At 58.0% G+C, this 55061-nt stretch carries 61 protein-coding genes (1 of these 61 running past the window's edge); 29 read left to right on the top strand and 32 right to left on the bottom strand.

Annotated features, from left to right (window positions below):
* Both AC4FIA_RS16435 and mscL read left to right on the top strand, forming a co-directional pair.
* Positions 1-329 carry the 3' portion of a YtoQ family protein gene (locus AC4FIA_RS16435; RefSeq protein ID WP_488049905.1) on the top strand. Its footprint begins 121 nt before the window's first position, so 329 of the gene's 450 nt are visible here — the last part of the coding sequence; its start codon lies beyond the left edge, outside the window; its stop codon occupies positions 327-329.
* A gap of 144 nt (positions 330-473) precedes the next feature.
* The gene (gene mscL / locus AC4FIA_RS16430; protein ID WP_490366733.1) at positions 474-905 is read left to right on the top strand and encodes a large conductance mechanosensitive channel protein MscL; all 432 of its coding nucleotides are present in this window, start codon (positions 474-476) and stop codon (positions 903-905) included.
* A gap of 69 nt (positions 906-974) precedes the next feature.
* On the opposite strand, the gene AC4FIA_RS16425 is transcribed toward mscL, so the two are convergent.
* Positions 975-1403, bottom strand: a complete 429-nt coding sequence (locus AC4FIA_RS16425; protein ID WP_490366732.1) for an organic hydroperoxide resistance protein — start codon at positions 1401-1403, stop codon at positions 975-977.
* A gap of 103 nt (positions 1404-1506) precedes the next feature.
* Between AC4FIA_RS16425 and AC4FIA_RS16420 the strand changes: the two genes are divergently transcribed.
* Positions 1507-1941: a MarR family winged helix-turn-helix transcriptional regulator gene (locus AC4FIA_RS16420; protein ID WP_490366731.1), complete on the top strand. Its 435-nt coding sequence runs from the start codon at positions 1507-1509 to the stop codon at positions 1939-1941.
* 107 nt (positions 1942-2048) lie between these two features.
* On the top strand, positions 2049-2936 hold the full coding sequence (locus AC4FIA_RS16415) for a cation diffusion facilitator family transporter (RefSeq protein ID WP_490366730.1): 888 nt from the start codon (positions 2049-2051) through the stop codon (positions 2934-2936).
* Here AC4FIA_RS16415 and AC4FIA_RS16410 read toward each other — a convergent pair.
* Together AC4FIA_RS16410 and ald are read right to left on the bottom strand one after the other, a co-directional pair.
* Positions 2933-3286, bottom strand: coding sequence for a YigZ family protein (locus AC4FIA_RS16410; RefSeq protein ID WP_103909377.1), 354 nt, complete (start codon positions 3284-3286; stop codon positions 2933-2935). The two genes, AC4FIA_RS16415 and AC4FIA_RS16410, sit on opposite strands and share 4 nt — an antisense overlap.
* 58 nt (positions 3287-3344) lie before the next feature.
* Complete coding sequence (gene ald / locus AC4FIA_RS16405) at positions 3345-4463, bottom strand: alanine dehydrogenase (RefSeq protein ID WP_490366729.1); 1119 nt, start codon at positions 4461-4463, stop codon at positions 3345-3347.
* Positions 4464-4597: 134 nt separating this feature from the next.
* Here ald and AC4FIA_RS16400 point away from each other — a divergent pair, with 134 nt between their 5' ends.
* Positions 4598-5059: an Lrp/AsnC family transcriptional regulator gene (locus AC4FIA_RS16400; protein ID WP_287476309.1), complete on the top strand. Its 462-nt coding sequence runs from the start codon at positions 4598-4600 to the stop codon at positions 5057-5059.
* Positions 5060-5136: 77 nt separating this feature from the next.
* Here AC4FIA_RS16400 and rpsU read toward each other — a convergent pair whose 3' ends face one another.
* Positions 5137-5343: a 30S ribosomal protein S21 gene (gene rpsU / locus AC4FIA_RS16395; protein WP_005614280.1), complete on the bottom strand. Its 207-nt coding sequence runs from the start codon at positions 5341-5343 to the stop codon at positions 5137-5139.
* Between the two features lie 132 nt (positions 5344-5475).
* On the opposite strand from rpsU, the gene AC4FIA_RS16390 reads away from it, so the two are divergent.
* The 4 genes from AC4FIA_RS16390 to AC4FIA_RS16375 all read left to right on the top strand — a co-directional run bounded on the left by AC4FIA_RS16390 (position 5476) and on the right by AC4FIA_RS16375 (position 8913).
* Positions 5476-6150: a COQ9 family protein gene (locus AC4FIA_RS16390; protein WP_490366728.1), complete on the top strand. Its 675-nt coding sequence runs from the start codon at positions 5476-5478 to the stop codon at positions 6148-6150.
* Positions 6151-6247: 97 nt separating this feature from the next.
* The gene (locus tag AC4FIA_RS16385; protein WP_490366727.1) at positions 6248-7234 is read left to right on the top strand and encodes an NAD(P)H-quinone oxidoreductase; all 987 of its coding nucleotides are present in this window, start codon (positions 6248-6250) and stop codon (positions 7232-7234) included.
* Between the two features lie 3 nt (positions 7235-7237).
* A complete protein-coding gene (locus tag AC4FIA_RS16380) occupies positions 7238-7912 on the top strand; it encodes a class I SAM-dependent methyltransferase (protein WP_490366726.1) in 675 nt (224 codons plus the stop codon).
* A 26-nt stretch (positions 7913-7938) separates the two neighbouring features.
* Positions 7939-8913 carry a quinone oxidoreductase family protein gene (locus tag AC4FIA_RS16375; RefSeq protein WP_103908733.1) on the top strand — a complete coding sequence of 325 codons (975 nt, stop codon included), beginning with the start codon at positions 7939-7941 and terminating at the stop codon, positions 8911-8913.
* A 49-nt stretch (positions 8914-8962) separates the two neighbouring features.
* Here AC4FIA_RS16375 and purD read toward each other — a convergent pair whose 3' ends face one another.
* Entirely contained in the window at positions 8963-10225 is a 1263-nt protein-coding gene (gene purD / locus AC4FIA_RS16370) for a phosphoribosylamine--glycine ligase (RefSeq protein ID WP_287476305.1), read from the bottom strand.
* Between the two features lie 126 nt (positions 10226-10351).
* On the opposite strand from purD, the gene xseA reads away from it, so the two are divergent.
* A complete protein-coding gene (gene xseA, locus AC4FIA_RS16365; RefSeq protein ID WP_490366725.1) occupies positions 10352-11836 on the top strand; it encodes an exodeoxyribonuclease VII large subunit in 1485 nt (494 codons plus the stop codon).
* Positions 11837-11881: 45 nt separating this feature from the next.
* Here the strand turns inward: xseA and AC4FIA_RS16360 are convergent, their stop codons facing one another.
* The 8 genes from AC4FIA_RS16360 to AC4FIA_RS16325 form a co-directional block, all read right to left on the bottom strand.
* The gene (locus tag AC4FIA_RS16360) at positions 11882-14080 is read right to left on the bottom strand and encodes a 3-hydroxyacyl-CoA dehydrogenase NAD-binding domain-containing protein (RefSeq protein WP_490366724.1); all 2199 of its coding nucleotides are present in this window, start codon (positions 14078-14080) and stop codon (positions 11882-11884) included.
* A gap of 38 nt (positions 14081-14118) precedes the next feature.
* Positions 14119-15330: an acetyl-CoA C-acetyltransferase gene (locus AC4FIA_RS16355; protein ID WP_490366723.1), complete on the bottom strand. Its 1212-nt coding sequence runs from the start codon at positions 15328-15330 to the stop codon at positions 14119-14121.
* Positions 15331-15344: 14 nt separating this feature from the next.
* A complete protein-coding gene (locus AC4FIA_RS16350) occupies positions 15345-15983 on the bottom strand; it encodes a glutathione S-transferase family protein (protein WP_287476839.1) in 639 nt (212 codons plus the stop codon).
* A 304-nt stretch (positions 15984-16287) separates the two neighbouring features.
* A complete protein-coding gene (locus AC4FIA_RS16345) occupies positions 16288-17427 on the bottom strand; it encodes an acyl-CoA dehydrogenase family protein (RefSeq protein ID WP_490366722.1) in 1140 nt (379 codons plus the stop codon).
* Between the two features lie 31 nt (positions 17428-17458).
* The gene (locus AC4FIA_RS16340; protein ID WP_103908726.1) at positions 17459-17671 is read right to left on the bottom strand and encodes a hypothetical protein; all 213 of its coding nucleotides are present in this window, start codon (positions 17669-17671) and stop codon (positions 17459-17461) included.
* 43 nt (positions 17672-17714) lie between these two features.
* Positions 17715-19490: an acyl-CoA dehydrogenase C-terminal domain-containing protein gene (locus AC4FIA_RS16335; protein WP_287476836.1), complete on the bottom strand. Its 1776-nt coding sequence runs from the start codon at positions 19488-19490 to the stop codon at positions 17715-17717.
* 20 nt (positions 19491-19510) lie between these two features.
* Complete coding sequence (locus AC4FIA_RS16330; RefSeq protein WP_103908724.1) at positions 19511-19915, bottom strand: MerR family transcriptional regulator; 405 nt, start codon at positions 19913-19915, stop codon at positions 19511-19513.
* A gap of 241 nt (positions 19916-20156) precedes the next feature.
* Complete coding sequence (locus AC4FIA_RS16325) at positions 20157-20528, bottom strand: MerR family transcriptional regulator (RefSeq protein WP_103908723.1); 372 nt, start codon at positions 20526-20528, stop codon at positions 20157-20159.
* 141 nt (positions 20529-20669) lie between these two features.
* On the opposite strand from AC4FIA_RS16325, the gene AC4FIA_RS16320 reads away from it, so the two are divergent.
* Genes AC4FIA_RS16320 through AC4FIA_RS16310 form a run of 3 tightly spaced genes read left to right on the top strand, consistent with a single transcriptional unit; the run spans position 20670 to position 22927 of the window.
* Entirely contained in the window at positions 20670-21095 is a 426-nt protein-coding gene (locus AC4FIA_RS16320; protein WP_103908722.1) for a PaaI family thioesterase, read from the top strand.
* Positions 21092-21601, top strand: a complete 510-nt coding sequence (locus AC4FIA_RS16315; protein ID WP_490366721.1) for a PaaI family thioesterase — start codon at positions 21092-21094, stop codon at positions 21599-21601. The genes AC4FIA_RS16320 and AC4FIA_RS16315 overlap by 4 nt, the downstream gene beginning before the upstream one ends.
* A gap of 3 nt (positions 21602-21604) precedes the next feature.
* Positions 21605-22927 carry an MATE family efflux transporter gene (locus AC4FIA_RS16310; protein ID WP_490366720.1) on the top strand — a complete coding sequence of 441 codons (1323 nt, stop codon included), beginning with the start codon at positions 21605-21607 and terminating at the stop codon, positions 22925-22927.
* On the opposite strand, the gene AC4FIA_RS16305 is transcribed toward AC4FIA_RS16310, so the two are convergent.
* From AC4FIA_RS16305 to AC4FIA_RS16295, 3 genes are read right to left on the bottom strand one after another with little or no spacing between them, the layout of a single operon-like run.
* Positions 22924-23898, bottom strand: a complete 975-nt coding sequence (locus AC4FIA_RS16305) for a threonine ammonia-lyase (RefSeq protein WP_490366719.1) — start codon at positions 23896-23898, stop codon at positions 22924-22926. The genes AC4FIA_RS16310 and AC4FIA_RS16305 overlap by 4 nt on opposite strands.
* Before the next feature lie 17 nt (positions 23899-23915).
* Positions 23916-24737 (bottom strand): alpha/beta fold hydrolase, encoded by an 822-nt coding sequence (locus AC4FIA_RS16300; RefSeq protein ID WP_490366718.1) that lies wholly within the window; start codon positions 24735-24737, stop codon positions 23916-23918.
* Positions 24737-25420 carry a haloacid dehalogenase type II gene (locus AC4FIA_RS16295; RefSeq protein WP_490366717.1) on the bottom strand — a complete coding sequence of 228 codons (684 nt, stop codon included), beginning with the start codon at positions 25418-25420 and terminating at the stop codon, positions 24737-24739. Before AC4FIA_RS16295 ends, AC4FIA_RS16300 begins: the two co-directional genes overlap by 1 nt.
* Positions 25421-25550: 130 nt before the next feature.
* Here AC4FIA_RS16295 and AC4FIA_RS16290 point away from each other — a divergent pair, with 130 nt between their 5' ends.
* Entirely contained in the window at positions 25551-26030 is a 480-nt protein-coding gene (locus AC4FIA_RS16290; protein WP_490366716.1) for a hypothetical protein, read from the top strand.
* A gap of 9 nt (positions 26031-26039) precedes the next feature.
* Here the strand turns inward: AC4FIA_RS16290 and AC4FIA_RS16285 are convergent, their stop codons facing one another.
* The 3 genes from AC4FIA_RS16285 to AC4FIA_RS16275 are packed head-to-tail and all read right to left on the bottom strand — an operon-like array spanning position 26040 to position 28667.
* Positions 26040-26762 (bottom strand): TadE/TadG family type IV pilus assembly protein, encoded by a 723-nt coding sequence (locus AC4FIA_RS16285; protein WP_490366715.1) that lies wholly within the window; start codon positions 26760-26762, stop codon positions 26040-26042.
* A 10-nt stretch (positions 26763-26772) separates the two neighbouring features.
* A complete protein-coding gene (locus AC4FIA_RS16280) occupies positions 26773-27309 on the bottom strand; it encodes a TadE/TadG family type IV pilus assembly protein (RefSeq protein WP_490366714.1) in 537 nt (178 codons plus the stop codon).
* Positions 27306-28667 (bottom strand): pilus assembly protein TadG-related protein, encoded by a 1362-nt coding sequence (locus AC4FIA_RS16275; protein ID WP_490366713.1) that lies wholly within the window; start codon positions 28665-28667, stop codon positions 27306-27308. Before AC4FIA_RS16275 ends, AC4FIA_RS16280 begins: the two co-directional genes overlap by 4 nt.
* A gap of 469 nt (positions 28668-29136) precedes the next feature.
* On the opposite strand from AC4FIA_RS16275, the gene AC4FIA_RS16270 reads away from it, so the two are divergent.
* From AC4FIA_RS16270 to ribD, 9 genes are all read left to right on the top strand, one after another.
* Positions 29137-30573: a Glu/Leu/Phe/Val family dehydrogenase gene (locus AC4FIA_RS16270; protein ID WP_490366712.1), complete on the top strand. Its 1437-nt coding sequence runs from the start codon at positions 29137-29139 to the stop codon at positions 30571-30573.
* Between the two features lie 123 nt (positions 30574-30696).
* Positions 30697-30996 carry a hypothetical protein gene (locus AC4FIA_RS16265; RefSeq protein ID WP_103908711.1) on the top strand — a complete coding sequence of 100 codons (300 nt, stop codon included), beginning with the start codon at positions 30697-30699 and terminating at the stop codon, positions 30994-30996.
* Positions 30997-31115: 119 nt separating this feature from the next.
* Positions 31116-33077 carry a DNA primase gene (gene dnaG / locus AC4FIA_RS16260; protein ID WP_490366711.1) on the top strand — a complete coding sequence of 654 codons (1962 nt, stop codon included), beginning with the start codon at positions 31116-31118 and terminating at the stop codon, positions 33075-33077.
* A gap of 132 nt (positions 33078-33209) precedes the next feature.
* A complete protein-coding gene (rpoD, locus tag AC4FIA_RS16255; protein WP_488049879.1) occupies positions 33210-35207 on the top strand; it encodes an RNA polymerase sigma factor RpoD in 1998 nt (665 codons plus the stop codon).
* Positions 35208-35356: 149 nt separating this feature from the next.
* The gene (locus AC4FIA_RS16250; protein WP_160006722.1) at positions 35357-35515 is read left to right on the top strand and encodes a hypothetical protein; all 159 of its coding nucleotides are present in this window, start codon (positions 35357-35359) and stop codon (positions 35513-35515) included.
* Positions 35516-35715: 200 nt separating this feature from the next.
* The gene (locus tag AC4FIA_RS16245; protein WP_488049878.1) at positions 35716-35967 is read left to right on the top strand and encodes a hypothetical protein; all 252 of its coding nucleotides are present in this window, start codon (positions 35716-35718) and stop codon (positions 35965-35967) included.
* 63 nt (positions 35968-36030) lie between these two features.
* Positions 36031-36441, top strand: a complete 411-nt coding sequence (locus AC4FIA_RS16240; protein ID WP_488049877.1) for a secondary thiamine-phosphate synthase enzyme YjbQ — start codon at positions 36031-36033, stop codon at positions 36439-36441.
* A 124-nt stretch (positions 36442-36565) separates the two neighbouring features.
* Positions 36566-37033 carry a transcriptional regulator NrdR gene (gene nrdR / locus AC4FIA_RS16235; RefSeq protein WP_103908706.1) on the top strand — a complete coding sequence of 156 codons (468 nt, stop codon included), beginning with the start codon at positions 36566-36568 and terminating at the stop codon, positions 37031-37033.
* On the top strand, positions 37033-38124 hold the full coding sequence (gene ribD / locus AC4FIA_RS16230) for a bifunctional diaminohydroxyphosphoribosylaminopyrimidine deaminase/5-amino-6-(5-phosphoribosylamino)uracil reductase RibD (RefSeq protein ID WP_490366736.1): 1092 nt from the start codon (positions 37033-37035) through the stop codon (positions 38122-38124). The genes nrdR and ribD overlap by 1 nt, the downstream gene beginning before the upstream one ends.
* Here the strand turns inward: ribD and AC4FIA_RS16225 are convergent, their stop codons facing one another.
* The 3 genes from AC4FIA_RS16225 to AC4FIA_RS16215 form a co-directional block, all read right to left on the bottom strand.
* Complete coding sequence (locus AC4FIA_RS16225; RefSeq protein WP_490366710.1) at positions 38125-40164, bottom strand: capsule polysaccharide biogenesis protein; 2040 nt, start codon at positions 40162-40164, stop codon at positions 38125-38127.
* Positions 40165-40167: 3 nt separating this feature from the next.
* Positions 40168-41322 carry a polysaccharide biosynthesis/export family protein gene (locus AC4FIA_RS16220; RefSeq protein WP_490366709.1) on the bottom strand — a complete coding sequence of 385 codons (1155 nt, stop codon included), beginning with the start codon at positions 41320-41322 and terminating at the stop codon, positions 40168-40170.
* Between the two features lie 95 nt (positions 41323-41417).
* On the bottom strand, positions 41418-42710 hold the full coding sequence (locus AC4FIA_RS16215; protein ID WP_490366708.1) for a capsule polysaccharide biogenesis protein: 1293 nt from the start codon (positions 42708-42710) through the stop codon (positions 41418-41420).
* Between the two features lie 113 nt (positions 42711-42823).
* On the opposite strand from AC4FIA_RS16215, the gene AC4FIA_RS16210 reads away from it, so the two are divergent.
* On the top strand, positions 42824-43411 hold the full coding sequence (locus AC4FIA_RS16210) for a riboflavin synthase (RefSeq protein WP_490366707.1): 588 nt from the start codon (positions 42824-42826) through the stop codon (positions 43409-43411).
* A gap of 49 nt (positions 43412-43460) precedes the next feature.
* Here the strand turns inward: AC4FIA_RS16210 and AC4FIA_RS16205 are convergent, their stop codons facing one another.
* The 3 genes from AC4FIA_RS16205 to AC4FIA_RS16195 form a co-directional block, all read right to left on the bottom strand.
* A complete protein-coding gene (locus AC4FIA_RS16205) occupies positions 43461-43799 on the bottom strand; it encodes an ArsR/SmtB family transcription factor (RefSeq protein WP_103908702.1) in 339 nt (112 codons plus the stop codon).
* A 27-nt stretch (positions 43800-43826) separates the two neighbouring features.
* On the bottom strand, positions 43827-44216 hold the full coding sequence (locus AC4FIA_RS16200) for a thioredoxin fold domain-containing protein (protein WP_287473265.1): 390 nt from the start codon (positions 44214-44216) through the stop codon (positions 43827-43829).
* A 113-nt stretch (positions 44217-44329) separates the two neighbouring features.
* The gene (locus tag AC4FIA_RS16195; RefSeq protein ID WP_490366706.1) at positions 44330-45541 is read right to left on the bottom strand and encodes an FAD-binding domain-containing protein; all 1212 of its coding nucleotides are present in this window, start codon (positions 45539-45541) and stop codon (positions 44330-44332) included.
* Positions 45542-45735: 194 nt separating this feature from the next.
* Here AC4FIA_RS16195 and AC4FIA_RS16190 point away from each other — a divergent pair, with 194 nt between their 5' ends.
* The 3 genes from AC4FIA_RS16190 (at position 45736) to AC4FIA_RS16180 (ending at position 48295) form a co-directional block, all read left to right on the top strand.
* On the top strand, positions 45736-46368 hold the full coding sequence (locus AC4FIA_RS16190) for an ATP-dependent Clp protease proteolytic subunit (RefSeq protein WP_490366705.1): 633 nt from the start codon (positions 45736-45738) through the stop codon (positions 46366-46368).
* Between the two features lie 160 nt (positions 46369-46528).
* Entirely contained in the window at positions 46529-47794 is a 1266-nt protein-coding gene (clpX, locus tag AC4FIA_RS16185) for an ATP-dependent Clp protease ATP-binding subunit ClpX (protein ID WP_490366704.1), read from the top strand.
* A 144-nt stretch (positions 47795-47938) separates the two neighbouring features.
* Positions 47939-48295 carry a RidA family protein gene (locus AC4FIA_RS16180; RefSeq protein WP_103908698.1) on the top strand — a complete coding sequence of 119 codons (357 nt, stop codon included), beginning with the start codon at positions 47939-47941 and terminating at the stop codon, positions 48293-48295.
* Here AC4FIA_RS16180 and AC4FIA_RS16175 read toward each other — a convergent pair.
* Positions 48292-49425 carry a glycosyltransferase family 61 protein gene (locus AC4FIA_RS16175; protein ID WP_490366703.1) on the bottom strand — a complete coding sequence of 378 codons (1134 nt, stop codon included), beginning with the start codon at positions 49423-49425 and terminating at the stop codon, positions 48292-48294. The two genes, AC4FIA_RS16180 and AC4FIA_RS16175, sit on opposite strands and share 4 nt — an antisense overlap.
* Before the next feature lie 2 nt (positions 49426-49427).
* Positions 49428-50114 (bottom strand): FkbM family methyltransferase, encoded by a 687-nt coding sequence (locus AC4FIA_RS16170; protein ID WP_490366702.1) that lies wholly within the window; start codon positions 50112-50114, stop codon positions 49428-49430.
* Between the two features lie 222 nt (positions 50115-50336).
* Here AC4FIA_RS16170 and AC4FIA_RS16165 point away from each other — a divergent pair, with 222 nt between their 5' ends.
* Both AC4FIA_RS16165 and AC4FIA_RS16160 read left to right on the top strand, forming a co-directional pair.
* Positions 50337-50720 (top strand): NADH:ubiquinone oxidoreductase subunit NDUFA12, encoded by a 384-nt coding sequence (locus AC4FIA_RS16165; protein ID WP_103908696.1) that lies wholly within the window; start codon positions 50337-50339, stop codon positions 50718-50720.
* 1 nt (position 50721) lies between these two features.
* On the top strand, positions 50722-51087 hold the full coding sequence (locus AC4FIA_RS16160) for a DUF2155 domain-containing protein (protein ID WP_490366701.1): 366 nt from the start codon (positions 50722-50724) through the stop codon (positions 51085-51087).
* Here AC4FIA_RS16160 and aat read toward each other — a convergent pair.
* From aat to AC4FIA_RS16135, 5 genes are all read right to left on the bottom strand, one after another.
* Entirely contained in the window at positions 51051-51698 is a 648-nt protein-coding gene (gene aat / locus AC4FIA_RS16155) for a leucyl/phenylalanyl-tRNA--protein transferase (RefSeq protein ID WP_490366735.1), read from the bottom strand. The two genes, AC4FIA_RS16160 and aat, sit on opposite strands and share 37 nt — an antisense overlap.
* Positions 51695-53047, bottom strand: a complete 1353-nt coding sequence (gene accC, locus AC4FIA_RS16150; RefSeq protein ID WP_488049866.1) for an acetyl-CoA carboxylase biotin carboxylase subunit — start codon at positions 53045-53047, stop codon at positions 51695-51697. The genes aat and accC overlap by 4 nt, the downstream gene beginning before the upstream one ends.
* A 7-nt stretch (positions 53048-53054) precedes the next feature.
* Positions 53055-53558, bottom strand: coding sequence for an acetyl-CoA carboxylase biotin carboxyl carrier protein (gene accB, locus AC4FIA_RS16145; protein WP_287473259.1), 504 nt, complete (start codon positions 53556-53558; stop codon positions 53055-53057).
* A gap of 111 nt (positions 53559-53669) precedes the next feature.
* Positions 53670-53939 carry a hypothetical protein gene (locus AC4FIA_RS16140; protein ID WP_146064494.1) on the bottom strand — a complete coding sequence of 90 codons (270 nt, stop codon included), beginning with the start codon at positions 53937-53939 and terminating at the stop codon, positions 53670-53672.
* Positions 53940-54166: 227 nt separating this feature from the next.
* On the bottom strand, positions 54167-55061 hold an 895-nt coding region (locus tag AC4FIA_RS16135; RefSeq protein ID WP_490366700.1), incomplete at its 5' end, for an AMP-binding enzyme.

Genomic DNA, 55061 nt, shown 5'->3' with positions numbered 1-55061 from the left:
ATGATTGTGGTGTCGCGATCCTTGGCGGCGAAGACAAAAAGTTCTGGCACGATCGCAAAGGCGCGTTGGTCAACAGCATCCGCACCCGCAAGGGGATCGAGGATGCGGATGTTGTGGTTGTCCGTTTCGGCACCGAATACAAACAGTGGAACGCCGCCTTTGATGCGGGTTTTGCAGCCGCTTTGGGCAAATCCATGATTATCCTTCAACCCGAACAGCACGATCACGCGTTGAAAGAAGTCAACGCTGCCGCGCAGGCCGTTGCCCGCGAACCCGAAGAGGTCGTCGAGATTTTGCGCTATGTTCTGACGGGATCTCTGCCCGGTTAACGACGCGACCAAAGTGGCATTCCATCACGAATGCCACTTTTTGACGCATCTTTTTGAAAATTCCCGCTGACAGATATTCGAACTTGTCTATGCTTGCCCCAGCCGTATCGAAAAACGGCATGTTTAAATGTGGGGACACTGGGAATGCTTAACGAATTCAAGGCTTTCATCGCCAAGGGCAATGTCATGGACATGGCTGTTGGTATCATCATCGGCGCAGCTTTCACAGCGATTGTGACATCGCTGGTCGGCGACCTGATCAACCCGATCATCGGTTTGTTCATGGGTGGCGTGGACTTTACCAACAACTATGCGGTTCTGTCGGGTGACGTTGCAGAAGGCGCAAGCCTCGAAGCAGCACGCGAAACTGGCGCAGCTGTTTTCGCCTACGGTTCTTTCTTGATGGCGGTCATCAACTTCCTGATCATCGCGTTCGTCGTCTTTGTTCTGGTCAAGTGGGTGAACAAGATGAAAGACGCAGCAATGAAGCAAGAGGACGAGCCCGCAGAGGCGGCTCCGGCTGGTCCGACCGAGCTGGATATCCTGATGGAAATCCGCGACTCGCTGAAAAAGTAAGTCGTCTACTTCGGAAAAAAGAAGACCCGTCGCATTGCGGCGGGTCTTTTTCGTTTTATTCGGGGCGTCTTATTTGACTTCGGTTTCGACTTCGATGTTGCCCTGTGTCGCGTTGGAATAGGGGCAGATGAAGTGGCCGCGCTCGGCGATTTTTTCCGCCACGTCTTTGTCGACGCCCGGCATTTCAACGACCAGTTTTACCTTCAGGCCAAAACCGCCATCGCTACGGGGGCCGATGCCGACATGTGCGTCGACAGTCGCATCTTCCGGAACGGTGCCCAGTTTTTCGTTCTGCGCCGCAAAACGCATCGCGCCAAGGTAACAAGCCGCATAGCCCATCGCGAACAGCTCTTCGGGGTTATGGCCCGCACCGGAACCACCCAGTTCTTTCGGGCTGGTCATGGTGACGGTCAGCATGCCGTTTTTCAGCTTGGTAAGCCCGTTGCGGCCACCGCCAGTTGCATGGGCTTCGGTCCAGTATTTTGTGTCGACGGACATGATATATTCCTTTGTGCACGATTTAATCTTATGCACTATGTATGTCGCATAGCCGCAATGTCAATCTCTTGCGTAAAAATCGCGCGCGATATAAATTGGGGACATGGCACTCGCACCTTCGGATATGTTCTGCTTTTCGCTGTACTCGGCGACGCATGCGATGCAGCAGGCTTACCGCCCGTTGCTTGAAGACCTGGGCGTGACCTATCCGCAGTATCTGGTTCTAAGTGCCCTGTGGTCATCGGACGGGCCATTGACCGTGGGCGGCATCGGTCAGCAGGTTCAACTGGATTCGAGCACACTGACGCCGTTGCTGAAACGTCTTGAGGCCGCTGGGCTTGTGCAGCGCAGCCGAGATCCCAAGGATGAACGCCAAGTGCGCGTCGCCTTGACCGAGAAGGGCGCCGCGCTTGAGGCCAAGGCCGCGCATATCCCCGAATGCATCTTGGAAAAGACCGGACTGGACATCGAAACGCTACAACGCCTGAGGGCCGAGGTGTTGGCCGTCGCGGATAAGCTGCGAGCCACTGGCGGATAAGGATTGTACCTTTTCCCGCGCAGTTGTTGGCAAAGTCGATCTGTCGCCTTGCCCCATGCATCCCCATTGACTAAGACGGCGCCGACGCCGAGACGACGGAGACCAGAATGACACAGGCACAGCGTATTGCCCTTGGGTCCGTCGTGGTGGGGGCCGTTGTGCTGGTGGTCAAACTGGCCGCGTGGTTCTTTACCGGCTCGGTGGCGATCCTGTCAGACGCCTTGGAAAGCATCGTCAACGTGGCCACGGCCATAGCAGCGCTGGTCGCTGTGCGTGTCGCGGCGCGCCCTCCGGATGCCTCGCACCCCTATGGACACCACAAGGCCGAATTCTTTTCGGCGGTTCTGGAAGGTGTGATGATCGTCATCGCGGCATTGCTGATCCTGCACGAAGCGTGGGGGCGTTTCTGGGAACCTGCGGTAATCACCCAGCCGTGGCTTGGTTCGGCGATCGTTGTGGTAGCCAGCGTGATCAACGGTGCTTGGGCGCTTGTGTTGATCCGCAAGGGGAAGGCGTTGAAATCCCCTGCGCTTAGCGCAGACGGAAAGCATCTTCAAACAGACGTTGTGACGTCGATTGGGGTGATCATCGGGATCGCGGCGGCCGTGGCGACAGGCTGGTACTGGCTGGATCCGCTGATGGCCGCGTTGGTGGCGCTGAACATCCTGTGGTCCGGTTGGCATGTTATTGCATCGTCCCTGTCCGGATTGATGGATGAATCCGTGTCCGAAGATGAACTGGCCGACCTGCGCAATCTGATTTCGGATCATGCCGAAGGCGCGGTAGAGGCGCATGATCTGCGCACCCGTGTGGCTGGTCGCGCGACATTCGTGGATTTCCATCTGGTGGTGCCGGGCGATATGTCCGTGACTGCGGCACATGAAATTTGCGACCGCATCGAAGTGGCGTTGAAAAAGCATCTGGAAGAATGCATCGTGACCATCCACGTGGAACCGGAAGATCACGCCAAACACACAGGCATCGTGGTTCTTTAACGCTTCAGATCGTCCAGATAGGCGTTGACGGATGTCTGGATGTGGCGAAAGCGGTCGCCGCCCAGGTGGACGCCGCCAAACCAGCGGGTCACGACAATCAGGTGGTTTTGCAGGTTCTCGCGTTCCAGCATGCGGATGATAACCATGCCTGCACCGGATTCACCGTCATCGTTTTTGACGGGCCCGTCGTCGGTCAGCAAAGCCCAGCTGTTATGCGTCGCTTTGGCGAACTTCTTTTTCTTTTTCAGCTCTTTGATCAGCGCTTCGGCTTCGGCCTTGGAGGCAGCAGGGCCGCCCGCCACGGCATAGCGCGACCCGCGGTCGTTCAGGACGTTTTCTAGAATGGTCAAAGTCATGGGGCGAGCGATGCATGCTCGCACGCCCCTGTGTCAAGGCTCGGGGTAGGACTCAGCCGTTCAGAACATTGTCCAAAGGCGTGACGGGCAGGTCCAAAGCCTCGCCCACCGGCGCGCAGGTGATCTGGCCGTCGTGCACGTTCAGGCCGTTTGCCAGATGCGGATCATCCCTCAGCGCCTGTTTCCAGCCCTTGTTCGCCAGCGCCATAAGGAAGGGCTGTGTGGCATTGCCAAGGGCGAGCGTTGACGTGCGCGGCACCGCGCCCGGCATGTTGGCGACGCAGTAATGAATGACGCCGTCGACCTCATAGATCGGATCGGCATGGGTGGTGGGTTTCGAGGTTTCAAAGCAGCCGCCTTGGTCGATTGCCACGTCCACCAAAACCGCGCCGGGTTTCATAGTGGCCAGCTGTTCGCGTTTGACCAGCTTGGGGGCGGCGGCACCGGGCACGAGGACTGCGCCAATGATCATGTCGGCCTCTTTTACCAGTTCGGCGGTCAGCGCCGGATTGGCGTAGACTGTTTTGAACTGATCCCCGAACAGCTCATCCAACTGACGCAGGCGGGGCAGGGCCCGGTCGAGCACGGCCACGTTGGCGCCCATACCTGCGGCCACGCGGGCCGCATGCGTGCCAACCGCGCCACCGCCGATCACAACGACACGGGCAGGGAAGACACCAGGTACGCCGCCCATCAGAACGCCCATGCCGCCATTGGCCTTTTGCAGCGCCCAAGCGCCCATTTGTGGGGCAAGCTTGCCTGCAACCTCGGACATCGGGGCAAGCAACGGCAAACCGCCTTGGGCCGAGGTCACGGTTTCATAGGCGATGCAGGTCGCACCGCTTTCCATCAGGTCTTTGGTTTGCTCGGGGTCGGGGGCAAGGTGCAGGTAAGTGAAGAGCACCTGACCTTTGCGGAGCATCTTGCGTTCGACAGCCTGCGGTTCCTTGACCTTTACGATCAGATCGGCGGCGTCAAACACCTCTGCAGCGGTGTCCGCGATGGTCGCGCCAACGTCCGTGTATTCGTTGTCCGTGAACCCCGCGCCAACGCCAGCACCTGTTTCCACGATCACCTCGTGACCGTTCTGGACGGCTTCCGCTGCGGCGTGGGGTGTCAGGCCGACGCGATATTCCTGCGGTTTGATTTCTTTTGGGCATCCGATTTTCATGGCGTCCTCCCGTTTGTCCTACTGCACCTAGGATGAAGGAGTTTGCTTGCAACTTTGTTCCTGATCTGGCCTGCTAAACCGCAAGTTTCGAAGAATCTTCGAATTGTTGGCGCTCAAGCGAAAGGAATACAGTCATGTCCGCTTTGGACGATATGGATCGCCGAATCCTGCGTGCGCTGCAAAAGGTCGGGCGCATGTCGAACGCGGACCTTGCAGAAAAGGTGAATCTGTCGGCATCTGCGTGTCACAGACGCGTCCAAAGGCTAGAGGCCGAGGGCTTCATCAAGGATTACGTCGCGCTGCTGGACGCCCGCAAACTGGGGCTGCCCACAACGGTCTTTGTTGAAATCACCCTGACAGGGCAGGCGGACGAAGTGCTTGAGGCGTTTGAAACCGCCGTAAAACGCGTGCCGGAAATTCTGGAATGTCATCTGATGGCTGGCACGGCGGACTACATCCTGAAAATCGTGGCAGAAGACACCGATGACTTCGCGCGCATCCATCGCCAGTATCTTGCGCGGCTGCCCCATGTCCGTCAGATGCAATCAAGCTTTGCCCTGCGCACGGTTTTCCGGACAACGGCGCTGCCTGTCTGACCCTTTAAAAAAGACAAACCCCCGAAAGGTTTGCACCTCGGGGGTCGTCAAATTCATAACAGTGTCTGAAAAACTGCTTAGAGCAGACCTTCACGCTGCGCCTTTTTGCGTGCCAGTTTACGGGCACGGCGGATCGCTTCAGCCTTCTCGCGCGCTTTTTTCTCGGACGGCTTCTCGAAATGTTGCTTAAGCTTCATTTCACGGAAGACACCCTCACGCTGCAGCTTTTTCTTCAGGGCACGAAGCGCCTGATCGACGTTGTTGTCGCGAACACTAACCTGCATGTGGTTTTCACCACCTTTCTAAGTTTGAGTTGCAAGGAATTGCAGGAGGTGGCCGTATAGCAAGTCGCGCCTAACTTGTCTAGTGTGGGGCCAAGGGGCCTGAATTGCCACTGAGTTGAAGGAAACCACGCCATGTCCGATGATCCCCAAACACAGCTTTTGGACGCTATTTTGATGCATGTTCCGTTTGATGGCTGGTCTCAGGCCAGCTTTGATGCGGCTGTTCAGGACAGTGATGTTGATCCTATCGTGGCCCGTGGCCTTTTCCCGCGTGGGGCGGTTGATCTGGCCGTGGCCTATCACAAAGCAGGCGACGCCGAGATGCTGCGCCGAATCGATGCCGACCCGATGGAGGGATACCGGTTCCGCGATAAGGTCGCCGCTGCGGTCCGTCACCGGATCGAAGCCGTCGATGACCGCGAGGTTGTGCGCCGTGGCACCACGCTGTTTGCTTTGCCGACGCACGCAGCCGATGGCGCCAAACTGATCTGGGGTACAACAGATGCGATCTGGACGGCTTTGGGCGACACCTCGGACGATGTGAACTGGTACACAAAACGCGCGACACTTTCCGGCGTCTATTCCTCGACCGTGTTGTTCTGGCTGGGGGATGACTCGCCCGATCATTCCGCGACTTGGGAATTTCTGGATCGCCGGATCGAAGACGTCATGCGCTTTGAAAAGTTCAAGGCGGCGGTGAACAGCAATCCGCTGACCAAAGGGCTGATGGCGTTCCCGAATGCTTTCCTGTCCCGCGTCAAAGCGCCCAAGACGGACCCGTCTGATTTGCCGGGGCATCTTGGCTAAGTCCCCAGACCAAGGCCAGACAAAGGGATGCGTCCATTCCGCGCGATTGTTCTTTCATTCCGGATCGGCCAAAGTTCCGCCAAAGCGGAGGACGACTATGACGAAAACGATGCGGGCTGTTGAAATCACCGAAGCGGGCGGGCCCGAGGTTCTGAAACCGGTCGAGCGGGAAATTCCGCAGCCGGGCCACGGCGATGTGCTGTTGAAAATTGCCTATGCCGGTGTGAACCGTCCCGATGCGCTGCAGCGTGCGGGCCTTTACGCTCCGCCGCCCGAAGCGTCCGATCTGCCGGGGCTTGAGGCCTCGGGCGAGGTGGTGGCTGTGGGCGAGGGCGTCAGCGGTATCAGCGTAGGCGATAAGGTTTGTGCCCTGCTGCCGGGCGGCGGTTACGCAGAATACGCAACGACGCCCGCCGCCCACTGTCTGCCTGTTCCTGAAGGCATGGGCATGAAAGAGGCTGCTTGCGTGCCGGAAACCTTCTTCACCGTCTGGTCCAATGTGTTCCAGCGTGGGGGCCTGAAAGCGGGCGAGAAGTTTTTGGTTCACGGTGGATCATCGGGCATCGGGACGACGTCAATCCAACTGGCCAGCCACTTTGGCGCGCGTGTGTTCACCACGGCAGGCAACGCCGACAAATGCCGGATTTGCGAAGAGCTGGGGGCGGAACGCGCCATCAACTACCGCGAAGAGGATTTTGTCGAGGTCATCCGCGCTGAAGGTGGTGCTGATGTGATCCTTGATATGGTTGGCGGCAGCTATCTGCCCAAGAACGTCAAAAGCCTCGCCAATGACGGCCGTCTCGTGCAGATCGCGTTTTTGCAAGGGCCGAAGGTGGAACTGAACTTTGCCCAGGTGATGATGCGTCGTCTGACGATCACGGGATCAACCCTGCGCCCGCAAAGCGATCTGGCCAAGGCCCGCATTGCCGATGCGCTGCGCGAACAGGTCTGGCCACTGTTGTCGGCGGGCAAAATCGCCCCTGTCATGGACAGTGAATACGCGCTGGATCAGGCCGCTGACGCGCACGCGCGGATGGAAGGATCGACCCACATCGGTAAAATCGTGCTGAAGGTCGGAGGCTGAGGGTTGTCCGAAGACACACCTCAGAAGACGCCGCTCGATCTGTTGGGCGAATATGCCATTCAGGACAGTTTCGAGACGTTCAAAGATCACATGTCGGGGGCGATGCTGTTCCCCGACAAACGCAACATCCGCAAATACTGCATCAACCGCGCGATTGAGTCCTTGGGCACAGACGGGCTGTTCGCCGAATTCGGCGTGTGGCGCGGGCATGGCGTGAACCTGTTTTCGCGTCAGCTGAAAAAATCCGGTGCGGTCATCTGGGGCTTTGACAGCTTCGAAGGGCTGGAAGAGGACTGGACCGGCCATGCCAAAGGCGGGCAGGCGGGGCGGTTTACGTTGAAGGGTGAACTGCCCGAGGTTGCGGATGGCGTAAAACTGGTCAAAGGCTGGGTGCAGGACACGGTGCCGGGCTGGCTGGAGGATCACAAAGGGCAGGCCGTGGTCTTTGCGCACCTTGATCTGGACACCTACACGCCCACGCGCTTTGTGCTGGATGCGATCAAGCCACGGTTGGTGGCGGGATCGGTTTTGCTGTTTGACGAACTTTATGGATATCCCGGTTGGCGCCATCACGAATGGAAAGCACTGGAAGAGAGCTTGCCGTCCGACAGTTTTCGCTACATCTCTTTCTCAGAGCAGGCTGTGGGCATCGAAATGACCCGCGCGCCTGATAGCTGACACGCGTCTTTTAGAGGGAGTAAGGCATGGCAAAAACCGTAGTGATGCATGAACACGGTGGTCCCGAGGTGTTGCAGATCGAAGATCGCCCCGTTGGTGACCCCGCAGCAGGCGAGGTGCGCATCAATCACAAGGTCTGCGGCCTGAACTTTATCGACTGCTACCAGCGCAGCGGCCTTTACCCGATGAACCTGCCCCATGCGATGGGGATGGAAGCATCCGGCGTCGTCGATGCCGTGGGCGAAGGCGTGACGCATCTGAAGGTCGGTGACCGCGTAGCTTATGCCAGCCAGCCGCCGGGCGCCTATTGCGAAGCGCGCGTGATGCCCGCTGCGCAGGTCTGTCCGTTGCCCGATGGTATTTCCTTCGAGGAAGGTGCCGCGATGATGCTGAAGGGGCTGACAACACAGTACCTGTTCCATCGCACAACACCGCTGAAGGCTGGTGATACGGTTCTGTTTCACGCCGCTGCCGGTGGCGTGGGCCTGATCGCCTGTCAGTGGGCCAAATCAGAAGGCATCCGGTTGATCGGCACCGCAGGCACCGATGAGAAATGCCAGTTGGCGCTGGATCATGGTGCATCCGACTGCATCAATTATCGGGACGAGGACTGGGTCGCCAAGGTCAAGGAATTGACCGATGGCAAAGGCGTCGATGTGGTGATGGACTCGGTCGGGAAGGACACGTTCGAAGGATCGCTCGATTGCCTGAAGCCGCTGGGCATGATGATTTCCTTCGGCAATGCCTCGGGCGCGGTGCCGCCGTTCAATATCGGGACGCTGGGGGCGAAAGGATCGCTTAAAATCACGCGTCCGACGCTGTTCACGCACATCGCGGATCACGCCACATGTCAGGATATGGCGCAGCAGTTGTTTGCCAAGGTTCTGAGTGGGGATGTGAAAATCCGGATTGATCAGCGTTTCCCGCTGGATCAGGTGGCCGACGCCCATCGCTCGCTTGAGGCGCGGAAGACGACCGGTTCGACCGTTCTGACGATCTGATAGAAAAAAGGCGCGAGGGGCCTTACCCCTTCGCGCCTTTCAAAGCTGATTAAAGCGCGCGCCAGCCGATATCGCGGCGGCAGAAGCCTTCGGGCCAATCCACAGCATCCACCAACGCATAGGCCCGATCGCGGGCTTCTTGCAGCGTTGCGCCGCGCGCCGTGGCGTTCAGAACGCGGCCACCCGTGGCGACGACCTGACCGTCTTTTTCGGAAGTGCCTGCGTGGAACATTACGTTGAAGCTATCTTCGGTAATAGCATCCAGACCGTTGATCGCGGTGCCCTTTTCGTAGGAACCCGGATAGCCGCTGGCCGCCAGCACCACGGTCATCGCGTGGTCATCCGCCCAGTTGACCTGAGCTTCCGCCAGACGGCCTTCTGCACATGCGTGGATCAGGTCCAGCGCCTGTGCCCCAAGGCGTAGCATCAGAACCTGACACTCGGGATCGCCAAAGCGCACGTTGTATTCCACCAGACGCGGCTGGCCGTTTTCGATCATCAGGCCGGCATAGAGAACACCCTGATAGGGCGTGCCGCGACGTGCCATTTCGGCCATGGTCGGCTTGATGATTTCGTCCAGCGCTTTCTGTGCGATCTCGTCGGTCAGCACGGGGGCAGGGGAATAGGCACCCATGCCGCCAGTATTGGGACCCGTGTCGCCTTCACCAACGCGTTTGTGGTCTTGCGCGGTGCCGATGGGCAGCACTGTTTCGCCGTCGACCAGAATGAAGTAGGATGCTTCTTCGCCGGTCATGAATTCTTCGATCACGACCTCTGCGCCAGCTTCGCCAAAGGCACCGCCGAACATATCGTCCAGCGCGGCAAGGGCTTCGTCCAGTGTTTCGGGGATGATTACGCCTTTGCCCGCGGCCAGACCATCGGCCTTGATGACCAGCGGCATGCCCTGTTCGGTGACATAGGCTTTGGCGGACGCCAGATCGGTGAAATGCGCGTAGCCCGCCGTCGGGGCCTTTGCCGCGTCGCAGATTTCTTTGGTAAAGCTTTTGGAGGCTTCCAGCTTGGCCGCCGCGGCAGATGGGCCAAAGACAGGAATGGATGCGTTGCGCAGCGCGTCGGCCACGCCAGCGGCCAGCGGGGCCTCGGGGCCGACGATGACCAGATCAATCGCGTTTTCTTCGGCAAAGGTGACCACAACGCCACCGTCATTGACGTCAAAGGACGCGCAATCGGCGATCTGTGCGATGCCTGCGTTTCCGGGGGCCACGATCAGCTTATCGCACTTGGGGTTCTGCATAACGGCCCACGCCAGTGCATGTTCACGTCCGCCCGAACCGAGGATCAGGATGTTCATGGCCAAAGTCCCTTTATTTGCGCTGTTGCGCCCTCCTATCCGGCGCAGGGCTTTGGCGCAAGATGTGGTGCTTTTCCTTTCTGGGGCGGATGGGTAGTGTAGGCACAACCAAGCACGAGGATAACCATGGATTTGTTGGACGACGGCCCCGAGGAAGGCGACGGCAATACGCCGGAATTTTCCGTCTCGGAATTGTCCGGTGCCGTCAAACGGGTGATTGAGGGCGAGTTCGGCTTTGTCCGGGTCAAGGGCGAGGTCGGTCGCGTGTCGCGCCCGCGTTCGGGGCATATCTATCTGGATTTGAAAGACGATAAGGCCGTCATTTCGGGTGTGATGTGGAAAGGCGTGGCCAGCCGCCTGCAGACCCAGCCCGAAGAAGGGATGGAGGTTATCGCCACAGGGCGTCTGACGACGTTCCCTGGTCAGTCCAAATACCAGATCGTGATCGAGGATATGCGCCCTGCCGGTGCCGGTGCGCTGATGGCGATGCTGGAAAAGCGCAAGGCGCTTTTGCAGTCCGAGGGACTGTTTGACGCCAGCCGGAAAAAGCCGCTGCCGTTTCTGCCCGAGATCATCGGCGTTGTGACATCGCCGTCAGGGGCCGTCATCCGCGATATCCTTCATCGTCTGCGCGACCGTTTCCCGCGCAAGGTGCTGATCTGGCCGGTGGCCGTGCAGGGCGCGAAATGTGCGCCCGAGGTGACCCGCGCGATTGAAGGGTTCAACCAGTTGACGCCCGGCGGCGCGCTGCCGCGTCCTGATCTTCTGATCGTGGCGCGCGGCGGTGGATCGATTGAGGACCTTTGGGGCTTTAACGAAGAAAGCGTGGCGCGGGCGGCTGCGGCCTCAGACATTCCGTTGATTTCGGCGGTGGGGCACGAAACGGACACCACGCTGATCGACTTCGTATCGGACCAGCGCGCGCCGACGCCAACGGCAGCGGCGGAACTGGCCGTGCCTGTGCGGCGTGATTTGTTGGCATGGACGGACGAGGTGCAGGCGCGTCTGAGCCGTGCGATCACACAGCGTCTGGAACTGCGGGATCAGCGGTTGCGCGATCTGTCCCGTGCCTTGCCGCGCGCTGACATGTTGTTGGATGGCCCGCGTCAGAGGTTGGACACCATCTCGGATCGTTTGCCTGCCGCGCTGACACGTGGGGTGCAAACGCGCCGTGTCGTCCTGTCAGAAACCGCAGGCAGCCTGCGGCCCGCGATGCTGCGGTCGCGTCTGGCGGAAGAAACCCGCCGTGTTGCCCAGATTGGGGCGCGTCTGGACCCGCGGATTGTGCAGCGAGACGTGGCGCAGAAATCCGAGCGTGTCGCGGATCTGTCGCGCAGGTTGGATGCGGCGTTCCAGCAAAGCACTGGCAAACGCCGCGAACGTCTGGATGCGCTGGATCGTCTGCGCGAAACGCTGGGCTATAAGGCGACGCTGAAACGGGGATATGCCGTCGTGCGGGCCGAGGGCCAAGTTGTGACGACCAAAGCCGAGGCCGAGAAAGCAGGCGGGCTTGAGATCGAATTCAATGACGGGAAAATGCGGATCGGGGGCAGCGTGCCGAAAAAGGCGTCACCCAAAAAGAAAGCCCCGGAACAGGGCTCGCTCTTCTAACCATTCAAAATGAAAAGGGCGGGGAAATCCCCGCCCTTTTTGTATTTAGGCTGCGTCTGTTTCCGGCGAAAAACGACCGTAGAAGCTCTGGCCCTTGTCGGCCATTTCGCGCAGCAGCGGCGGGCAGGCAAAGCGTGCGCCGTGCTTGGCTTCAAGCTGATCGCAACGCTCGGCGGCATAGGGCGCGCCGATGATGTCCAGCCACGATAGCGGACCGCCGGACCAAGGCGCAAAGCCCCAGCCAAGGATCGCACCAACGTCACCTTCGCGGATGTCCATCAGAACGCCTTCTTCCAGCGCACGAACGGCTTCCAGCGACTGAGCGAACAGCAGGCGGTGCTGCACTTCGGTCAGGTCAGGCTGATCGTCTGCGACAGGGTATTTGGCCTCAAGACCACCCCAGAGACCGACGCGCTTGCCCTTTTCGTCATAGGCATAGAAGCCCGCGTTTGCCTTGCGGCCCAGACGACCTTCGCCTTCCATCCAGAAGATCACATCGTCAACAGCGGCATCAGGGTATGCATCGCCCATCGCAGCCTTTGTCGCGCGGGCGATTTTCGCACCCAGATCGATTGAGGTTTCATCAACGAGCTGAAGCGGACCCAAAGGCATACCAACCAGCTTGGCTGCGTTTTCGATCAGCGCGGGGTTGATGCCCTCGGCAACCATGCGGATGCCTTCGTTGATGTAGGGGATGATGCAGCGGTTGGCGTAGAAGAAGCGCGCGTCGTTCACAACGATCGGTGTCTTCTTGATCTGGCGAACGTAGTCCAGCGCCTTGGCAACCGCGCGATCACCGGTTTCCTTACCTTTGATGATCTCGACCAGCATCATCTTCTCGACCGGCGAGAAGAAGTGGATGCCGATGAACTGTTCAGGGCGCTTGGACGCCTTGGCCAGATCAGAGATCGGCAGGGTCGACGTGTTGGTCGCAAAGATGCAGTCTTCGCCAATCACAGCTTCGACTTTGGCGGTGACTTCCGCCTTGATCGCAGGGTCTTCGAACACGGCCTCGATGATCAGGTCCGCGCCTTCCAGAGCGGCATAATCTGTGGTCGCGTTGATCAGGCCAAGAACCTTTTCTTTCTTGTCCTCGGTGATCTTCTTACGCTTGATGCCCTTGTCCAGATAGGTCTCGGAATAGGCTTTGCCTTTGTCCGCAGCTTCCTGTTTCTGGTCGATCAGGACAACTTCGATACCGGCCAGTGCCGACACCAGCGCAATGCCCGCGCCCATCATGCCCGCACCCAGAACGCCGACTTTCTTGACAGACTGGTCTGCCACATCTGCCGGACGCACAGCACCTTTTTCCAGCGCGCCTTTGTTGATGAACAGCGAACGGATCATCGCGGATGACGACGGGTTCATCAGAACGTTCACGAACCAGCGTGCTTCGATCTTCAGGGCCGTGTCGAAGGGCACCATCGCACCTTCGTAGACAGCGGACAGAAGCGCCTTGGCCGCCGGATAGACGCCCTTGGTTTTGCCGTTGACCATCGCAGAGGCACCAACAAACGTCATAAAGCCAGCGGGGTGATACGGCGCACCGCCAGGCATTTTGTAGCCCTTTTCATCCCACGGTTTGACGATGTCTTTATCGCCCGCTTTCAGAACCCACTCTTTGGCTTCGGCAACCGGATCAGCGACAACTTCGTCGATGATGCCAGCCGATTTGGCCTTGATCGGGTTGGACAGCTTGCCTTCCAGAAGGAACGGCGATGCCGCCATCGCGCCCATCTTGCGGACCATTCGGGTTGTGCCGCCAGCGCCCGGGAAGATGCCGATCATGATTTCCGGCAGACCGATTTTAGCCTTGGGGTCAGGCACACAGAAGATGCGGTGACACGCCAGTGGAATTTCCAGACCGATGCCCAATGCGGTGCCCGGCAGAGCGGCTGCAATTGGCTTGCCGCCCTTGTTGGTTTTCGCATCCATGCCCGCGCGTTCGATTTTGCGCAGTGCGCCGTGCATCTGCATGATGCCGTCAAACAGGCCACGCGCCGGATCGTCGCCCGCCTGTTCCTTCATCTTGGCCAGAACGTTCAGGTCCATGCCGGCTGCAAAGGTGTCTTTGCCCGAGGTGATAACAACGCCTTTGACCGCGTCATCTGCCAAAGCGTCGTCGATATGCGCATCCAGTTCGCGCAGACCGTCAAAGCTCAGAACGTTCATGGATTTGCCCGGGACGTCCCAGGTGATCACTGCGACGCCGTCGGCGCCTTTTTCCATTGTAAATTCAGTCATGTCTTTTTCCCTGTCAGGGTGAAGGTCTGTATCGCGGATTACACGCGCTCGATGATAGTGGCCGCACCCATGCCGGATGCGATGCACAGCGTGGCAAGGCCGACGCCCTGACCTGTGCGCTCAAGCTCGTCCAGAAGCGTACCGATGATGATCGCACCTGTGGCCCCCAGCGGGTGACCCATAGCGATCGAGCCGCCGTTCACGTTCACCTTGTCCTGATCCATGTTGAAGGCCTGCATGAAGCGCAGAACAACCGATGCGAAAGCTTCGTTCACTTCGAACAGATCAATGTCCGAAATGGACATGCCATTGTCGGCAAGGATCTTCTCGGTAACGGGCACTGGGCCTGTCAGCATGATGGTCGGGTCTGTACCGATTTTGGCCGTCGCACGGATGCGCGCGCGTGGCTTGATGTCGTATTTCTCGCCGAATTCCTTGTTGCCGATCAGAACGCCAGCCGCACCGTCCACAATACCGGACGAGTTGCCTGCGTGGTGGATGTGATTGATGCGTTCCAGATGCGGGTATTTCATCAGCGCGACCGCATCAAAGCCGGGCATGACCTCACCCATCTGCTGGAACGACGGGGCCAGAGACCCCAGCGCCTGCATGTCTGTGCCAGGACGCATGTATTCGTCCTTGTCCAGAATGGTCAGGCCGTTTTGGTCGCGCACTTCCAAGATGGATTTCGCAAAGCGGTTGTCAGCCCAAGCGGCCGCTGCACGCTTCTGGCTTTCGACCGCCAGCGCGTCCGCGTCATCACGAGTGAAACCATATTCGGTGGCAATGATGTCTGCCGAAATACCCTGCGGGACAAAATAGGTGTCCATGGCAATCGACGGATCAACAGCAATTGCCGCGCCGTCCGAGCCCATGGCCACACGACCCATCATTTCAACACCACCGGCGATATACGCATCACCTGCACCGCCTTTGACTTGGTTCGCGGCAAGGTTCACGGCCTCCATACCAGACGCACAGAAACGGTTGATCGCAAGGCCCGGGATAGATTCATCCAGTTCGGACGCCAGAACCGCAGTCCGCGCAAGGCATCCGCCCTGTTCGCCAACTTGGGTCACGTTGCCCCAGATCACGTCCTCAACCGCATGACCTTCAAGGTTGTTGCGGTCTTTCAGGCCGTTCAGGACCTGAGCGCTCAGACGCGCCGAGGTCACTTCATGCAGCGAGCCATCCTTGCGGCCCTTGCCGCGCGGCGTGCGGATCGCATCGTAAATATAGGCTTCGGTCATCATGGTCTCCTTAATCAGGCCCGATCCGACGGATTGCCGGGCATCAGGTCATAGGGGTGTTTCCAGCCGGGCAGGGCGCTGATGCGCGTCAGCCAAGCGTCGATATGGGGCCAGTCTTCGCGCTGAAAGCCGAAGGGTTCTGGGTAAAAGAGGTAGCCGCAACAGGTCAGGTCCGCATTCGTGACGTCGCGACCAACAATCCAGTCACGTCCCGTCAAGTGGGCATCCAGAACCTGATACGCGGATTTCAGACGGCCTTGGGTGAAGGTGATCACCTCTTGCGGACGTTTGTCTTCGGGCACGAAGTTCATCAGAAAACGGGTTACGCCAGCCTGGCTCGAAAGCTTGTGGTTGTCCCACAGGATCCAGCGGAGGATTTCCAGCTTTTCTTCTGGGGTGTTGCCGCCGAATTTGCCGGTCTTCTCACTGAGGTAGGTCTGGATCACACCCGATTGCGACAGAGTGACATCACCATCAATCAAAACAGGCGCTTCGCCCATGACATTCAATTCACCACGGTAGTCGTCACCCCGTGTTTGACCCTTGAAAAAGTCGATGAACACCGGTTCCCATTCAAGGCCGGAAAGCTCAAGGGCGAGGGCCGCCTTGTATGAATGACCGCTCTCGCCAAAGCAGTGAAGTTTGATGGTCATGGAAAAATACCTCCGCCGATGCGCTTTGGGTGAATGGGGTTATTTTGAGTATTTGTGGACAGATGAAACACGAAGCCTGTCCCAGAATAACCATTTGCTAACTTCGCTAAGCTAGGTCTGGATCTACGGTACAGGCTGGAGAGCCGATGACCGTGACAGGTGAAGCGCGGTGCTTCCGCCTTGTAGGGTAAATCCCGTGAAAGGGCCGGAGCGCCAAGCAGATTTGGGGCAGGCTGGCGCGCGTGGTTTTCTGCGCAAGCCAGTGCTGCTTCATCTGTCTCAAAATACTCAAAATCCGACGGCATCAAAGACTCCTCGCGATCAGTTCTTTCATGATCTCGTTGGTGCCACCGTAAATCCGCTGGACGCGGGCATCTGCCCACATTTCCGCAACGGCGTATTCTTGCATATAGCCGTAACCGCCGTGAAGCTGGACGCATTCGTCAAGCACTTCACCCTGCGTGTCGGACAACCAATATTTCGACATCGCCGCCTTCTCGACGCTCAATTCGCCGCGCAGGTGTTCGGCGATGCATTGATCAAGGAAACACCGTGCGACCGTTGTTTTGGTCTGGCATTCTGCCAGTTTGAAACGGGTGTTCTGGAATTGGGTGAGAGGTCCGCCAAAAGCTTCGCGCTCTTTGCAGTAGGCGATGGTGCGCTCAACCGCGCCTTCCATTGCGCCGACGGCCCCGCAACCGATGATCAGGCGTTCCTGGGGCAGCTGTTCCATCATTTGATAAAAACCGCGCGACTCGACGCCGCCCAAAAGGTTTTCTGGTGGAAGTTCGACATTGTCGAAAAACAGCTCGGACGTATCCGCTGCATGGCAGCCGATTTTTTCCAGGTTTCGGCCGCGCGTGAACCCTTCTGCGGTGTCGGTTTCGACAGCCATCAGGCTGATACCTTTCGCGCCTTGCGACGGGTCGGTTTTCGCCGCGACCAAAATCAGGTTTGCGTGCTGGCCGTTGGTGATGAAGGTTTTCTGGCCCGACAGGCGGTAGGCGTTGCCTTGTTTGACGGCTTTGGTTTTGATGCGCTGAACGTCCGATCCGGTCGAGGGTTCGGTCATGGCCAGAGCGCCGACCATTTCGCCCGTACACAGCTTTGGCAACCAGCGCTTTTTCTGCTCTTCCGTGCCATAGGTCAGGATGTAATGGGCCACAATGCCAGAGTGGATGCCGTGTCCCCAGCTTGCCAGATTGGCGCGGGCAGCTTCCATCAGGATGACGGCTTCGTGGCCGAAGTCACCACCGGCGCCGCCGTATTCTTCGGGGACCGAGGGGCAAAGCAGGCCGAGTTCGGCGGCCTCTTGCCAGATGCCGCGATCCATTTGACCGTTTTTGCGCCATTCGCCATAGCGCGGGACCCAGCGTTCGTTGATGAAGTCTGCGGTCATATCTGCGAGCATTTTGTGCTCGTCTGTCATCCAGCCTGAAGTCATGCAGCTCCCCCTCCCCAAGGGTTGCGATGTGTCAGCGTTTTCGTTTGTCCAATTCGGCGTTGAACAACCTAAGTCTGTGCGTCAGCGCGTCTTCGTCTGTCACGCTGCCGAAGTTTTCAAAGAGGAAACTGAGAGCCTCGCCTTCGTCCAAACCCGCCTCACTGGCGAACTTTTTCAGACGTCGATAGCCATCTTCGGTCATGGAAACGGGAAAACGGCGTGTCAGACGAAAACGTTTGGGCATTCATTCCTCGGATAAGATGGGTGGTTTCCCACCCATCCTGTGATCAGAAGCTGGCGGCGTCCAGAGCCATAACGGTATCTGCGCCTGTTTGGATGCGGGCCAGATGTGTTGCGGTCATGGGCAGTTGACGGGCCATGTAGTAGCGGCCGGTCGCCAGCTTGGTCTCGTAGAACTCTTTGTCGGAGGCATCTGCGGCCAGAGCATCCAGCGATGCGCGGGCCATTTTCGCCCACATCATGCCAAGGCAGACGTGACCAAAGAGGTGCATGAAGTCATAGGAGCCGGACAGGGCATTGTTCGGGTTCTTCATGCCGTGCTGCATGAAGTACATGCCCGCTGCCTGAAGGTCCTTGGACGCGGCTTTCAGAGGCTCGACAAACTCTGCCATACCTTCGACGTCGCCTTGTTCCTTGCAGAAGGATTTGACCATGTCGAAGAATGCCATGACGTGCTTGCCGCCGTCCTGACCCAGCTTACGGCCGACGAGGTCGAGCGACTGGATGCCGTTTGTGCCTTCATAGATCATGGTGATGCGGGCATCGCGGACGAACTGTTCCAGACCCCATTCCTGAGTAAAGCCGGAGCCACCCAGAGTTTGCTGTGCCAGAACGGTTGTTTCAAAGCCTTTGTCTGTCAGGAAGCCTTTGATGACCGGTGTCAGCAGGGACACGAGGCCGTCTGCGTCTTTGTCGTTGTTGCGGTGCGCGCGGTCCAGCATCTGGGCGCCCCAGAATGTGAATGCGCGGGCACCTTCGATGAAGGATTTCTGATCCATCAGGTTCCGGCGCACGTCGGGGTGCACGATGATCGGATCTGCCGGACCATCGGGGTTTTTCACGCCTGTCACATCACGGCCCTGAACGCGGTCTTTGGCAAATGCCAAAGCGTTCTGGTAGGCCACAGCGCCCTGAGCGTAGCCCTGAAGGCCCACACCCAGACGCGCTTCGTTCATCATGGTGAACATGGCGCGCATGCCTTTGTGCGGCTCGCCAACCAGATAGCCGGTCGCGCCGTCGTAGTTCATGACGCAAGTCGCGTTGCCGTGGATGCCCATCTTTTTCTCAAGGCCGCCACAGGTTGCTGCGTTGCGCTCACCCAGTGAACCGTCGTCGTTGACCATGAACTTGGGCACGATGAACAAAGAGATACCTTTGACGCCTTCAGGCGCGTCCGGCAGTTTTGCCAGAACAAGGTGAATGATGTTTTCGCACATGTCGTGCTCGCCGGCGGAAATCCAGATCTTGTTGCCGGTGATCTTGTATGTGCCGTCGTCCTGCGGAACCGCTTTGGTGCGGATAAGGCCAAGGTCTGTGCCGCAGTGGGGTTCGGTCAGGTTCATGGTGCCGCCCCATTCGCAGGTCACCATTTTGGGCAGATATTTCGCCTTCAGTTCGTCCGACGCGTGGGCGTGGATGGCGTTGTAGGCGCCGTGGGTCAGGCCCTGATACATGTTGAACGCCATGTTGGCGGACGAAAACATTTCGCCAACCGCTGTCGCGACCAGATAGGGCAGGCCTTGGCCGCCGTATTCGGGGTCACAGTCCAGCGACGTCCAGCCGCCTTCGCGGACCTGATCGAACGCGTCTTTGAAACCTGCAGGCGTGCGGACCACGCCGTTTTCCAGATGGCAGCCTTCTTCGTCGCCAACCTTGTTCAAGGGCGCGAGTACGTTTTCACACAGCTTGGCCGCCTCTTCGAGGATCGCCTGTGTCGTGTCGCTGTCCAGTTCGTCGTAGCCGGGGATGTCGGCTTCGGAAATTTTCAGAAGATCGTGCAGCACGAAATTCATGTCTTTTGTCGGCGCCTGATAGATGGGCATGGTCGTCCTCCCTCGGGGTCTTATTCAGCGGCTTTTTTGGAATTGGACATCGAGGCGAGCATTTTTTCGCCCCAACGCATTTGTTCTTTCAACTCGTCGATCGCTTCGTTCAGTTCGTCGCGCTGGTCGATCATCGACTTCAGGCGGTCCTGTGCGATCTCGTATGTTTTAGCGAGCTGCGTCTGTTGCTGGTCACCCATGTGATATAGGTCCAGCAATTGACGGATATCTTCGAGGCTGAAGCCGAAACGCTTACCTCGCAAAATCAGTTTCAGACGCGCGCGGTCGCGACGGGTGAACAGGCGTTTCTGGCCTTCGCGAATGGGGAACAACAGTTCCTTCGCTTCGTAAAATCGCAGCGTTCTGGGCGTGACATCGAATGCCTCGCACATCTCGCGGATCGTCATGGTTTTTTCGTCAGTCATGGCGGATCCTCCCGCGCCTAATCGTTCAACTGTCACCAAAAGTGCGTCGTCGGATGCTGTCTTACAAGGATAGCTGACGTTTACGTAATGCATACGTTACGTCACTTTGTGGTGTGACGCAGGGGCGCGGTATTTCGACGTGGCGTCACAGCGAAAAAAGGCGCCTGATCCAGAAGATCAGACGCGGTTGCACACCCCGCCAGCGGCGGAATCAGTCAGTTATTTCGGAAAGTGCGGGGTGTTACAGCCCGATGCTGGCCGCGGTATCATCGCGCAGGCGCTGAAGCTCATCCATGGCTTCGTCCAGCTGTTTGCGCTGTTCGGCCAGTTCGCCCAACTGACGGTCGGCCATATCGACCCAGGCTTTCATCTGTGCCTCTGTGCCTTCTTTTTCGTAGATCAGAAGCCACTGACGGATTTCTTCCAGCTGGAACCCGAATTTGCGCCCTCGCATGATCAGCGTCATGCGCGCCACTTCGCGCGGTCCATAGTAGCGTGCACGCCCCTCGCGGTCCGGTTGCAGCAATTCGATATATTCGTAGTAACGCAATGTCCGTGGCGTCACATCGAATTTGGCGCACATTTCTTTGAAGCTGAGGCGGTTATCGGACATACTATCACTCAAGTTCTGTTAGGCACCAAGCTAGCTCCTGACCAGACGAAGGGCAACTGTGCACCTGCGGTTTTGCAAAGAGCAATCTTGCGATGGGTGGCGATCAGTGACCATAAAGGCTGAACTGTCAAGGAGCCGCCCATGGATGAGGCCAAAGTCAAAATCGCCAGGCAATTCATCGAAGCCATTCCGCATTCCCGTGCGCTGGGCATGAAAGTTGAAGAAATCGGCGATGGATTTGCCCGCATCACAATGCCTTATGACGAACGCCTGATCGGCGATCCCAAGACAGGCGTGATCCATGGTGGGGCTGTGTCAGCGCTGATGGATACCTGTGGCGGGGCCTGCGTGATGTCGCATCCCGAAGCACCCGGTGGGACCGCAACTATTGATTTGCGCATCGATTACATGCGCGGTGCGACACCGGGCCAGACCATCGTGGCCGAGGCGCGTTGTACCCACATCACCCGCAACGTGGCCTTTGTGCGGGCAACCGCCATGGATGATGATCGCGAAAACCCCGTGGCCACTGCAACAGGTGCCTTCACGGTGGAGCGCAAGTCATGAGCCGCCGCACAGTCGAACCCGTTCAAGTTGTCAAACAACGCCGTGACGCGGCCCTTCGTGCCTTGGCCGAGGGCGTGCCGTACATCCGGTTTATGGGCATTGTCTTTGACCGTCGCGGCGATGAGCTGACAGCGGTTCTGCCGTTTCGGGATGAAAACATCGGCAACCCGTTTTTGCCCGCGATTCATGGGGGCGTGACGGCAGCATTCCTTGAGGTGACCGCGATTGTTACGCTTAGCTATCAGTGGTTGTGGGAAGACGTTGAAAATGGCGTCCTAGACCCCGAAGAGATGGTCGACGGAAACCTGCCGCGTTTGCCCAAGACCATCGATTTTACGGTGGATTACTTGCGCTCTGGTCTGCCGCGCGATGCCTATGCGCGGGCCCGCGTAACCCGTTCGGGGCGTCGTTACGCCAGCGTTCAGGTCGAAGCGTGGCAAGACAACCGTGACCGGCCTATTGCCCACGCAACTGCGCATTTCCTGATGCCACGAAGCGACAAGTAGCACGTGGTCCAAGAGGTCACCCACGCCCGCGTTCTGAAAATCGCGATTCCGATCGTGATTTCGAATGCGACCATCCCCATTCTTGGCATCGTCGATACGGGCGTTGTGGGCCAGATGGGCGAGGCTGCTCCGATCGGGGCTGTCGGTATTGGCGCGATTATCCTGACGGCGATCTACTGGTTCTTCGGCTTTCTTCGGATGGGAACCACCGGCCTTGCCGCCCAAGCGCGCGGGCAGGGCGATCGGGGCGAAGTCGCCGCGATCCTGACACGGGTTCTGATGATCGGGCTTGGGGCCGGCGTGATCCTGATCGCCGCGCAATCGCTGCTGTTCTGGGGCGCGTTCAAAGTGTCGCCCGCCAGCCCCGAGGTCGAAGAACTTGCCTCAGGCTATCTGGGAATCCGCATCTGGTCGGCACCTGCTGCCATTGCGATCTACGGCTTGCTCGGCTGGCTGATCGCGGCGGAACGCACAGGTGCGGTTCTGGCGCTTCAGGTGTGGATGAACGGTGTGAACATCGTGCTGGACCTGTGGTTCGTGCTAGGCCTTGGCTGGGGCGTGAACGGCGTGGCCTTTGCGACGTTTCTGGCGGAATGGTCGGCGTTGGGACTTGGCCTGTGGCTGTGCCGGTCCGCGTTCAACGTGCCTGACTGGCGCGACTGGGGCAGGGTGTTCGACAAGGTGCGCCTGATCCGCTTTGCGCAGGTGAATGGCGATATTCTGATCCGGACGGCGGCGCTTCAATCCATTTTCCTGTCGTTCATGATGTTCGCCGCGCGGTTCGGGGATGTGACGCTGGCAGCGAACCAGATCCTTTTGCAGTTTTTGTACGTCACGGGTTACGCGCTCGACGGCTTTGCCTTTGCGGCCGAGGCGATGGTCGGCGCAGCCATGGGCGCAACAGATCGGCGCACCCTGCGCCGCGCGTCCATTCTGTCGTCGTTCTGGGGGCTGATCTGCAACATTGGCCTTGCTGCGGTGTTTTTCGCTTTCGGCCCGATGATGATCGAGATCATGTCAGAGGCGAAAGAGGTCAACGCAACGGCGATGGATTACCTGCCATGGATGGTTGCCGCCCCCTTGGTCGGTTTGGCGTCTTGGATGCTCGACGGGATTTTCATCGGCGCGACGCGCACCAAGGACATGCGGAACATGATGCTGTTGTCGGCCATCGCCTATTTCGCGACGGCCTTTGCGCTGATGCCGCTGTTTGGAAATCACGGGCTTTGGGCCGCGCTGATCCTGAGTTTTGTGTATCGAGGCTTTTTGCTGGGGCTGCGTTATCCCGCGTTGGAAAACGCAGCGGTTGCCCCACAAAAAGGTTAGTCGTTCAGCGTATCCAGCGCCTGTTTGAAGACATCGGCGTCTACATTCCCGCCTGACACGGTCGCGATCACCGTGTCGCTATTCAACTGGTCGCCGTGGAACAACGCGGCCGCCAGCGCGACGGCCCCGCCGGGTTCGGCGACAATCTTCAGGCGCTGAAAGGCAAGTCCCATAGCGCGCAGGGCGTCATCCTCGGACACAGCGATGCCGGGTCCGACCAGACGATCCATGATCGGGAAGGTGATGTTGCCGGGTTGCGGGGTAACGATGGCGTCGCACAGGCTGCCGCTGGTGCGGTCGTTTCGTTGGATCGACCCGCTGGCCAAAGACCGCTTCACATCGTCGAACCCTTCTGGTTCCACAGGCCGGACTTTCATTTTGGGGGCCTCAGCCTCAAGCGCGAGCGCGATGCCCGCGGTAAAGCCACCGCCGCCGCAGCAGACCAGAACCTCGGCATCAAATATCCGCATTTCCGCAGCTTGTTCCGCGATCTCAAGTCCAGCGGTGCCTTGCCCTGCAATCACCTGCGGCTCGTCGAACGGTTTAATCAGCGTCAGACCACGTTCCGCGGCAAGCGCATCGCCGATTGCGTCGCGATCTTCGTTGGCACGGTCATAGAGCACGACTTCCGCCCCCAACGCGCGGGTGTTGTCGATTTTCAGCTTGGGCGCATCGGACGGCATGATGATGACCGACAGCACACCGTGTTTCTTTGCAGCATAGGCCACGCCCTGCGCGTGGTTACCCGATGAAAACGCGATCACGCCCTTGGCCCGTGTATCCGCGTCCAGAGCCGAGACCGCCGACCAACCGCCGCGAAACTTGAAGCTGCCTGTGTGTTGCAGACACTCGGGCTTAACCAGCACCCTGCGGCCTGCGATTTCGTCTAGAAAAGGTGAGGACAGCAGGGGCGTTTTGCGCACGTAACCGTCCAGACGTTGCGCCGCCGCGCGGATCATGTCGATGTTCATAAGGTCTCCTGTGCCGCTTAGCGCAGCATGTTCAGCCAGCGGTTCAAGGCATCCAGTGCCTCGGGCTCGTCAAGGAAGGGGATGTGCGCACGGTCCGGCACTGTCGCGGCAATCATGTCGGGGCGTTTCGCCTGCATTTTGTCCAGCGTATCAGCCGACAGAAGGTCCGAGTTTGCCCCGCGAATGGTGCAAAGCGGCAAGCCGGCAAAGGCATCGAACAGCGGCCATAAGTCCGGCGTGGGCTGAGTCGCGCCTTCAAGGATCGCGTCGCGCAATTTGGGATCATAGGTGATGACTAACCCCTGGGGCGTTTCGCGATAGAGGCGCTTCACCTCGGTCATCCAGCGCTCTGCCGGAACATTGGCGAAACCTTTCATCACCTTGGGACGCGCCTCGGCGGCTTCTTCCCATGTTTTCCATGTCGGGTTCCGGCCCAGATAGCCCATGATGACCTCAAGGCCCTCGGTATCCAGTTCGGGACCGATGTCGTTCAGGGCCACGCCGGTCAGCCTGTCTTTGACGGTGGCGGCCAGCATCATTGTGATCAGCCCCCCGCGCGAGGTGCCCAAAACAGCGGCCTTGTCCACGCCAAGATGGTTCAGCAATTCGACTGCGTCGCGGGCCTCGACCGGAATGCTGTAGGTGCTGTGATCGCCCCATTCCGATTGCCCGCGCCCGCGATAATCCATCCGGATCAGGCGCACGTTTGGCAGATGCGGGGCGACATAGTCAAAGTCACCGCCCGTGCGGGTCAGACCGGACAGGCACAGAAGCGGAAGGCCTTCGCCCTCATCAGTGTAGTAAAGTTTCAAGCCGTCGGATGTTTGGAAGAAAGCCATCAGAGAACCAGTTCTGCTAATTCGGAAAGGTCTTTGAGAATGCGTTTGGGGCGATGGGGCATCCGGTCGACCGGATCGCCGCCACGGTTTACCCATGCGGTTTGAAAACCGTAACCTGTTGCGCCTGCTGCATCCCAACCATTTGAAGAGACGAACAAAACCTCGTCTTTAGCGACGTTGTACTTCTCTTGCACCAAGTCATAGACCTTAGAGGACGGTTTGAAGATGCCAACGGTTTCGACAGACAACACACTGTCCAAAAGTGCGTCCAGTCCCGCGCTGGACACCGCGCCATTCAGCATGTCGGGGCTGCCGTTCGAAAGGATCGCGCAGGTTTTCCCCGCGCTTGTCAGTTCGGCCAGCATCTCAGGGACCTCGGGAAAGGCCTGCAGTTCCCAATACAGTGCAAGCAGGCGTTCGCGCAGCTCCGGATCATCCGCGCCGCCGTGTTTTTCAAGCGCCCAATCCAGCCCGTCTTGCGTCACTGCCCAGAAATCGGTGTGTTGGTCGGTGATCGCGCGGAGCCAGGTGTATTCAAGTTGCTTGCGTCGCCAGCTTTCGGAAATGGCAGGCCATGCTTTCGCAAAATCTTCGCGACCGGGTTCGGACGCAACGCGTCGCGCGGCAGAGTTCACGTCGAACAATGTGCCGTAGGCGTCAAAGATACAAATCTTGATTGTCATATGTCCCTCCGCTTCGGGTCGGAGACTGGCATGCAGGGGGCGGGGTGGAAAGCCGGAAAATGCGCACGATATTCCAATTGCGCTTAATCCGGCTTAAAGCGCGAAGGATAGAAAATAGGGGACAGGGCAAATGGACGAAAAAATTGTTGCGCGCGTATCGGCTTCTGCGGGGCGTCGTTGGTTCGGGATCATGTCCCTTGTGGTGCTTGGCGGCTTGTTGTTGTCCGTAAGCCTGTCGACGCCACCGGCGCTGATTTGGCAACTTTTCCTGCTGGCACTGAGCCTTGCCGCGTTCCTAATGGCGCTGGGCATGTACCGCGCAACGCAAACCTCGCTGGATCTGACGGAAGAGGCCCTGACCGACAGTACCGGAGAGGTCCTGTTCCGCGTCGCCGACATTGAAAAGGTCGAACGTGGGACGTTTGCAATGAAACCGTCCAACGGCTTTGTCGTGATAACGAAAGGGCCGCAAGCATTTCGCTGGCGGCCCGGTCTTTGGTGGCGGTTTGGTCGTCGTGTGGCAATCGGGGGTGTAACCCCGGGCCATCAGACCAAACCGATGGCAGACATTCTTTCGACAATGGTGGCCAGAGCTGAAGGACAGCTCTGACCGAAAAGCTTAGCTTTTCTTTTTCTGACCACGTTCGTGGTTGGCGTTGCCTTTGTCGTTCTCAACGCATTCCTGCGCAGCAGCGCCTTCATCGGCGTTTTCCGCGTTGTTGTTGCAGAGCGAGTTACCGGCAGCGTCCTGGTCGCCGTTACCCCAACCGTTGTTGTCGTGGAACTCTTTGAGATACAGGATCTGCGGTGCGAAACGTGGGCGGGTGAAGGAGTAGGTCTGGATTTCGAAAGCATCGAGACCTGCTTCAAACACCGGGTTATAATCTTCCCATGTTTCGATCAGCACAACTTCGTCCTGATCCATCATGATCGGCAGGTGGGACTCCATACCTGTCAGGTCGCTATTGACCATCTCGGGTTTGTCGCCGCGCACTTTGGACCACTGCAGTTCATACCGCCCGTTGTCCAGGTTCCCTTTACGACGCACGACCGAGATACGCATGGCACCGGACAGTTCATCAGACTTGGTCAGCGTGTTGTAGAGCGCGAAGGACGAGTCGATGTAGGCATCGTCAATCGGGTCTGTTTCACGCGAGATCATGTCGCCGACAACGTAGTTGGCTTTCTGGTGCACACTCTGCTGACGGGATACGTCGAAGTAGACCCATGTCGCGCCGAACAGCCAGACCAGTACGGGGAAGACGATGATCGCTTCGACCGTGATAGAGCCTTCTGAGTCCGATGCGAACCGAGAAAGTCGTTTTTTCAGTAGGTTAAACATTGTCTACTCCTTAACTCGGTTCTTGCACAAAGGCCGATGTCGAGATGATGGCTGTGTAGCCTTCGCTGTCTGTCGGCAGGGACGAACCCATAGCTGTGGTGGGCGAAATCGGCTTGTAGCGATAGCACGCACGCAGCATCATCAGTTCGTTGTCACGACCGTATTCAAAGGCAACAACCGGCTGCACATCGTCAGATGTATCTACGCAGGCAGCGACTTCGGACGGTGTTGTCCAATCCCGCAGGTCAAGGCGAACCATTTCCAGCTGCAGGTTTGCATCACAGTCAGGCAGGACTGTTGCGTTGGCGCAGATCGAAGCCTTAAGCGATGCATGGTCGTAGATTGTACCGGTGCCGAGGCGTACTTCACGAACCGTTTTGTCCAGGCTGCTTTCCAGAACCGTGTGGCGGACCGTGACGGCTGCCAGTTCAAGACCCGAGACGACCAGACCGACAAAGACCGGAACCCACAGGGCGAAAGAGACCGTCGAAGTACCTTCTTCTGACTGAAGAAAGCGACGAAACTTGGTGTTGAACGAACTGATCATTGTGTGAGCCTCAACTGGTTAATTGCACGGCCGATGGAATAGAAAGTCTTCTCCAGTTCGGCGCCTTCCACGCGGAAGAAGTGAGCCGGCGAGGATGCACAGTTCGCCATTTGCTGGGCGCCGTGATCGGTCACCTCGAAGCCGATGGACCAGACAACAATCCCTGCTTCTTTCGCGGCGTTACAGATGTTCGCCATCAGGATATCGCCCAGCTCGGCGTTGTACTTCTGGTAGTAGTAGTAACCCCAGTACTTCTGCTCGACCTGCGTTTGCAGGTAGTACCAGAAGTTATTGCTGGCCCAGTGCGCGTATTCGCTTTCCGCGTTGTAGGCGAAATCCGAAATCCGGTACGAGTTGCTGTTCTGGCCGTCTGTCATAAGAACGATCGTCTTCAGCGTATTCTCGTCATCATATTCGGCAGGACGGGTGCTGAATGCTGCGTCGGTTACGCCGTTTGCCGCCAGCGTCGAGTTAATCGAGCGCATAGACGGATCCAGCAGTGCTGCACCCCATTTCATGCCCAGGAAGATCGACGTACCAGCGCGCGGCTGAAGATCACCAACCTGCTTTTTCAGCGCGTTGATGTCCTGCGAGAACGGTGTGACGCGTTCATAGCTGTACTGCGGGCAAACTGTGTCGTCGACGTGGTTATACCCGTAGAAGTTCCACTGATAATGCTGCGCCTGTTCGAATGTCTGCGACGTGTCCAGCGCAACCGAATCGAAGTCTGTTTGCGGGAATTCGAGGCAGTGCGAATAGCCGTGGCGCCAGTTTACGTTCAGGTTGGCGGCGATGTCCGGACCGACGTTCACATGCTCGGAGTAAGGGACCAGCGAAACAGAGACGAGGTCTGCGTTGTCTGTGGTCAGAACCGTATCCAGGAATGTGTTTGTCGCGGTTTGCAGCATCTCGATCTTGGTGGTGCCCGCAGCGACGTCTGTACCGTCGGTAGTTGTTTCCGCTTCCATCGAACCCGAGATATCCAGAACGAGCGAAATTTCTACGTTCGAGATACGTTCTTCCGCAGAGCTTGTGCCTTCGGCGACCAATGTGTCGAGGCCAAGCATCGCGGTGAAGTTCGAAGGCGTACCGACATAAGCGGTGCCGGTCACGTTCCGGTAGTTCAGACCGGTATTAACCGCGACAGATGTCAGAGCGTCGGGCATCTGCATCTTGTCGAAATAGTCCTGCATAACGTCTTGGGGGACGAGGCCCTGCTCAAGGTCGGTCGCCGCAAGAACCGCACGGTCCAGCGTCGCCTGCACCTTGGTGCGCTTCATCTCTGCATACATAAGGTCAATGCCGATGCCGCCAAAAGCGATCAGTGACAATGAACCAATAACAGCCAGAAATGACATGTTACCTGCTTCATCAGTCTTAAAGCGTCCCAGGAACTGGCCCACGTTAGAAGCCGTCCCACGCAGGCGACGAAGGGCCGAGGGTCTCTTGGCAGTCTCAAACTCGCACATTTCGTACCTTTCTCTCCACAAAGGGTATGGAGCTAATCTCTAAAGACCGGAGGCCGCATATCTTTCGACGCAATTCCGGTTTCAAGAGAGAGTCTATGGGCATGCAAAAAGGCAGAAATGCGGCCTCAAATTGGGGCGAAATATGGCTCTGTTTACGGTTTTTTTGGTAATCTTAAGGTTGAGTGTTGCTCTGTTCCGTAAGGCGCAACAATAAGAGCCCCTAAGATTTTCCGAGTGCTATCTTTTGATAAATTCTAAGCACTTTCTGAAAGTTCTCCGACTCGCCCTAAGCGAATCATTCTTGCCGCCGTTTATGGCAAAATACCTCTAGATTGATCTCATGGGAGAGAGTTCAACAATGGCAAGTGCACCGATCAATGAGCCGACTTTCCGCGAAAGCGTAGACCATATGTACAACCGGGCCGTGGCCCTGATGGACATTTCGCCGGGCCTCGCGGAAAAAATTCGTGTCTGTAACGCGACCTATACTGTGCGCTTCGGGGTACGGCTTCGTGGCGATATGAAGACCTTTACAGGGTACCGGTCTGTTCATTCCGAACATATGGAGCCGGTGAAAGGCGGTATCCGCTTTGCTTTGAACGTGAACCAGGACGAGGTCGAGGCGCTTGCCGCGCTGATGACCTACAAATGTGCACTTGTTGAGGCACCATTTGGCGGCTCGAAGGGCGGGCTTTGCATCGATCCACGCGAATATGACGAACACGAGATGGAAATGATCACACGTCGCTTCGCCTACGAGCTGATCAAACGCGACCTGATCAACCCGTCCCAGAACGTTCCAGCGCCCGACATGGGCACGGGCGAGCGTGAAATGGCGTGGATCGCTGATCAATACGCGCGGATGAACACCACTGACATCAACGCCAAGGCATGCGTTACCGGTAAACCGCTGAATGCGGGCGGTATCGCGGGGCGCGTCGAAGCAACCGGTCGAGGCGTACAATATGCGCTGCGCGAATTCTTCCGCCATCCCGAAGATATGGCCAAGGCCGGTTTGTCAGGCTCGCTTGATGGCAAGCGGATCGTAGTTCAGGGTCTGGGTAACGTGGGCTATCACGCGGCCAAATTTCTTCAGAGCGAGGACGGCAGCAAAATCGTTGGGATTATCGAACGTGACGGCGGCCTGAAAAATCCGGACGGTCTCGATGTAGATGAGGTGCGCGCGCACATCATGGAAACAGGCGGGGTCAAGGGCTTTGCCGGTGGCGAATACGTAGAGCATGGCGCGCTGCTTCTGGAAGAAGAGTGCGACATCCTGATCCCGGCGGCCCTGGAAGGTGTGATCAACCTCGCCAACGCGAAGTACATCAAAGCTCCGCTGATCATCGAGGCTGCGAACGGTCCGGTGACATCGGGTGCCGATGCGATCCTGCGGGAACGGGGCTGTGTAATCATCCCTGACATGTACGCAAACGCCGGTGGTGTGACCGTGTCCTACTTTGAGTGGGTCAAAAACCTGAGCCACATCCGTTTTGGCCGGATGCAGCGCCGCGCCGAAGAGGCACGCCAGCAGTTGGTGATCGACGAACTGGAAGCTTTGTCTGCCTCGCTCAAAGGTGCGTGGAAGCCGAGCGAAAACTTCAAAACCCAGTATCTGAAAGGCGCGGGCGAGCTTGAGCTGGTCCGGTCCGGTTTGGACGACACCATGCGCGCCGCCTATCAAAGCATGCGGGAAACATGGCACGCGCGCGACGACGTTGATGACTTGCGGACTGCGGCCTTTATCGTGTCGATCGGTAAGGTCGTCAGCAGCTACCACACCAAAGGTCTATAAGGCCTTGCCCGGCGCACCTATCCCTCGGTGCGCTGGGCGATCCGCCGCCGATATGTCCTGTCAAAGGGTGACAGACGGTGGGATGAGACTTATGTCATGCTCAACCCTACAGGAGTTTGAGACGTGCATAAGACCGCAGCTATCACAGCCTTTTTCGCTTTGACCGCAACATCCGCATTTGCGCTGGATAAGGATGCCGAATGCGGCATTCAGGCCGATGTCGTTATGTCCGTGGTCGAGGCACGCACCGGCGGCCAGGATGCAGACGCGTCTGTGACAGCCGTTGCAGAAGGGCTGGACGATCAGGCGCAGAAATATGTCTCGGTCGTGCCCGCGATTGTCGAATGGGTTTACAGCCTGCCCGAAGACCAGCTTGGTGCCGAAGTCGGTGAAAGCTGGGCAACGGCCTGTAAGGCGCAGTAAGCCGAACTGGATGCGCGGGCGAAACCCGCGCGTGACGCCCTGAACCAATCGTTGAAAATGAAGCTGTCCGATGCGTCAGGCATCTGGACTCTGTTGACGACAATGCCGATAATTCGCCCATGAGTCTGCCCCCAGGTTTCTTGGATGAACTTCGCACCCGAACCAGCCTGTCGCAGGTTGTCGGGCGCAAAGTCATGTGGGACCAGCGCAAGTCCAATCAGGCCAAGGGCGACATGTGGGCACCGTGCCCTTTCCATCAGGAAAAAAGCGCCTCTTTCCACGTCGATGATCGCAAAGGGTTCTACTACTGCTTTGGCTGCCACGCCAAAGGCGATGCGATCGGCTTTGTTCAAGAAACGGAAAACGTCAGCTTCATGGAAGCGATCGAAATTCTGGCGGGCGAGGCCGGAATGCAGATGCCAGCGCGCGATCCTCGGGCGGCTGAAAAGGCCGACCGCCGGACGGAACTGGCGCAAGTCATGGAGCAGGCGGCGCAGTTTTTCCGGATGCAATTGCAATCGGGGGCAGGGGCCGCAGCCCGCGCCTATCTGGTCAAGCGCCAGTTGGATCAAACCACGCAGGATCAATTCGGCATCGGCTTTGCGCCGGACGGCTGGCAGGGTCTGTGGGATCATCTGACCGGAAAGGGCATCAAGCCCGAGTTGATCATGGCGGCGGGGTTGGCGAAGGACAGCAGTAAGGGCGGCAAGCCCTATGACGTTTTCCGCAACCGCATCATGTTTCCGATCCGCGATGCCCGTGGACGGTGTATCGCGTTCGGTGGGCGGGCGATGGACCCGAATGACAACGCGAAATACCTGAACTCGCCCGAGACCGAGCTTTTTGACAAGGGCCGCAACCTTTACAACCACGGTCCGGCACGGGAAGCCGCTGGTAAAGGCCAGCCGCTGATCGTCGCTGAAGGCTATATGGACGTTATCGCGCTGTCGGTTGGTGGTTTTGGCGCGTCGGTAGCACCATTGGGCACTGCCGTGACAGAAAACCAACTGCACCTTTTGTGGCGGATTTCGGATGAACCGATCATCGCGCTGGATGGCGACAAGGCAGGTATCCGTGCGGCTTACCGTGTGATCGATCTGGCCTTGCCGTTGCTTGAGGCTGGCAAGTCGCTGCGCTTTGCCCTGATGCCCGAAGGCAAAGACCCCGATGATCTAATCAAGGAAGACGGCCCTGAGGCGGTTCAGGCGGTTCTGGATAATGCTCTGCCGATGGTGCGCCTGTTGTGGCAGCGCGAAACGGAAGGGCGGGTGTTCGACAGCCCCGAGCGCAAAGCGGCATTGGATAAAGCCCTGCGCGAAAAGATCCGTATGATCCAGGATCCAAGCATCCGGTCGCACTACGGGGAAGAGATCAAGGATCTTCGTTGGCAGCTGTTTAAACGCGCGCCGGCCTCTAGCCGCGCGGTCGGGAAATCGGATGGCGGCACATGGCGACGCAAGGGCGCACCTTTGCCGCCAGTGGCCTCGACCAAACAGTCGCTTTTGGTGGCCAGAGGCGAGACCGCTGAAACGGAACTGCGAGAGGCTGTCATTCTGGCCTCGGTGCTGTCTTCGCCGGAAATCATCGACAGTTTCGAACCCGAACTTGAAGCCATGGAATGCAGCGATCCGGTTCACGCGACATTGCGCGACGCGTTGCTGCGACATCGTCCGATAGATATGGACGGAGCAAAAGAGGTGGCTGAACAATCAATTGGCGGGGTCGCCCTTGAAAACCTGCTGACCGCACGCCATGTCGCTCTTATCCCTTGTGTTCGCAAACCCGGAGATGCCCAACTGGCGCGTCTGACAGTCGTCGAGGAACTGGGGAAACTGGGCGCCGCAGCTGGGCTTGCGGCAGAGATTCAAGAGGCGGTGGAAGACTTGGATGCGTTGTCCGACGAAGCCGTCACCTGGCGTTTGGCGCAGGCCGCCGAGGCGCGCGCGCAGGCCCACAGGGCCGGTCAGGACGAAGGGGGGGATTTCGACAAAGGCGAGAATGGCGTGATGATGGATCGAGAAGAACGCCGTTCTTTTGCAGCTTTGTTAGAGGCAATCCAGAATTCGAAGGGGCAATCCTAGTGGTTTTGCATCACCTTCGTTAAAGAAGTTGGGCTAGGTAGGTGTGCGAATCACTTGTTCGCGGTATTGATTCGGCAAGACGAATCACGCGAATCGCCCACCCAAGGGGACCGTCCCCGAGAGGAGCATTAAATGGCAGCCAAAGATAACGATGACGCCAAGACAGAAAATCGGGATGACGACGCGTCTCTCGATATGAGCCAGGCCGCGGTCAAGAAGATGATCGCAGAAGCCCGGGAACGTGGCTACATCACTTACGATCAGCTGAACGAAGTCCTGCCTCCGGATCAGGTGTCGTCGGACCAGATCGAAGACGTTATGTCGATGCTGTCCGAAATGGGCATTCAGGTTACTGAAGACGACGAAGAAGCCGAAGAAGAGGAAAACAAAGGCTCGACCGAGCTTGTTGATGCCTCGAAAGGCCGTGACGTTGCGCTGTCTTCCGGAACGACCGAAAAGCTGGATCGCACCGATGACCCTGTTCGTATGTATCTGCGCGAAATGGGATCGGTCGAACTGCTGAGCCGTGAAGGCGAAATCGCGATTGCGAAGCGGATCGAAGCGGGCCGCAACACAATGATCGCAGGTCTTTGTGAAAGCCCGCTGACATTCCAGGCGATCACCATCTGGCGCGAGGAACTTCTGTCCGAAGATATTCTGCTGCGCGATGTGATCGACCTTGAAACCACGTTCTCTGGTCAGATGGGCGAAGAAGGCGAGATGGATGAACCCATCGTGCCGACCGCCGGTGCTGCGCCTGCTGCCCCGCGCAAAGCCGAAAACGCCGGCCCCGAGCTGGACGCCGACGGCAACCCGATCAGCAATAACGACGACGATGACGACGAAGATGATCAGGCCAACATGTCGCTGGCGGCAATGGAAGCCGCGCTGAAGCCACGTGTTCTGGAAACGTTGGACCGGATTGCTGCGGATTACGAAGACCTTGCTGAAATGCAAGACAGCCGGATTTCCGCGACCCTGAACGAAGACGGGTCTTTCAGCGCGACAGACGAAAGGCGCTATCAAGACCTGCGGTCCGAAATTGTGGTTCTGGTGAACGGTCTTCACCTGCACAACAACCGGATCGAGGCGCTGGTTGACCAGCTCTATGGCATCAACAAGCGCATCATGTCGATTGACAGCTCGATGGTGAAGCTGGCCGATCAGGCCCGCATCAACCGCCGTGAGTTTGTCGAAGAATACCGCAACCACGAGCTTGATCCCAACTGGATGGAGCGTATGGCCGAGAAATCCGGTCGTGGCTGGCAGATGTTCATCGAGCGCTCCTCTGACAAGGTTGAAGAACTGCGTTCGGACATGGCGCAAGTTGGTCAGTACGTCGGTCTGGACATCAGTGAATTCCGCCGCATCGTGCAACAGGTTCAGAAGGGCGAAAAAGAAGCCCGTCAGGCCAAGAAGGAAATGGTCGAAGCGAACCTGCGTCTGGTTATCTCGATCGCCAAGAAATACACCAACCGTGGCCTGCAGTTCCTTGACCTTATTCAGGAAGGTAACATCGGCCTGATGAAGGCGGTTGATAAGTTCGAATATCGCCGCGGTTACAAATTCTCGACCTACGCGACATGGTGGATCCGTCAGGCGATCACCCGTTCGATCGCGGATCAGGCGCGCACCATCCGTATTCCGGTTCACATGATCGAAACGATCAACAAGCTGGTTCGGACAGGTCGTCAGATGCTGCACGAAATCGGTCGTGAACCGACGCCGGAAGAACTGGCTGAAAAGCTGCAAATGCCGCTTGAGAAAGTGCGCAAGGTCATGAAGATCGCGAAAGAGCCGATCTCTCTCGAAACACCGATCGGTGACGAGGAAGATTCGCAGCTGGGCGATTTCATCGAAGACAAGAACGCTGTTCTGCCGCTGGACTCGGCCATTCAGGAAAACCTGAAAGAAACCACTACAAGGGTCCTGTCGTCGCTGACACCGCGTGAAGAACGTGTCCTGCGGATGCGTTTTGGTATCGGCATGAACACCGACCACACGCTGGAAGAAGTGGGTCAGCAGTTCAGCGTTACGCGTGAACGTATCCGTCAGATCGAAGCGAAAGCGCTGCGGAAGCTGAAACATCCCAGCCGGTCGCGCAAATTGCGGTCGTTCCTGGATCAATAAACAAAAGGGCGCCTTCGGGCGCCTTTTTTCTTTCTGCGGTCTCTGAAATGTGACGCTGCAATCCAGCACATCTGTCGTGCGTGGATGTGCATTTTCTGTTGCCGGTTTGTGCCCATTTACAAGCACACAGACAAAACAGGATGTGCTCTATGACCCGCTCTCTTTCTCTTCTTTCCGTTCTGTTGGCGCTGGCTGGTCCGGCGGTGGCATCAACCGGTGTTCAGACACTTGCAGATCAGGCTTTGACGGGTGGCCCGCTGTCGCCATGGGATCCGGTGATCCCGATCGAACAGATTTGCCGCAACTGATTTTAGGTGAATTGTCCGCAGTCGGATGGCGCCACTGACGAAACCATAACGCTTGATGCGTAAGTTCTGAGTCTGACGATTCTTTTTAACGTATTCCGCAATTTGGCAGAGGTTTTGCAGCCTTTAATTCCATGACACCGAGATTTTGGAACAAATTCAGGGCGTCCGGCGTTCCTAATATACCAACGCAGGAGGTGAACATGAAACGTACGGTTTCTTTCAGTGTAGTATTCGCAGCAGTCGCGGCAGCAGCTTTCGCTGCGACCGACGTGGTGTCGAACACGGCTCCGCGTACCATTTACATTGAGGTATCCAGCGACGAGCTTGCTGATTGTCGCCAGACTTTGGCGGATGTTGCCTCAATGCCTGCATACTCTGATGAAGGGTCGATGTTGCTGTTTACGCAGCAGTCCGACCTGCCTGATGTCCAGTGTATCGCCATCGACGCATGAACTGACTTGTAAGCTGCGCCTGCGCTCGGTGTAATGGACCCTGTCCAACGATGCGGAGCAGCCATGCAAACCAGTTTTACAATCGCGACGCGGGGCCAAGGGCTTTACGAATTTACGCATGATGTTTCGGAATGGGTGACAGGCACAGGCCTGCTCACCCTTTTTGTTCGACATACCTCGGCGTCATTGTTGATACAGGAAAATGCCGATCCCGAAGTGAAGACCGATCTGAAGGCCTTTTTCGCGCGCCTCGTACCGCCGACGACCGATCCGTCGATGTCCTACCTGACCCACACCTACGAAGGCCCCGACGACATGCCCGGCCATATCAAGGCGGCTATGATGCCCGTTAGCCTAAGCATTCCGGTCAGCAACGGGAAACTGGCGCTTGGAACGTGGCAGGGCATTTATCTTTTTGAACACCGTGATGCCCCGCATCACCGCAGTGTTGTGGCGCATATGTTGCGCGACTGACAACGCATCATGTGGGGGTGTTATTTCTTATCTACCCAAATTGTTGTTCAGCCCCTATAGTGCCTGTGGATAAGTGGGGATCAACCCCATTCCTGAGGCAGAGACGACATAAAGGGGGACGGCGATGCGCTGCCCGTTTTGCGGTAATGTAGATACTCAAGTGAAGGATTCACGGCCCGCTGAGGACCATGTTTCCATCAGGCGTCGGCGCTTTTGTCCGGCGTGCGGCGGACGTTTCACCACATATGAGCGCGTGCAACTGCGCGATCTGGTGGTGATCAAAACCAACGGCAGACGTGAAGACTTTGATCGGGACAAGCTGGAACGCTCGATCCGTATAGCGCTTCAGAAACGTCCGATCGAACCGGACCGGATTGATCAGATGATTTCGGGCATCGTGCGCAGGCTGGAAAGCATGGGCGAAACCGATATCCCGTCCAAACAGATCGGCGAGATCGTGATGGAAGCTTTGGCCCGCATCGATACGGTCGCTTACGTCCGGTTTGCCAGCGTTTACAAGAACTTCCAGGCGGCCGACGACTTTGACAAGTTCGTCAGCGAACTGCGCCCCGGCGCTATGCCTGATAAGTGATCGACACTGACAAACGCCACATGGCCCACGCCTTGGTGCTGGGTAAACGCGGGCTGGGCCAGACATGGCCCAACCCGTCTGTCGGCTGTGTCATCGTCAAAGATGGCCGGATCGTCGGACGGGGGCGTACGGCCTTGGGTGGGCGTCCCCATGCCGAGGTTGTGGCTCTTGCCCAAGCAGGTGAGGCCGCGCGCGGTGCGACGGCCTATGTCACGCTTGAACCTTGTAGCCATACTGGCAAAACGCCCCCCTGCGCGCAGGCATTGATTGATGCAGGCGTTGCACGTGTGGTCGCAGCGATCTCCGACAGTGATCCACGCGTGTCCGGCCAAGGTTTTGACATGCTGCGGGATGCGGGCATCGAGGTTACGACCAACGTGATGGCGGAAGAGGCGTACTATGACAACGCGGGCTTCTTCCTGAAGGTCGAACATGGTCGCCCGTGGGTGACGCTGAAACTGGCATCCAGCTTTGATGGGCGGATCGCCACGGCCAGCGGTGAAAGTCGCTGGATAACAGGCCCCGAGGCGCGGCGCGTTGTTCATGCCGAACGGGCCAGACATGACGCGGTGATGGTCGGGGCGGGCACAGCACGTGCCGATGATCCTGATCTGACAGTGCGTGGCATGGGCGAGGTGCCTCAGCCGGTGCGCATCGTCGTCTCCCGCTTGATCGATATTCCTTTGATGAGCCGCCTTGCCCGCACCGCGCGCGATGTTCCGGTGTGGATTTGCCATGGCCCCGATGCAGCGCGCGAGATTTGCGAGGCTTGGGAAGGACTGGGCGCAAAGCTGATCCGTTGCGATCTGAACGGTCGCCAGATCGACCCACGGTCGCTGTTGCAAGAGCTGGGCGAAATCGGCCTGACACGTGTGTTCTGTGAAGGGGGCGGGGCCTTGGGCGCGTCGCTTCTGGGGGCTGATCTGGTGGATGAACTTCTGGGCTTTAACGCGGGCATTGCGATCGGGGCCGAAGGGCAGCCCAATATCGGAGCGCTGGGGCTTGGGCGTTTGGCCGAGGCACCGCGCTTTCACTTGCGAGATGTGCGGCAGGTCGGGGATGACATCCTGCACCGCTGGACGCGGAACTAATCAGCGACGCCAAAGGTGGCTTTGACTGGCGAGCAATCCTTGAAGCTTTGACAGCATTCGATTGGCGGGGCCGGGTTTCGGCAGGTTTCCGCATTTCAGACGCTGGGCCACGACCTCGACCGGGCAGGGGCGGCCCGTTACCGGATCGCGATACCGCGGGTAGGCGATCAGCGTGGCGTGAACGAGGCCTTCCAACGTCGGGCGTGGGCCGGTCAGGCGACGGGCGGGGATATCGCCCAGATCACGCGTCAGGCCCCAGCCCGCGTAGAAGGGCGCGCCTGTTGTCGTCACCCTACACCCACGCATGAGGGCCTCGAACCCAGTCAGCGAGGTCATGGTCCATACCTCGTCGACCTCACCCAGCAGGGCCCCCATATCAACGCCGCGCAGCGTCTGGTTGGCCCATTGCTCGGGCGTGGCGACATCGCCGGTGCGCAGGCCTGCCTCGACATCGGGATGGGGTTTCCAAAGCACCACAGCGTCCCTGTTTTCCGTGCGGACCTTCGCCAGCAGATCGGCGTTCTGACGGATGTCACCCGCGCCAAGCAGGATCGAGGCATCGTCTTCGACCTGACCGGGCACCAGAATGCGATGCCCTGCGGGAAGCTTGGGAACCTCGCCCATCAAGTTGTATTTCGACAGACCTCCATCGACGAGAAAGCGGATCAATCGGTGCGCCCGTTCGATCTGATCGCGCGGCAGGTTCACGCTGTCGGCGATCAGCTGTTCCAGCCGCGACGGGCGGCTGGGATCGTAGTAAATGCCCATGTCATCAGTGACCAGAGACATCGGTGGCACAAGGTTCGCGCCTAGCCCCTGAGACCTTAGAAAACCGTCTTCGACCCGAACCAGTTCCGCATCCGGCGCAGCTTTGCTGGCCCATGCCATCAGGCGGCGGTTGTCGGTCACTGCCAGTTCCTTGGCTTTGGCTGGATCGTCCTCAAACCGGATGCCGCAACCGCTGCCGTAGAAACCTTTCAGCGGCCCGCGTTTCCACAGACGCATTCCTTGTGCGACCCAGCCAGCGCGGTCTTCCCGCCATGCGCGTGCCTCAGCCTCAAGCGTCGCAAGCACGGTTTCAACCTCGCACCTTCGATTGCGATAGGTATCGTACCAAACGGGGTAAAGGATCATCGCGCCCGCAACCAACTGCGCGCGGGTCAGTTTTCGTGCAGCGCGTCGGTAAACAGGGTTTTCATCCTCGGTCAGCCCCCAGCCTGCATAAAACGGCTGGCCGAAAACGCGTGGTTTGTGACCGGCAAGAATGGCCTCGAACCCCATTTGCGATGAAACGGTGTAAACCGCGATGGCCCCATCCAGAAGCGCCCAGGGCGATGTGCCGTCCGGAGCAAAGGACATGTTTTGCGACAGATCTTTGTTGCTCAGGTGCCCTTCGCGAAACCCTGCGGCGGTTTCAGGATGCCCCTTAACCACGATATGCGGATGGGGATGTTCTTCGCGTGCAACGAACAGCATTTCGCGGAAACGCGAGACATCGGCACGGCTGGCAATCACGCTGGCATCACCTGCGGTTTGGTCAATCACCAGAACATAACCCGGATCAGGCACCGGTATGTCCGGATCAAAGGCCGAGTACTTGGACAGATGCGCGCGACGCATCCAAGCGATGACGCCATTGGCACGGGCCAAAAGCGCGCTGTCGTCCAGCGGTTCGGTTAGCAAAAGCGTTTCAAGGTCTGATGGTTGCTCGGGGTCGAAGTGAACGCCCTTTTCGTCAATCAACAGGCCCAAGGGCGGTTCGCCGGCACGTCCGGGGTGCAGGGAGCGCAGCCACGCATCCTCGACCCGCACAATACGTGCGCCGGTTTTCTCGGCCATGGCCTCGCCGCGTGCGGCAAAGGGGGATTTGCCCCAGACGCCGATCACGTCGCGGTCAGATGGCCGCCCAACGGTCACTTTCCAACCGGCTGTTTTTAGGATGTGACGAATGCGGCGGGATTTCAGGAAACCCAGCGAATAGACGTAAAAACGCCGGAGATCGGTGTCTCCGGCGTTTGAATGATGCCCGATTGGGGCCACGTGTCAGCCTCCGGACGCGACGCCCAGCGTCTCTGCAGACGTGCGCAGCGATGTGACCGAACCCAAGGTGCCTGTCAGCGATGCAATCGTGCGGCTCCATTGCGTGAACGGCGCTTCAGTGACGTAAAGCGTGTCTTCGTCGCGGATCACAAAGTCACGCGCGACGAACAGACCGTTGGGCTGTGTCAGGTCAAGCACGTAGACAAAGCGCTGTGCGCCGACCAGATCGCTGCGGCCCAGAACCTGATTGGCGATCTCAGCCGGTTCGTTGCGGAATACAAAGACGCCGGTCGGGTCTGCTGCCGACGGTACAAGGCCGCCAACCTGAGCGATGGCCTCGACTGCCGAAATGGTGCGGCTTTCAAACGGAACTTGGGCTTGCGTGCCTGTCGCACCCAGCGCGGTAAAGGCGCGTGTGTCGCCCTGAACAAGGATCTTGTCGCCGCCACGCAGCGCAATATCCAAAGTTGGGTTGTCGTAAAGGTCCTGGAACCAGATCGTGTCGGACATGGTCCCACGGGTCAGTGTGACCTGTGCGATTTCCGGTTCGATCGCGACGCCACCTGCACGGGCCAGCATGGCAGACAGGGTACGGGTCGGGCGTTCGATGGCGTAGACACCTTGCGAACCGACGGAACCGGACAGCGTGACTGTCGAGCCGTCGCCAGCAACGCGGCGCACCTGAACCTGCGGGTCAGGGGTTTGATCGGACAGACGTTCTGTGATGATGCGGCGCACGGCCTCGGGCGTGTTGCCAGCGGCTTTGATGCGGCCTGCGTAAGGCACAAAGATAAAGCCAGAGCCGTCGACCTGAACCTCTTCCAGAATGGTTGCGTTCGACGCTTCACCGGCCAGCAGGCCGTCGTCGACGTTTTCCCAGATGGTCAGGCCCAGTGTGTCGCCGGGGTTGATGGTGTCAGAGCCGATCACGCCTGCGTTCAGGAAGCCTTCGCTGAAGCCAAGTGCGGGGACAACGGCAGTCACGGCTGCGACGCGGTCATTCGTGGCGACGATAAAGGCATCGCCTTCGCGCTGGACAGAGCCAGCATAAATTTCGCGTTTGTTCGGTCCAACGCGGGGAAGGCCACAGGACGCCAGAATTGACGTTGCAACCAATAGGGCGATACCTCGCGCCCAGCGAGAGTGGGGACGTTTCACTGCTCGGTCTCCTCGACCTTATTATTCTGCCTCGGTCTTTTTTGAGAAGATTAGCTTTGAACGTTTTGAAAAGCCAGCATTTGTTGCGATTGGCGTTATGTCACAATCCGCAACTGTTGCCGCGGGGCCGCGGTGCCTTGGGCGAAAGCATCATAGGGATCTTCGCTTGCCAGCATCATATCAACCACCTGACGCATCAGTTGGCGACGACCGCGGGCCGAATAAAAACCGCCCGGAAGTTGGCTGGTTTCCAGCAGGTAACGCCGGTAATCCTTGTAGGCTTTGTTGTCTGGCCGCGTGGGCTGGGCAAAGAAATCGGGCAGGTTTTGCGTCGAGACGAACTCGGGCTTGGCATAGACGGCCTGTCCGAAGACGCGCAGCGGAATGCCCCGCCACAGCACCTGCTGGGCAGCGGTTGAATTGACGGTCACAGCGGTGCGCGCGTCGTTCAACAACTGCGCAAGTTTGCCACCGCGGACATAATGCACGCGGTCTTGGACGCCATGTTGCTTGGCCAGATTGCGAATGGACCGGCGCACGTTGACGCGGCCGTCTTCCAGCGGATGTGCCTTGAAAACAAGGTGATGGTGGCCGGGCGCGCCTTTGGCAAAGCCTTCGATCACCTCGCCCAGAAAATCCGGCATGGTGTTGAAGGGCGAATGTTTCTGGAAGCTTGAGTCATGTTCAAGCTGCATCAAACACAGGTGATAGGGAAAGCCGCCCAGACGAATGCGCGCTGTGGCGATTAGGCGGTCTGCCCATGTCAGCGGCATCAGCAAAAGACGCTTCAGGTACAGCTGGAATTCTTTGCCTACGCTGACATCGCGGTGTGACCGGAAGTTGGTAAAGGCGCCGTTCCGGAACATGACAAACCAATGGTACAGCGCGCCGTAAAAGATGTGCTGCCGCATGTCCCCCCAATGGGCGGGGGGCAGGGGGGCCTCCATATCGGATTTTTCCAACGCGGCCTGCATGTCCGCGACGGACATGTCCATCAGGCGTGAATGCCCGTTCGATCCGCCGCGTTCGTAGGTCACCCAATACGGGCGCATGTAGCCTTCTTCGAAGACATGGATATTCAGACCCTGTTGACGTGCATGTTCCACCGCTTCGGCATGAATGCGACGCACGTCGCCGTACAGGACCAGATCGGTGACCTGCTTTTCAGCCACGATTTCGGCAAAGCGGGCGGGCCATTCGTCGATGGTGCCGTTGTAAGGAATGAAGGTTTTCGGGTGGAACCAGAAGGCGCGGTCGCCTGCGTTAAACCCGACGCGCCACGTTTCCGCACCGGTTTTCCGGAGCATGCGCCCGAGACCGTTGAAAAACGGCCCGTGCGGTCCCTGTAAAAACAGGAAAACGCGCGTCTGTCCGGTTGCGTAACTCATACCCGCAGATTATGTCCCAACTCACCTAACGCCCCTTTTTACGCGGTGATACCGGCAAAATTAAGGCCCCATATTCTTTGCGGGGCAATCCATAGCAAAAAGGCACAAGCATTATGTTTACTGGCATCGTGACCGACATCGGCGAAATCCGCGATCTGGAACAGCGCGGCGATTTGCGGGCGCGTATCGCGACGAATTATGAGACATCCGGCATCGATATGGGTGCGTCTATTGCCTGTGACGGCGTGTGCCTGACGGTGATGGGGCTGGGGTCGGATTGGTTCGATGTCGAAATCAGCGCCGAGTCCGTGTCCAAGACAAACATCAGCGCGTGGAGCGTGGGTTATCGTGTGAACCTTGAACGCGCGTTGAAGGTGGGTGACGAACTGGGTGGTCATATCGTGTCCGGCCATGTTGATGGCGTGGCCGAGGTCGTGTCGATCCGCGATGAGGGCGACAGCACCCGCGTGACGCTTCTTGCGCCTGCTGAACTGGCCAAGTTTATCGCGCCCAAGGGATCGGTCGCTTTGAACGGCACATCCCTGACCGTGAACGAAGTTAAGGGCAACGAATTCGGTATCAATTTCATCCCCCACACCAAGCAGGTCACCACGTGGGGTGATGTGCAGGAAGGGGATCGCGTGAACCTCGAGATTGATACTCTGGCGCGCTATGTTGCGCGTTTGGCTGAAGCCAGCTGAAAATACTTAAATAATCGAGCAGTCGGAAAGGCGTGGGGAAACCCGCGCCTTATTCGTCTTCTTTGCAGAAAAGTTCGTAGACGCATTCCAGCATCTTTTTCGGACGATCATCGGCCAAACGGTAGTAGATCGCCTTGCCGTCGCGGCGCGGCACAACCAGACCTTCCAGACGCAGGCGCGACAATTGCTGGGACACAGCCGCCTGACGGGCAGACAGCAGCTCTTCCAGCTCGGTCACAGATTTTTCACCAGATACCAAATGACACAGGATCATCAGCCGGCCTTCGTGGCTGATGGCCTTCAGGAACGCCGCCGCATCAGTCGCTTTTTCAGCGATCTGATCGATCTCTTCGTCGTCCATGTCTACTCGCAAAAGAGGCAGAGCCATCTTGTTATTCCTTAATCCTAACCGGTGTTACGAACCGGATGGTTTAAACTCTGGCGATGCCACCAGCATTTCCTGCAGCATCGGCCAGAAAAAGTTTTCGCCCGGATACCCTTCGAGACGCGCGATTTCCTTGCCGTCATCAATCAGCACAAATGTCGGGGTGTAGACAACCTTTCGCGCATAGGACACGCCCTCAGGTGGGCCGTCACTCAGGTCTGCGCGCAATAAAGGTGCAAAGCGTCCTTCATCGGTGTTGGGGTATACTGGGCCGATTTCATCCAGCCACGCAGCGCAATAGGCGCAGCCGGGTTCTTCGACCATGATCAAACGCGTGTCCGCCATGCCTGTCTGGGCAAGGCCGATCACGGCGGCAACGCCTAATACGGCGCGCAAAGCTATGTCACGCATCATCTTCATGACGCACAACATAATATGAATGTGTGAATTGGACAAGATTAGACCAAAGTACGCGACGGTTTGAAGCGGTCCGGCAACACTGGGTTGAGCGTGTCGCGTAAGGTGGCGTGTTTTTAGATCAGGCGCAGGTTGCGGATGCTGCCCAGCAGACGCGGAATTTTTTCTTTGAATTTAAAGAAACCGGCCTTGGCATTGGGCCAGGCATCGCGGTCAAAGTCGTGCAGAACACGCACCATGGGCATATCCCATTTCCCCCGCAATATATCGGCGACAGGGCCAACGGGCGGATAGGACGTTACAATTTGTTCGGCGCCTACGGACGCGGCCCAAGAAGCTATCTGGTCAGCACTTTCCAGCCCCTTTGTGACAGGTCCGGTCTTGTCGGCAAGGCGGCTCAGGCCATCGTCGATTGCCGCCGATTTGAACGAAAGGACATGCGGCGCAGGTTGCAGAATGCTTAGGCGTTTTGCGGTCGTTATGGTTGCCGTCGCGATGGGCTTCAGCCCCTGTTCAAACAGCCAATCGGGCGTCAGATCGTCCTCGTGCAGCAAAAATGCTGTGCGTTTTTCGGGATCGAACCGGTCGCCTTCCGGTGCATCCATGCGCGGCGGATGCGGCGCGCCCTGCAATGGGTCTGCATGGCTGGCCAATTGATACTGGGGGTGAAACCGCCCTTCGGTGAACTTCGAGATGTTCGAGGTTCTTGCAAGGTACGTCTTGCCCTCGGTTTGAAGCCCGCCGACCCAGCGCCATGACAGGGTGTTCGACGCCGGATCACCATCAAGCAAATGTCGCATGAAGAAGTCAGCGCCCAAAGCCCACGGCAGGCGCAACGTGAATATCCAGATCGAAGCAAACCACATGCGGCTGTGGTTGTGCAAGTAGCCCGTCTCAACCAGTTCTTTGGCCCATGCATCAAAGCAATCGATGCCCGTTTCACCGTTGCAGGCCGCTTCCCATTCCTGCCGTAGGCCGGATTGTGTCTGAACCTGATCCCAAGCCAACGCCAGTTCCGCCCAATAGGCCCCCCACACTGCAGGGCGCATTTCCAACCAACCCTTCCAGTAGGTGCGCCAGTAGACCTCTTGGATAAATTTTTCGGCACTGGCGGGCGAATGGTGTTTCAAGGTTTCAAGCAACACCTCGTCTTCCCGGATTAGGCGATGACGGATGTACGGCGACAGTCGGGATACGTTTTTGTGCTGACCTGGGCCAAGGTCGAAATTGCGGCGTTTGGCATAGTCGGCACCGGCTAAGGGCGCGAAATCGGCAAGGCGTGCAAGGCCTTCTTCACGGGTTGCCGCCCATTTGTGTGTCTCGGCCATTCGCGCGTGCCCCAATTCCGGATCGTTTGATGGCGACCTAGCTGGGGGCGTTGCCAGATCAAGTGATCGACCGCGCGTTACTTTCTTTTGATCATGAAATTTCCGCCGCCCCTTGCAGCCCCCTAGGGTGACAACTAAGACTCTATCAACATCCACAGGATATTGCGGTCCTAAGATTTCAGAGGCAGGCGAAGATGAAAGATCCGATTGATACATATATGAACACGCTGGTGCCGATGGTTGTCGAACAGACAAGCCGTGGCGAACGCGCGTATGACATTTTCTCGCGCCTGTTGAAGGAGCGGATCATTTTCCTCAACGGTCCGGTGCATGACGGTATGTCCAGCCTGATCGTGGCGCAGCTTCTGCACCTCGAGGCGGAAAACCCGTCGAAAGAAATCTCGATGTACATCAACTCGCCCGGCGGCGTTGTGACATCCGGTCTGTCGATCTACGACACCATGCAGTACATCCGTCCGAAGGTGTCCACGCTGGTGATCGGTCAGGCGGCGTCCATGGGTTCGCTTCTGCTGACAGCAGGCGAGGCTGGCATGCGCTTCTCTCTGCCGAACAGCCGCGTGATGGTGCACCAGCCCTCTGGTGGTTATCAGGGTCAGGCGACGGACATCATGATCCATGCGCAAGAAACCCAGAAACTGAAAAACCGTTTGAACGAAATTTACGTCAAACACACTGGCCAGACGCTTAAGAAAGTCGAAGCGGCGCTTGAGCGCGACAACTTCATGTCGCCCGAAGAAGCCAAAGACTGGGGTCTGATTGACGAGATCGTGACAAACCGCGGTAGCGCGGATTCTGCGGAATCCTAAGATTTAGGCACGCTGTTTGCTTAATGGACGGCGTGACGTTTTTTGACGTTGTAGGGCGGGGCACCCTGTCCTAAGCTGGTGGAAAGACCGGCGTTGACTGCCTGATAGTCGGGCACCGGCGCCCCGACTTGGCAAACTGGAAGGCCGGGAAAGGTACGATATGGCGACGAATTCAGGCGGTGACAGCAAAAACACCCTCTACTGTTCTTTCTGCGGAAAGAGCCAACACGAGGTGCGAAAGCTGATCGCGGGCCCGACAGTCTTCATCTGTGACGAATGCGTTGAGCTCTGCATGGATATCATCCGTGAAGAGACCAAAGGTTCGGGCCTGAAATCCACAGACGGTGTTCCGACACCTCAGGAAATCTGTCAGGTGCTGGACGACTACGTCATCGGTCAGGCCAAGGCCAAGCGCGTTCTGTCGGTGGCTGTGCACAACCACTACAAGCGACTGAACCATTCGTCCAAGTCGTCGGATATCGAACTGTCCAAGTCGAACATCCTTCTGATTGGTCCGACAGGTTGCGGTAAAACGCTTTTGGCCCAGACACTTGCGCGTATTCTGGACGTGCCGTTCACCATGGCGGATGCGACCACGCTGACCGAAGCGGGCTACGTGGGTGAAGATGTTGAAAACATCATTCTGAAGCTGCTGCAGGCGTCCGAATACAACGTCGAACGCGCGCAGCGCGGCATCGTCTACATCGACGAGGTCGACAAGATCACGCGTAAATCCGAAAACCCGTCGATCACACGCGACGTGTCCGGTGAAGGCGTTCAGCAGGCGCTGCTGAAGCTGATGGAAGGCACGGTTGCCAGCGTTCCGCCGCAGGGTGGCCGCAAGCATCCTCAGCAGGAATTCCTCCAGGTCGACACAACGAACATCCTGTTCATCTGTGGCGGTGCGTTCGCCGGTCTGGACCGGATCATCGCGCAGCGCGGCAAAGGATCGGCCATGGGCTTTGGTGCCGATGTGCGTGACGTGGATGATCGTGGCGTGGGCGAAATCTTTAAGGATCTGGAACCCGAAGATCTTCTGAAATTCGGTCTGATTCCAGAATTCGTTGGCCGTCTGCCGGTTCTGGCAACGCTGGAAGATCTGGACGAAGACGCGCTGGTCACTATCCTGACCAAACCGAAAAACGCTCTGGTCAAACAGTACCAGCGTCTGTTCGAACTTGAGAACGCCAAGCTGAGCTTCACCGATGACGCGCTCATCGCAATCGCCAAGAAAGCGATCGAACGCAAAACCGGTGCGCGTGGTCTGCGCTCTATCCTCGAAGATATCTTGCTGGATACGATGTTCGAACTTCCGGGTCTGGATGATGTCGATGAGGTTGTGGTCAACGAAGAGGCGGTCACATCCGACGCCAACCCGCTGATGATCTACGCCGATCAAAAGAAAGAGCCGGCATCGGCCAGCTAAGCTGATCTGCACAAAATTCGTAAACCCGCTGCGTGAAGAACGTGGCGGGTTTTTCATTTGTGCCCTGCGGTTCGCGCGCGCTTGACAAACCCCGCAGCGCGGATTTGAAGCGGAGGCGACACATGCGTAGGGAAAGGGTGTTTCATGACAATCAAACGCATCCACACGGGCAGCCCGTTTGAAGAGAAAATCGGCTACTGCCGCGCCGTTGTGGCGGGTGGTTTTGTCCACGTGGCCGGTACGGTCGGGCAGGGCGACACCGTCGAAGAACAGTGCCGTGCTGCGCTGGAAGTGATCAAAAAGGCCGTGACCGAGGCCGGTGCATCCTTGGAAAACGCGGTGCGCGTCAACTACTACCTGCCTGACGCGGCCGAGTTCGAACCCTGCTGGCCGATCCTGCGCGAATATTTCGGTGATAACCCGCCCGCAGCGACCATGGTGGAATGCAACCTGATCGACCCGAAATACCGGATCGAGATCGAATTGACCGTTCTGGCCTAATCGTCCTTGCGCCGCTGGCGCGCTTCAAATTTATCCCCGATGGCGGCCTTGACGGTGCGCCATCGGACTTTGGGCCAAGCCTCGTCACTGGCTTCGACAAAGCCCAAGCGGATCAAATCTTCCTGAACCGCAGGCATCGCAAGAACGCCAAGATCGTGACGCTTCTTCGCTCCGCCCTTTTTCTTATAGATCTTCTGTAGCTTTTCGACGGTCACGACCTCGATCCCGCAAAAGCTTTGTAGATGTTCGACGATCTGGTCGGTCGCGCCGGACTGGCGGCGCACCAGAATGGCAACCTTTTGATGCGGTTGCCCGACCATCCCGAACAGATGCAGCGCGCTGCCTTCAGCGGCGATGACGTACTTCGCGGCTTTGTAACGCGCGATCTGCGTGCGCATGTCATGCTTCTGCGGGTGAAAGATTTCGTACCCGTCAGTGGCTAGATGTTCTTCGATCTGGGTTTCGCCGATCAGACCACCTTTGTTCAGGCCCAGTTCGCTGCGCGAGATATACAGCTTTTCAGGGCCTTCGGGTTCGACATCAGCACCAATGCGCGTCTGTGCAAAGGTTTGAAACTGCGGCGTCCCCCGGACGATGTCACCCAACCCAAAGCCCTGTCCCGGAACCACAAGCTCTTCGACCTCGGTCGGGGCTGTCAGCACCTTGATCGGCAGGTCGATCCCGCAAAGTTCAAAAAACGCTCGTTGAAAGCCTTCGGTCTGATCGCCACGGGCAGGCCGTTTCGCGATAAAGACAATCCCGTCCGGAGGCGATGCCATGGCATCCAGCCCCCAAAGGCGCCCCGTGCTTTCCACCAGGAAATGCCCGAAGTGCACCCACAGAACGCCCCCCCAAAGCCAACGACCTTCCAGTTTCTCTACGTCGCCTTCGGGCTTGTCCGGTTCGACTGTCAGAGGCCGGAAATTGCGCCAGAAAGCACTGGTGTCACAATAGGACCCATCGGCACGCAGAATGCCTGCCTTCTGCTGGAACGCGCTTTCTGTGGCGGGGACGACAAGCGCCTTTTCCAGATGTTCGATTTCGTGCGACCAGCCGCCATTGGGCAGCGGCTTGGGCTGCGTGATCCGGGCGTCGGGTGTATCGGCATCGTCGATGTCTTCGTCGCTCACGCTTATACCTCGCGCGTGCAGGTCCAGACCTTACGGGTCGACACGTCTTCGTTTTTCTCAAAGCCTGCCTGCGTCAGGATGCGTTTGCATTTGCGCATGCCTTCCACTTCGTAGGCTTCAGGATGGAATTCCATCACGATAGCACGAATGCCGCTTAGATCGGCGTGCTCCAAGAGGTCCAGCTCACCGCCTTCGATGTCGCACAGCAGGACCGTGGGCTTCAGCTCTTCGACCACTTCGGCAAAGCTGACGGTGGGAATCTCGACTTCGCGCGTGCGGCGGTTGGCTTTGGCGATCAGCGACGAGCCCAAGAAAGAGTTCTGCACGTGGAATGTCATTGTGGCCGGACGGTCCGGGTTCGCGATCACCAACTGGTTGCGTACCTCGATACGGTCTGTCAGGTCGTTTTCTTCGTACAACGCACTGATATGGGGCAACATATCGGGGTTGGCTTCGAACGAAATGACGCGTTCCGGCTTGGCGTTCAGCGTACACACAGCGCCCACAATCCCAAGACCCGAGCCCATTTCCAGAACACGATCTTTTTCAGTCGTAACCAAAAGCGCGCCCTTGATTTCATCGCCTTCGTAGCGGGCTTGGGCGATCCGTTCGATGCGTGTTTCGTTTAGGTACGGCGACGCGGGCACGCGGACGCCGTGGCATTCAACTGCGATCTCGGTTTTGGTCATGGACTGCTCATTTGTTTTTTCGTCAAAATACGCATCGCCATCGGATTTGCACGGAAAAAGCAGCTGGTTTGGCAACAATGCCCGAAGATAGCGGGGCATTCGCCACAGTCCTTCGTAAAATTCCGTGCAAATACGCGCCCATATCGCGCGAAGTGTGCCGGATCATCTGGACGTCGGCGTGTGGATCGGGCATACCACAGCCAAGTGATCGGAGGCGATGCTATGGGCATTCTTAACACATTGCTGCGTGCTGTGACTTGGTGGAACGGCCAGACCCTGAATACTCAGCTGTTCACATGGCGTAAGGGCCAGAAGGTCGGCGAAGATGCTCAGGGCAATATTTTCTACCAGACCGCCGATGGCAAACGCCGCTGGGTGATCTTTAACGGCGAAGCGGAAGCATCGCGTGTTGACCCCGATTGGCACGGTTGGCTGCACCACACCTTCAAAGAAGCGCCCACAGATCGCCCGCTGGCGCACAAGCCGTGGGAAAAGCCGCATCTCGAAAACCTGACTGGCACGGCACTGGCCTATGCACCTGCAGGGTCCCTGCGTCGTGAAAAGCCTGCCGACCGTAGCGACTACGAGGCGTGGAGCCCGGAATAAGATGAACCGTTTCTTTGGTTCATTGGCGCTCTGCATGGCCATCGTCACTGCAGGGCATGCGCAAGAGGCGACAGCAACAGGTACGGGTGCGATTCTGCGCGGCTTGGATAAGCTGACAGGTCAGCTTTACGATATCGAACTGTCGCCCGGTGGCCTGACCAAGTTCGGACATATCGAAATCATTCTGGAAGACTGCCGGTATCCCGATGGCAACCCGTCAGGCGATGCCTATGCCTTTCTGACAATTCGTGACGTCAATGACGACGCCGAGGTTTACAGCGGCTGGATGGTGGCATCGTCGCCCGCGCTGAACCCGATGGAGCATTCGCGCTACGACGTCTGGCCGTTGCGCTGCACGACGTCCTGACCGCTGTCAGCAAGCGGATGGGCGGTGTAATCCGCATCCAGCTGCAAAGCATCCTGTAATCTTTGGTGATACGCCGCGCGCGGTATTTCGATCGCGCCAAGAGACGCCAGATGCGGCGTCAGGAACTGCGTGTCAAACAGGGTAAAGCCACAGCGGTTCAGGTGATCTACCAGCCATGCCAGCGCGATCTTGCTGGCGTCCCGTTTGCGCGAGAACATGCTTTCCCCGCAGTAGGCGCTGCCGATGGTCACGCCGTAGACCCCGCCAATCAGCATACCGTCATCCCATACCTCGATCGAGTGGGCGTGCCCTAGGTCGAACAGTTGCGTGTAGAGGTCGAAAATCTGGTCGTTAATCCAGGTTTCTTCGCGATCTGCACAGGCGGTCATGACACCTTGGAAATCGCGGTTCAGCGTTATCTGATAGGCGTCACGGCGCAGTGTTTTGGCAAGGCTTCTGGAAATACGAAAGCTGTCGAGAGGGAAGATGCCGCGCTTTCGGGGGTCGACCCAGAAGATATCCGGGTCGTCCCGTGTTTCGGCCATTGGAAATAGGCCGGACCGATATGCGTGTAGCAGCAGATCGGTGGTTATCGCAGTCTCAGCTGTCAGCTTTGTTCCATCGTCTTTTCAAGCCACTGTTCCAGCCAGTGGATTGTGTAATCCCCGCTTAGAACGTCCGGCTCTTGCAGAAGCGCATCGAACAGCGGGATCGTTGTGTCCACGCCATCTACGATCAACTCGCCCAAGGCACGGTACAGACGTGCCAAGGCCTCGGGACGGTCGCGACCATGTACGATCAGCTTGCCGATCAAGCTGTCGTAATAGGGCGGGATGGAATAGCCGTCATAAAGCGCCGAATCCATACGCACACCCAAGCCGCCGGGCGCGTGGTACTGCGTGATCTTGCCCGGCGAGGGCGAGAAGTTGGGCAGTTTTTCCGCGTTGATCCGGACCTCAATCGCGTGGCCGTTCAGCTTCAGATCTTCTTGAGAGAAGGACAGCGGCAGACCAGCTGCGACACGGATCTGTTCGCGCACAAGGTCTTGGCCAAAGATCGCTTCGGTCACAGGGTGTTCCACCTGAAGACGAGTGTTCATTTCGATGAAATAGAACTCGCCCTTTTCATAGAGGAACTCGATGGTGCCAGCGCCTGCGTATTTGATGCGGGCAACCGCATCGGCACAGGTTTTACCAATGGCTGCGCGTTCTTCGGGTGTGATGCAGGGGCCGGGGGCCTCTTCAAACACTTTCTGGTGGCGGCGCTGCAAGGAGCAGTCGCGTTCGCCCAGATGGACCGCGTTGCCTTTGCCATCGCCGAACACCTGAATTTCGATGTGGCGCGGCGTGGTCAGGTATTTTTCGATGTAAACTTCATCGTTGCCAAAGTTCGACTGACCTTCGGAACGCGCCGTATAGAACGCCTTTTCCATTTCAGCCGCGTTTTTCGCAACCTTCATACCACGACCACCGCCACCGGCAGTGGCTTTGATGATCACAGGATAGCCGATCTCTTCACCGACCTTCAGGGCCGTTTCCAGATCGGGCACGCCGCCGTCAGAGCCGGGAACGCAAGGCACGCCCAGTTCTTTCATGGTGTCTTTGGCGGTGATCTTGTCGCCCATGACGCGGATGTGTTCAGCGCGGGGGCCGATAAACGTCAGGTCGTGATCTTCGACGATCTGCACGAACTTTGCGTTTTCCGACAGAAAGCCATATCCAGGATGGATGGCTTGCGCACCGGTTACTTCGCAGGCTGCGATGATCGCGGGGATCGACAGATAGCTGTTGGTGGACTGCGGCGGGCCGATGCAGATGGATTCATCGGCCATACGCACGTGCATCGCATCGCTGTCGGCGGTCGAGTGCACCGCGACGGATTTGATACCCATCTCGCGGCACGCACGGACGACGCGAAGCGCAATTTCACCACGGTTGGCGATTAGAATTTTGTCGAACATTTCAACCTCACTCGAGGATGACGAGCGGTGCGCCGAATTCGACGGGCGACCCGTCTTCGACCAGGATGCGCTTGACGGTGCCAGCGCGCGGGGCCGGAATGTGGTTCATGGTCTTCATCGCTTCAACGATCAGAAGCGTGTCGCCTTCGTTCACGGTCGCGCCCACTTTGATGAAGGACGGTGCACCGGGTTCGGGCTGCATGTAGATGGTGCCGACCATCGGCGAGGTCACCGCACCGGGGTGCGATGCCGGATCGTCGTTTGCGTCGGCTGCAGGCGCGGCTGCGGCGGCAGGGGCCGCTGCTGCGGGTGCGGGGGCTGCGGCCGGTGCGGCGGCAGGAACCTGAACCGCAACTGGGGCGGCTTGCATCATACGGCTGACCCGGACGTTCAGGCTGTCATTATCGCCGTATTCGCGTTTTACCTGAAGTTCACTCAGATCATTTTCGCGCAGCAGTTCTGCCAGCGCCTGAATGAATTCCACGTCAGAGTCATGTTTTTTCTGTGTCATTCCCAACCTCGATCGGTAACGTCTGCTCAATCCGCGTATGCGACATTTAGCCCGATATAGGCTAACCTGCGCCGCGATAAAAGCGTTGCCGGTCTGGGAAATGACGGAGCGTCACTCAGAAGGCAAGAGCGGAGTGCGGTTTGATCCCGAGATTTCGTCGTCTTTCGAGCTTTCCAAAAGCGCTTCGATCCGCAGTTGCATGATCGACGGCGGGGCAAAATGATCGCTGGGATGGCGTAAAACATAGTCCAGTTTTTCTTTTGCCGTTGCGGGTTCGGGGATCGGTTTGTCCTCTTTGGCGGGTGGTGTGCGGATGTGCCGGTCCGCAAGCGAGAGGAAGAGGGAAGAGTGGCTAACACTCTGAATTGGTGAAATCTTCATGGCAGTTTCCGAAGTCGCTGCCCCCACAATAAACAATATAAACCAAGTCTTAAGCAGATCGTTCCGATTTCACTTATTAAGGTTAACGACGGTCGACTGATGGCCGAGTGTTTAGCTTGATCCGGTCTATCAGCGGACAGAGAAGGAAGCCTGACCGCAACTTTCGGTCCCCCAAAAGGAAACCGCCGCCCGATTGGGGCGGCGGTTTCTGTTTCGCTGGGGGGAGATCAGCGATTCATGCGGTTTTCGATCAGATCATCGACAACCGACGGATCGGCCAGTGTCGACGTATCGCCCAACGCGCCATAGTCGTTTTCGGCGATCTTGCGCAGGATACGACGCATGATCTTGCCCGAACGTGTCTTCGGCAGGCCGGGGGCCCACTGAATCAGGTCAGGCGACGCGATCGGGCCGATTTCGGTGCGGACCCATGTGCGCAGTTCTTTACGCAGGTCGTCCGAAGGCTCTTCGCCGTTCATCAGGGTGACGTAGCAGTAGATGCCCTGACCCTTGATGTCGTGCGGGTAGCCAACAACGGCGGCTTCGGCGACTTTTTCGTGTGCAACCAGCGCGGATTCGACCTCGGCTGTGCCCATGCGGTGACCGGAGACGTTGATCACGTCATCGACGCGTCCTGTGATCCAGTAGTCGCCATCTGCGTCACGACGGCAGCCGTCGCCCGAGAAGTAGTAGTTCTTGTAGTCCGCGAAATACGTCTTCTCGAAACGCTCGTGGTCGCCCCAGACGGTACGCATCTGACCCGGCCAGCTGTCTTTGATCGCCAGAACGCCCTCGGTCGGGAATTCGTGGATCTCTTCGCCTGTGGTCGGCTCCAGAACAACCGGCTGAACGCCGAAGAACGGCTTCATCGCGGCACCCGGCTTGGTCGCGTGCGCACCCGGAAGCGGGGTCATCAGGTGACCGCCGGTTTCTGTCTGCCACCATGTGTCAACGATCGGGCATTTGCCCTTGCCGACAACGGTGTTGTACCAATTCCACGCCTCGGGGTTGATGGGCTCGCCCACGGTGCCCAGAATGCGCAGATCGGACAGATCGCATTTGGTGACGAACTCTTCGCCCTGGCCCATCAGCGCACGGATCGCTGTGGGCGCGGTGTAGAAC

Source organism: Thalassococcus sp., assembly GCF_982780845.1.
Note: the sequence above shows the minus strand (reverse complement) of the source record. Positions and strands in the feature narration are given on the sequence as shown.

Coding starts and splice junctions, on each gene's coding strand:
- AC4FIA_RS16350 (WP_287476839.1), bottom strand. CDS start 15,983: ATGACCATCAAACTTCACTGCTTTGGCGAGAGCGGTCATTCATACAAG.
- AC4FIA_RS16285 (WP_490366715.1), bottom strand. CDS start 26,762: ATGTTTAACCTACTGAAAAAACGACTTTCTCGGTTCGCATCGGACTCA.
- AC4FIA_RS16315 (WP_490366721.1), top strand. CDS start 21,092: ATGAGCCGCCGCACAGTCGAACCCGTTCAAGTTGTCAAACAACGCCGT.
- AC4FIA_RS16305 (WP_490366719.1), bottom strand. CDS start 23,898: ATGAACATCGACATGATCCGCGCGGCGGCGCAACGTCTGGACGGTTAC.
- AC4FIA_RS16215 (WP_490366708.1), bottom strand. CDS start 42,710: ATGAGTTACGCAACCGGACAGACGCGCGTTTTCCTGTTTTTACAGGGA.
- AC4FIA_RS16420 (WP_490366731.1), top strand. CDS start 1,507: ATGGCACTCGCACCTTCGGATATGTTCTGCTTTTCGCTGTACTCGGCG.
- xseA (WP_490366725.1), top strand. CDS start 10,352: ATGGATTTGTTGGACGACGGCCCCGAGGAAGGCGACGGCAATACGCCG.
- ald (WP_490366729.1), bottom strand. CDS start 4,463: ATGAAAATCGGATGCCCAAAAGAAATCAAACCGCAGGAATATCGCGTC.
- AC4FIA_RS16190 (WP_490366705.1), top strand. CDS start 45,736: ATGAAAGATCCGATTGATACATATATGAACACGCTGGTGCCGATGGTT.
- AC4FIA_RS16300 (WP_490366718.1), bottom strand. CDS start 24,737: ATGGCTTTCTTCCAAACATCCGACGGCTTGAAACTTTACTACACTGAT.
- rpoD (WP_488049879.1), top strand. CDS start 33,210: ATGGCAGCCAAAGATAACGATGACGCCAAGACAGAAAATCGGGATGAC.
- AC4FIA_RS16325 (WP_103908723.1), bottom strand. CDS start 20,528: ATGTCCGATAACCGCCTCAGCTTCAAAGAAATGTGCGCCAAATTCGAT.
- AC4FIA_RS16295 (WP_490366717.1), bottom strand. CDS start 25,420: ATGACAATCAAGATTTGTATCTTTGACGCCTACGGCACATTGTTCGAC.
- AC4FIA_RS16160 (WP_490366701.1), top strand. CDS start 50,722: ATGAACCGTTTCTTTGGTTCATTGGCGCTCTGCATGGCCATCGTCACT.
- AC4FIA_RS16425 (WP_490366732.1), bottom strand. CDS start 1,403: ATGTCCGTCGACACAAAATACTGGACCGAAGCCCATGCAACTGGCGGT.
- AC4FIA_RS16170 (WP_490366702.1), bottom strand. CDS start 50,114: ATGACCAAAACCGAGATCGCAGTTGAATGCCACGGCGTCCGCGTGCCC.
- AC4FIA_RS16345 (WP_490366722.1), bottom strand. CDS start 17,427: ATGACTTCAGGCTGGATGACAGACGAGCACAAAATGCTCGCAGATATG.
- AC4FIA_RS16355 (WP_490366723.1), bottom strand. CDS start 15,330: ATGACCGAAGCCTATATTTACGATGCGATCCGCACGCCGCGCGGCAAG.
- AC4FIA_RS16180 (WP_103908698.1), top strand. CDS start 47,939: ATGACAATCAAACGCATCCACACGGGCAGCCCGTTTGAAGAGAAAATC.
- AC4FIA_RS16280 (WP_490366714.1), bottom strand. CDS start 27,309: ATGATCAGTTCGTTCAACACCAAGTTTCGTCGCTTTCTTCAGTCAGAA.
- AC4FIA_RS16330 (WP_103908724.1), bottom strand. CDS start 19,915: ATGACTGACGAAAAAACCATGACGATCCGCGAGATGTGCGAGGCATTC.
- clpX (WP_490366704.1), top strand. CDS start 46,529: ATGGCGACGAATTCAGGCGGTGACAGCAAAAACACCCTCTACTGTTCT.
- AC4FIA_RS16375 (WP_103908733.1), top strand. CDS start 7,939: ATGGCAAAAACCGTAGTGATGCATGAACACGGTGGTCCCGAGGTGTTG.
- AC4FIA_RS16385 (WP_490366727.1), top strand. CDS start 6,248: ATGACGAAAACGATGCGGGCTGTTGAAATCACCGAAGCGGGCGGGCCC.
- dnaG (WP_490366711.1), top strand. CDS start 31,116: ATGAGTCTGCCCCCAGGTTTCTTGGATGAACTTCGCACCCGAACCAGC.
- purD (WP_287476305.1), bottom strand. CDS start 10,225: ATGAACATCCTGATCCTCGGTTCGGGCGGACGTGAACATGCACTGGCG.
- AC4FIA_RS16200 (WP_287473265.1), bottom strand. CDS start 44,216: ATGAAGATGATGCGTGACATAGCTTTGCGCGCCGTATTAGGCGTTGCC.
- AC4FIA_RS16340 (WP_103908726.1), bottom strand. CDS start 17,671: ATGCCCAAACGTTTTCGTCTGACACGCCGTTTTCCCGTTTCCATGACC.
- mscL (WP_490366733.1), top strand. CDS start 474: ATGCTTAACGAATTCAAGGCTTTCATCGCCAAGGGCAATGTCATGGAC.
- AC4FIA_RS16320 (WP_103908722.1), top strand. CDS start 20,670: ATGGATGAGGCCAAAGTCAAAATCGCCAGGCAATTCATCGAAGCCATT.
- AC4FIA_RS16165 (WP_103908696.1), top strand. CDS start 50,337: ATGGGCATTCTTAACACATTGCTGCGTGCTGTGACTTGGTGGAACGGC.
- AC4FIA_RS16400 (WP_287476309.1), top strand. CDS start 4,598: ATGTCCGCTTTGGACGATATGGATCGCCGAATCCTGCGTGCGCTGCAA.
- AC4FIA_RS16335 (WP_287476836.1), bottom strand. CDS start 19,490: ATGCCCATCTATCAGGCGCCGACAAAAGACATGAATTTCGTGCTGCAC.
- AC4FIA_RS16140 (WP_146064494.1), bottom strand. CDS start 53,939: ATGAAGATTTCACCAATTCAGAGTGTTAGCCACTCTTCCCTCTTCCTC.
- AC4FIA_RS16195 (WP_490366706.1), bottom strand. CDS start 45,541: ATGGCCGAGACACACAAATGGGCGGCAACCCGTGAAGAAGGCCTTGCA.
- AC4FIA_RS16415 (WP_490366730.1), top strand. CDS start 2,049: ATGACACAGGCACAGCGTATTGCCCTTGGGTCCGTCGTGGTGGGGGCC.
- AC4FIA_RS16205 (WP_103908702.1), bottom strand. CDS start 43,799: ATGGCTCTGCCTCTTTTGCGAGTAGACATGGACGACGAAGAGATCGAT.
- nrdR (WP_103908706.1), top strand. CDS start 36,566: ATGCGCTGCCCGTTTTGCGGTAATGTAGATACTCAAGTGAAGGATTCA.
- AC4FIA_RS16210 (WP_490366707.1), top strand. CDS start 42,824: ATGTTTACTGGCATCGTGACCGACATCGGCGAAATCCGCGATCTGGAA.
- AC4FIA_RS16390 (WP_490366728.1), top strand. CDS start 5,476: ATGTCCGATGATCCCCAAACACAGCTTTTGGACGCTATTTTGATGCAT.
- AC4FIA_RS16275 (WP_490366713.1), bottom strand. CDS start 28,667: ATGTCATTTCTGGCTGTTATTGGTTCATTGTCACTGATCGCTTTTGGC.
- accB (WP_287473259.1), bottom strand. CDS start 53,558: ATGACACAGAAAAAACATGACTCTGACGTGGAATTCATTCAGGCGCTG.
- AC4FIA_RS16250 (WP_160006722.1), top strand. CDS start 35,357: ATGACCCGCTCTCTTTCTCTTCTTTCCGTTCTGTTGGCGCTGGCTGGT.
- AC4FIA_RS16270 (WP_490366712.1), top strand. CDS start 29,137: ATGGCAAGTGCACCGATCAATGAGCCGACTTTCCGCGAAAGCGTAGAC.
- AC4FIA_RS16245 (WP_488049878.1), top strand. CDS start 35,716: ATGAAACGTACGGTTTCTTTCAGTGTAGTATTCGCAGCAGTCGCGGCA.
- accC (WP_488049866.1), bottom strand. CDS start 53,047: ATGTTCGACAAAATTCTAATCGCCAACCGTGGTGAAATTGCGCTTCGC.
- AC4FIA_RS16360 (WP_490366724.1), bottom strand. CDS start 14,080: ATGACTGAATTTACAATGGAAAAAGGCGCCGACGGCGTCGCAGTGATC.
- AC4FIA_RS16290 (WP_490366716.1), top strand. CDS start 25,551: ATGGACGAAAAAATTGTTGCGCGCGTATCGGCTTCTGCGGGGCGTCGT.
- rpsU (WP_005614280.1), bottom strand. CDS start 5,343: ATGCAGGTTAGTGTTCGCGACAACAACGTCGATCAGGCGCTTCGTGCC.
- AC4FIA_RS16240 (WP_488049877.1), top strand. CDS start 36,031: ATGCAAACCAGTTTTACAATCGCGACGCGGGGCCAAGGGCTTTACGAA.